Source organism: Taibaiella chishuiensis (assembly GCF_003014535.1).
GTDB classification, from domain to species: Bacteria; Bacteroidota; Bacteroidia; order Chitinophagales; family Chitinophagaceae; genus Taibaiella; species Taibaiella chishuiensis.
In genome coordinates, this window is record NZ_PYGD01000003.1 from 346,030 (window position 1) to 401,955 (window position 55,926).

At 49.9% G+C, this 55,926-nt stretch carries 56 protein-coding genes and 1 riboswitch (2 of these 57 cut by a window edge); of the genes, 25 read left to right on the forward strand and 31 right to left on the reverse strand.

All coding sequences use genetic code 11. The features are described from left to right. The 6 genes from B0I18_RS11825 to B0I18_RS11850 all read left to right on the forward strand — a co-directional run. Positions 1-328 carry the end of a fumarate reductase/succinate dehydrogenase flavoprotein subunit gene (locus B0I18_RS11825; RefSeq protein WP_106522913.1) on the forward strand. 1,646 nt of this gene lie to the left of the window's left edge, so the window shows 328 of its 1,974 coding nt (coding positions 1,647-1,974); the start codon falls outside the window, past its left edge; it ends in the stop codon at positions 326-328. A gap of 129 nt (positions 329-457) precedes the next feature. Then, positions 458-1,225 (forward strand): succinate dehydrogenase/fumarate reductase iron-sulfur subunit, encoded by a 768-nt coding sequence (locus B0I18_RS11830; protein ID WP_106522914.1) that lies wholly within the window; start codon positions 458-460, stop codon positions 1,223-1,225. 112 nt (positions 1,226-1,337) lie between these two features. Then, complete coding sequence (locus B0I18_RS11835; protein ID WP_106522915.1) at positions 1,338-2,027, forward strand: carboxypeptidase-like regulatory domain-containing protein; 690 nt, start codon at positions 1,338-1,340, stop codon at positions 2,025-2,027. A 79-nt stretch (positions 2,028-2,106) separates the two neighbouring features. Continuing rightward, positions 2,107-2,721, forward strand: coding sequence for a 2OG-Fe(II) oxygenase (locus B0I18_RS11840; RefSeq protein ID WP_106522916.1), 615 nt, complete (start codon positions 2,107-2,109; stop codon positions 2,719-2,721). A 318-nt stretch (positions 2,722-3,039) separates the two neighbouring features. After that, positions 3,040-4,128, forward strand: coding sequence for a T9SS type A sorting domain-containing protein (locus B0I18_RS11845; protein ID WP_181358438.1), 1,089 nt, complete (start codon positions 3,040-3,042; stop codon positions 4,126-4,128). 541 nt (positions 4,129-4,669) lie between these two features. Beyond that, entirely contained in the window at positions 4,670-5,758 is a 1,089-nt protein-coding gene (locus B0I18_RS11850) for a T9SS type A sorting domain-containing protein (RefSeq protein WP_181358439.1), read from the forward strand. Positions 5,759-6,039: 281 nt separating this feature from the next. Here the strand turns inward: B0I18_RS11850 and B0I18_RS11855 are convergent, their stop codons facing one another. Continuing rightward, positions 6,040-7,401, reverse strand: a complete 1,362-nt coding sequence (locus tag B0I18_RS11855; protein WP_106522919.1) for a peptidylprolyl isomerase — start codon at positions 7,399-7,401, stop codon at positions 6,040-6,042. A gap of 172 nt (positions 7,402-7,573) precedes the next feature. Here B0I18_RS11855 and B0I18_RS11860 point away from each other — a divergent pair, with 172 nt between their 5' ends. The 10 genes from B0I18_RS11860 (at position 7,574) to B0I18_RS11905 (ending at position 16,545) form a co-directional block, all read left to right on the forward strand. After that, positions 7,574-8,275 (forward strand): CoA transferase subunit A, encoded by a 702-nt coding sequence (locus B0I18_RS11860; RefSeq protein WP_106522920.1) that lies wholly within the window; start codon positions 7,574-7,576, stop codon positions 8,273-8,275. A 90-nt stretch (positions 8,276-8,365) separates the two neighbouring features. Next, on the forward strand, positions 8,366-9,199 hold the full coding sequence (locus B0I18_RS11865; RefSeq protein WP_106522921.1) for a 2,3,4,5-tetrahydropyridine-2,6-dicarboxylate N-succinyltransferase: 834 nt from the start codon (positions 8,366-8,368) through the stop codon (positions 9,197-9,199). 56 nt (positions 9,200-9,255) lie between these two features. Continuing rightward, on the forward strand, positions 9,256-9,903 hold the full coding sequence (locus B0I18_RS11870; protein WP_106522922.1) for a GldM family protein: 648 nt from the start codon (positions 9,256-9,258) through the stop codon (positions 9,901-9,903). Between the two features lie 52 nt (positions 9,904-9,955). Beyond that, positions 9,956-11,131, forward strand: a complete 1,176-nt coding sequence (locus tag B0I18_RS11875) for a mechanosensitive ion channel family protein (protein ID WP_106522923.1) — start codon at positions 9,956-9,958, stop codon at positions 11,129-11,131. 92 nt (positions 11,132-11,223) lie between these two features. Further along, positions 11,224-11,910: a response regulator transcription factor gene (locus B0I18_RS11880; RefSeq protein WP_106522924.1), complete on the forward strand. Its 687-nt coding sequence runs from the start codon at positions 11,224-11,226 to the stop codon at positions 11,908-11,910. Positions 11,911-12,052: 142 nt separating this feature from the next. Next, a complete protein-coding gene (locus B0I18_RS11885; protein ID WP_106522925.1) occupies positions 12,053-12,973 on the forward strand; it encodes a lytic transglycosylase domain-containing protein in 921 nt (306 codons plus the stop codon). Positions 12,974-13,066: 93 nt separating this feature from the next. After that, the gene (locus B0I18_RS11890; RefSeq protein WP_106522926.1) at positions 13,067-13,669 is read left to right on the forward strand and encodes a DUF5683 domain-containing protein; all 603 of its coding nucleotides are present in this window, start codon (positions 13,067-13,069) and stop codon (positions 13,667-13,669) included. Between the two features lie 42 nt (positions 13,670-13,711). After that, the gene (gene ruvX / locus B0I18_RS11895) at positions 13,712-14,125 is read left to right on the forward strand and encodes a Holliday junction resolvase RuvX (RefSeq protein ID WP_106522927.1); all 414 of its coding nucleotides are present in this window, start codon (positions 13,712-13,714) and stop codon (positions 14,123-14,125) included. 219 nt (positions 14,126-14,344) lie between these two features. Beyond that, a complete protein-coding gene (locus B0I18_RS11900) occupies positions 14,345-15,826 on the forward strand; it encodes a sensor histidine kinase (protein WP_245882088.1) in 1,482 nt (493 codons plus the stop codon). Then, on the forward strand, positions 15,826-16,545 hold the full coding sequence (locus B0I18_RS11905) for a LytR/AlgR family response regulator transcription factor (RefSeq protein WP_106522928.1): 720 nt from the start codon (positions 15,826-15,828) through the stop codon (positions 16,543-16,545). The genes B0I18_RS11900 and B0I18_RS11905 overlap by 1 nt, the downstream gene beginning before the upstream one ends. Positions 16,546-16,859: 314 nt before the next feature. Here B0I18_RS11905 and bamG read toward each other — a convergent pair whose 3' ends face one another. The 7 genes from bamG to purE form a co-directional block, all read right to left on the reverse strand. Further along, on the reverse strand, positions 16,860-18,140 hold the full coding sequence (bamG, locus tag B0I18_RS11910) for a BamG family beta-barrel-assembly machinery protein (protein ID WP_106522929.1): 1,281 nt from the start codon (positions 18,138-18,140) through the stop codon (positions 16,860-16,862). Further along, complete coding sequence (locus B0I18_RS11915; protein ID WP_106522930.1) at positions 18,124-19,443, reverse strand: DUF4270 family protein; 1,320 nt, start codon at positions 19,441-19,443, stop codon at positions 18,124-18,126. Before B0I18_RS11915 ends, bamG begins: the two co-directional genes overlap by 17 nt. A gap of 29 nt (positions 19,444-19,472) precedes the next feature. Beyond that, positions 19,473-19,811 carry a DUF4907 domain-containing protein gene (locus B0I18_RS11920; protein ID WP_106522931.1) on the reverse strand — a complete coding sequence of 113 codons (339 nt, stop codon included), beginning with the start codon at positions 19,809-19,811 and terminating at the stop codon, positions 19,473-19,475. Continuing rightward, the gene (locus B0I18_RS11925; RefSeq protein WP_106522932.1) at positions 19,804-20,835 is read right to left on the reverse strand and encodes a Kelch repeat-containing protein; all 1,032 of its coding nucleotides are present in this window, start codon (positions 20,833-20,835) and stop codon (positions 19,804-19,806) included. Before B0I18_RS11925 ends, B0I18_RS11920 begins: the two co-directional genes overlap by 8 nt. Positions 20,836-21,136: 301 nt before the next feature. Further along, positions 21,137-23,596 carry a hypothetical protein gene (locus tag B0I18_RS11930; RefSeq protein ID WP_106522933.1) on the reverse strand — a complete coding sequence of 820 codons (2,460 nt, stop codon included), beginning with the start codon at positions 23,594-23,596 and terminating at the stop codon, positions 21,137-21,139. Continuing rightward, positions 23,559-24,578, reverse strand: a complete 1,020-nt coding sequence (locus tag B0I18_RS11935; RefSeq protein ID WP_146146730.1) for a hypothetical protein — start codon at positions 24,576-24,578, stop codon at positions 23,559-23,561. The genes B0I18_RS11930 and B0I18_RS11935 overlap by 38 nt, the downstream gene beginning before the upstream one ends. A gap of 81 nt (positions 24,579-24,659) precedes the next feature. Next, positions 24,660-25,115 (reverse strand): 5-(carboxyamino)imidazole ribonucleotide mutase, encoded by a 456-nt coding sequence (gene purE, locus B0I18_RS11940; protein WP_106522935.1) that lies wholly within the window; start codon positions 25,113-25,115, stop codon positions 24,660-24,662. A 119-nt stretch (positions 25,116-25,234) separates the two neighbouring features. Here purE and B0I18_RS11945 point away from each other — a divergent pair, with 119 nt between their 5' ends. Continuing rightward, the gene (locus B0I18_RS11945) at positions 25,235-26,044 is read left to right on the forward strand and encodes an SDR family oxidoreductase (protein WP_106522936.1); all 810 of its coding nucleotides are present in this window, start codon (positions 25,235-25,237) and stop codon (positions 26,042-26,044) included. A 62-nt stretch (positions 26,045-26,106) separates the two neighbouring features. Beyond that, positions 26,107-26,607 carry a YkgJ family cysteine cluster protein gene (locus tag B0I18_RS11950; RefSeq protein WP_106522937.1) on the forward strand — a complete coding sequence of 167 codons (501 nt, stop codon included), beginning with the start codon at positions 26,107-26,109 and terminating at the stop codon, positions 26,605-26,607. 26 nt (positions 26,608-26,633) lie between these two features. Here B0I18_RS11950 and B0I18_RS11955 read toward each other — a convergent pair whose 3' ends face one another. The 9 genes from B0I18_RS11955 to B0I18_RS11995 form a co-directional block, all read right to left on the reverse strand. After that, entirely contained in the window at positions 26,634-26,867 is a 234-nt protein-coding gene (locus B0I18_RS11955) for a PspC domain-containing protein (RefSeq protein ID WP_106522938.1), read from the reverse strand. A gap of 125 nt (positions 26,868-26,992) precedes the next feature. After that, complete coding sequence (locus tag B0I18_RS11960) at positions 26,993-27,115, reverse strand: 30S ribosomal protein THX (protein WP_106522939.1); 123 nt, start codon at positions 27,113-27,115, stop codon at positions 26,993-26,995. Positions 27,116-27,208: 93 nt separating this feature from the next. Beyond that, positions 27,209-27,490 carry an HU family DNA-binding protein gene (locus tag B0I18_RS11965; protein ID WP_106522940.1) on the reverse strand — a complete coding sequence of 94 codons (282 nt, stop codon included), beginning with the start codon at positions 27,488-27,490 and terminating at the stop codon, positions 27,209-27,211. Between the two features lie 330 nt (positions 27,491-27,820). Continuing rightward, complete coding sequence (locus B0I18_RS11970) at positions 27,821-28,384, reverse strand: SRPBCC family protein (protein ID WP_106522941.1); 564 nt, start codon at positions 28,382-28,384, stop codon at positions 27,821-27,823. 221 nt (positions 28,385-28,605) lie between these two features. Then, positions 28,606-29,532: a MauE/DoxX family redox-associated membrane protein gene (locus tag B0I18_RS11975; protein WP_106522942.1), complete on the reverse strand. Its 927-nt coding sequence runs from the start codon at positions 29,530-29,532 to the stop codon at positions 28,606-28,608. A gap of 77 nt (positions 29,533-29,609) precedes the next feature. Continuing rightward, the gene (locus tag B0I18_RS11980; protein WP_106522943.1) at positions 29,610-30,140 is read right to left on the reverse strand and encodes a hypothetical protein; all 531 of its coding nucleotides are present in this window, start codon (positions 30,138-30,140) and stop codon (positions 29,610-29,612) included. Positions 30,141-30,253: 113 nt separating this feature from the next. Beyond that, positions 30,254-31,351: a YncE family protein gene (locus B0I18_RS11985; protein WP_106522944.1), complete on the reverse strand. Its 1,098-nt coding sequence runs from the start codon at positions 31,349-31,351 to the stop codon at positions 30,254-30,256. Beyond that, a complete protein-coding gene (locus B0I18_RS11990) occupies positions 31,348-32,352 on the reverse strand; it encodes a T9SS type A sorting domain-containing protein (protein WP_106522945.1) in 1,005 nt (334 codons plus the stop codon). The genes B0I18_RS11985 and B0I18_RS11990 overlap by 4 nt, the downstream gene beginning before the upstream one ends. Positions 32,353-32,421: 69 nt before the next feature. Then, on the reverse strand, positions 32,422-33,696 hold the full coding sequence (locus tag B0I18_RS11995) for a DUF4465 domain-containing protein (protein ID WP_106522946.1): 1,275 nt from the start codon (positions 33,694-33,696) through the stop codon (positions 32,422-32,424). Between the two features lie 127 nt (positions 33,697-33,823). After that, positions 33,824-34,049, reverse strand: a riboswitch (cobalamin riboswitch). Between the two features lie 96 nt (positions 34,050-34,145). Here B0I18_RS11995 and B0I18_RS12000 point away from each other — a divergent pair. Beyond that, positions 34,146-35,156, forward strand: coding sequence for a Smr/MutS family protein (locus B0I18_RS12000; RefSeq protein WP_106522947.1), 1,011 nt, complete (start codon positions 34,146-34,148; stop codon positions 35,154-35,156). A 173-nt stretch (positions 35,157-35,329) separates the two neighbouring features. Continuing rightward, on the forward strand, positions 35,330-35,521 hold the full coding sequence (locus B0I18_RS12005; RefSeq protein ID WP_106522948.1) for a cold-shock protein: 192 nt from the start codon (positions 35,330-35,332) through the stop codon (positions 35,519-35,521). A 90-nt stretch (positions 35,522-35,611) separates the two neighbouring features. Here the strand turns inward: B0I18_RS12005 and B0I18_RS12010 are convergent, their stop codons facing one another. Beyond that, positions 35,612-35,911 (reverse strand): hypothetical protein, encoded by a 300-nt coding sequence (locus tag B0I18_RS12010; protein ID WP_106522949.1) that lies wholly within the window; start codon positions 35,909-35,911, stop codon positions 35,612-35,614. 189 nt (positions 35,912-36,100) lie between these two features. After that, positions 36,101-36,592: an Lrp/AsnC family transcriptional regulator gene (locus tag B0I18_RS12015; RefSeq protein ID WP_106522950.1), complete on the reverse strand. Its 492-nt coding sequence runs from the start codon at positions 36,590-36,592 to the stop codon at positions 36,101-36,103. 123 nt (positions 36,593-36,715) lie between these two features. Between B0I18_RS12015 and ahcY the strand changes: the two genes are divergently transcribed. After that, positions 36,716-38,041 carry an adenosylhomocysteinase gene (gene ahcY / locus B0I18_RS12020; protein WP_106522951.1) on the forward strand — a complete coding sequence of 442 codons (1,326 nt, stop codon included), beginning with the start codon at positions 36,716-36,718 and terminating at the stop codon, positions 38,039-38,041. Between the two features lie 78 nt (positions 38,042-38,119). On the opposite strand, the gene B0I18_RS12025 is transcribed toward ahcY, so the two are convergent. Further along, the gene (locus B0I18_RS12025) at positions 38,120-39,568 is read right to left on the reverse strand and encodes a T9SS type A sorting domain-containing protein (protein WP_106522952.1); all 1,449 of its coding nucleotides are present in this window, start codon (positions 39,566-39,568) and stop codon (positions 38,120-38,122) included. A 180-nt stretch (positions 39,569-39,748) separates the two neighbouring features. Between B0I18_RS12025 and B0I18_RS12030 the strand changes: the two genes are divergently transcribed. Continuing rightward, complete coding sequence (locus B0I18_RS12030) at positions 39,749-40,291, forward strand: YfiT family bacillithiol transferase (protein ID WP_106522953.1); 543 nt, start codon at positions 39,749-39,751, stop codon at positions 40,289-40,291. 4 nt (positions 40,292-40,295) lie between these two features. On the opposite strand, the gene B0I18_RS12035 is transcribed toward B0I18_RS12030, so the two are convergent. Both B0I18_RS12035 and B0I18_RS12040 read right to left on the reverse strand, forming a co-directional pair. Continuing rightward, positions 40,296-41,060: a class I SAM-dependent methyltransferase gene (locus B0I18_RS12035; RefSeq protein ID WP_106522954.1), complete on the reverse strand. Its 765-nt coding sequence runs from the start codon at positions 41,058-41,060 to the stop codon at positions 40,296-40,298. A gap of 58 nt (positions 41,061-41,118) precedes the next feature. Further along, a complete protein-coding gene (locus B0I18_RS12040; protein WP_106522955.1) occupies positions 41,119-41,649 on the reverse strand; it encodes a hypothetical protein in 531 nt (176 codons plus the stop codon). Between the two features lie 168 nt (positions 41,650-41,817). Here B0I18_RS12040 and B0I18_RS12045 point away from each other — a divergent pair, with 168 nt between their 5' ends. Further along, positions 41,818-42,570, forward strand: coding sequence for a DUF5995 family protein (locus tag B0I18_RS12045; protein ID WP_106522956.1), 753 nt, complete (start codon positions 41,818-41,820; stop codon positions 42,568-42,570). Between the two features lie 4 nt (positions 42,571-42,574). Here B0I18_RS12045 and B0I18_RS12050 read toward each other — a convergent pair whose 3' ends face one another. From B0I18_RS12050 to B0I18_RS12065, 4 genes are all read right to left on the reverse strand, one after another. After that, complete coding sequence (locus tag B0I18_RS12050) at positions 42,575-43,360, reverse strand: hypothetical protein (RefSeq protein WP_106522957.1); 786 nt, start codon at positions 43,358-43,360, stop codon at positions 42,575-42,577. 153 nt (positions 43,361-43,513) lie between these two features. Then, positions 43,514-45,073 carry a T9SS type A sorting domain-containing protein gene (locus tag B0I18_RS12055; RefSeq protein WP_106522958.1) on the reverse strand — a complete coding sequence of 520 codons (1,560 nt, stop codon included), beginning with the start codon at positions 45,071-45,073 and terminating at the stop codon, positions 43,514-43,516. Positions 45,074-45,147: 74 nt separating this feature from the next. Continuing rightward, positions 45,148-46,707 (reverse strand): T9SS type A sorting domain-containing protein, encoded by a 1,560-nt coding sequence (locus tag B0I18_RS12060; RefSeq protein ID WP_106522959.1) that lies wholly within the window; start codon positions 46,705-46,707, stop codon positions 45,148-45,150. A 146-nt stretch (positions 46,708-46,853) separates the two neighbouring features. Then, positions 46,854-47,711, reverse strand: coding sequence for a sigma-70 family RNA polymerase sigma factor (locus B0I18_RS12065; RefSeq protein ID WP_106522960.1), 858 nt, complete (start codon positions 47,709-47,711; stop codon positions 46,854-46,856). Positions 47,712-48,166: 455 nt separating this feature from the next. On the opposite strand from B0I18_RS12065, the gene B0I18_RS12070 reads away from it, so the two are divergent. Next, a complete protein-coding gene (locus tag B0I18_RS12070) occupies positions 48,167-49,345 on the forward strand; it encodes an acyl-CoA dehydrogenase family protein (RefSeq protein WP_106522961.1) in 1,179 nt (392 codons plus the stop codon). Positions 49,346-49,411: 66 nt separating this feature from the next. On the opposite strand, the gene B0I18_RS12075 is transcribed toward B0I18_RS12070, so the two are convergent. From B0I18_RS12075 to B0I18_RS12105, 5 genes are all read right to left on the reverse strand, one after another. Continuing rightward, positions 49,412-49,972, reverse strand: coding sequence for a DUF1579 family protein (locus B0I18_RS12075; protein ID WP_106522962.1), 561 nt, complete (start codon positions 49,970-49,972; stop codon positions 49,412-49,414). A 472-nt stretch (positions 49,973-50,444) separates the two neighbouring features. Next, positions 50,445-51,008, reverse strand: coding sequence for a DUF1579 family protein (locus B0I18_RS12085; protein WP_106522964.1), 564 nt, complete (start codon positions 51,006-51,008; stop codon positions 50,445-50,447). Positions 51,009-51,404: 396 nt separating this feature from the next. After that, complete coding sequence (locus B0I18_RS12090) at positions 51,405-51,851, reverse strand: Hsp20/alpha crystallin family protein (RefSeq protein ID WP_181358440.1); 447 nt, start codon at positions 51,849-51,851, stop codon at positions 51,405-51,407. Between the two features lie 458 nt (positions 51,852-52,309). Beyond that, complete coding sequence (locus B0I18_RS12100) at positions 52,310-54,697, reverse strand: TonB-dependent receptor (protein WP_181358441.1); 2,388 nt, start codon at positions 54,695-54,697, stop codon at positions 52,310-52,312. Between the two features lie 150 nt (positions 54,698-54,847). Continuing rightward, positions 54,848-55,093: a hypothetical protein gene (locus B0I18_RS12105; RefSeq protein ID WP_106522968.1), complete on the reverse strand. Its 246-nt coding sequence runs from the start codon at positions 55,091-55,093 to the stop codon at positions 54,848-54,850. A 241-nt stretch (positions 55,094-55,334) separates the two neighbouring features. Here B0I18_RS12105 and B0I18_RS12110 point away from each other — a divergent pair, with 241 nt between their 5' ends. After that, positions 55,335-55,926 carry the 5' portion of a glycosyltransferase gene (locus B0I18_RS12110; protein ID WP_106522969.1) on the forward strand. It continues 506 nt past the right edge of the window, so the window shows 592 of its 1,098 coding nt (coding positions 1-592); the start codon lies at positions 55,335-55,337; its stop codon lies beyond the right edge, outside the window.

A 55,926-nucleotide genomic window follows, 5' to 3' on the forward strand; every position in this document is an offset into this window, starting at 1 on the left:
GATCCGCGCGCTGCGCGAAGAGTTCTGGAAAAATGTACGTATCCCCGGCGGTATCTTCGAAATGAATACCGAACTCGATAAAGCCAACCGTGTAGCCGACTTTATGGAACTGGGCGAACTGATGTGTATGGATGCCCTTAACCGCGCGGAAAGCTGCGGTGGTCACTTCAGGGAAGAAAGCCAGACCGAAGATGGAGAAGCACAGCGTAACGATGAGTTGTTTATGTATGTAGCCGCCTGGGAGTATAAAGAAAACAACAACTGGGAGCTGCATAAGGAAGCCCTGGATTACGAAGTGGTACACCCGACACAACGTTCTTATAAATAATAAACACGGCTGCAACTTCAGGCTGCCGCTGTAACCATCAGGGGCAACACCTCAGGGAAGCTCCGAAACCAAAAGCATTGAGGCTTCCCGCAGGGGCCTGAAACTATAAAGAATAATAAAATTTCAGCAATGGAACACTACAATATGAATCTGACGTTGAAAGTGTGGCGGCAGAAAAATGCACAGGATAAAGGTGGTTTTGAAACCTATCAGGTGAAAGATATCTCTTCTGAAATGTCCTTCCTGGAGATGTTTGATGTATTGAACGAGCAACTGATCAACGAAGGCAAGGAGCCCATCACTTTCGATCACGACTGCAGGGAAGGTATTTGTGGTGCATGCTCCATGCACATCAATGGCCGGCCGCACGGTCCCTGGGGACAAACGACCACCTGCCAGCTGCATATGCGGGAGTATAAAAACGGCGATACAATTGTAGTAGAACCCTGGAGGGCCAAAGCTTTCCCCGTGATCAAGGATCTGATGGTGGACCGTACCGCTTTCGACCGTATCATCCAGTCGGGTGGTTATATCTCGGTTGATACCGGTAATGCCCAGGATGCCAATAACCTGCCGATCAATAAGGACAAGGCCGATGAATCTTTTGCAGCGGCTGCCTGTATCGGTTGTGGCGCCTGCGTTGCAGCTTGTAAGAATGCTTCTGCCATGCTGTTCCTTTCCGCTAAAGTATCGCACCTGGCATTACTGCCGCAGGGTGAGGTAGAGCGTAAAACGCGTGTGGTGAACATGGTGGACCAGATGGATAAAGAAGGATTCGGTAGCTGTACCAATACCGAGGCTTGCGAAGCCGAGTGTCCAAAAGGTATCTCCGTACTCAATATCCGCCGCCTGAATGCAGAATACATCGGCGCGATCATGAGCGGCGACGACAAATAAGCGATAGATCAACCCATATACGAAACGCCTCCCCGGAGGCGTTTTTTTATGTGCCGGTTTTGCAAAAAAATAGCAACGCCCTTTTTATCTAAATTGTACCTTTATAACCATTATGGGTTTATCTTTTCGTATCCTGCTGTGTACACTCTTTTGTTCCCTGGCCTTTATACCGCAATCGCATGCGCTTACCATGAAGGGACGCGTATTCGATTACAAGACCAACCAACCTATGGCCAATGTCAATATCGTCAACACCTTTACCGAAACGGGGGTAACGACCGACAGTACCGGCCTCTTTACTATGGAAGTATCGCAGGGGCACCTGGTCGAGTTCAGGCGCATCGGTTATAAAATATCGAGGGTAAGGATCGAACAGACGCAACTGCCTTATTATAATATCGCGATGCGCGAGGGAGCCATAGACCTGATGGAAGTAGAGATCAGGGGTAATAACTATAAACTCGACAGTATCGAAAGAAGGGAAACCTATAAGTGGGCGATCGAACACTACAAGCTGAGCGGGCTGGATATTGTACAACATCCTTTCGATGCGCTGAGTAAAAGGAACAGGCAGATATGGGCCTTCCAGAAACACTATGAGTATTTCGAAAAAGAGAAATTTATTAACTACGTATTCAACGAAAGACTGATCCGCCAGCTGACGCAAATGGACAGTACCAGGACGGCAGAATACATGTACTATTACCGGCCTACCTACGAACAGCTACAGGCCTGGACCGAATACGAATTTTACGATTACATAAAAACCACCGCTACGGCCTATATGAGGCGGCGGGAGTAAATAACGCAGGGATACAAGGCAGCACACTCTGGCGGGGATGGCGGCTTACCGGGAATAATAATTTAAATATTATTTGATAATGGCTATTTTCAAACCTTTCAGACAGGTACAGCAAATCAAGCGTAAAGACCTGAACCACGACCTCGTAGACTATGTATGCCTGCCCGGCTGTTTTAATGCTGCCGAGGTGCAGGCGATCCGCACCTTGTGGAATGATGCGGAAGCGGAAGACTCCAGGGTAAACGTATCGGGCGTTGCGAAAGACTACAGCGAATTACGCAAGTCGCGGGTCATGTTTATCGATGCTATGAAAGAGAACGACTGGATCTATAACCGCCTCGCGGAAGCCTGCCTGCAGGTAAATATGAACCGGTTCAAATTCGATATTACCGGTTTCCAGACCAAACTGCAACTGGCTACCTATGGCCCGGATGATTTTTTTGAATGGCATATGGACTACGGGGTGGGCGATGTGTCTGACCGGAAACTGAGTATTACCGTGCAACTCTCTGATCCTTCGGAGTACGAGGATGGCGACCTGCAATTCATGATCAATCATAAGGCATTCAGCGCACCCAAGGAGTTGGGTACTGCCATCATTTTCCCCTCTTATGCGATGCACCGTGTATTACCGGTTGCCTCAGGCCAGCGGCAGTCCATTGTCGGCTGGATAGGCGGTGCGCCTTTCCGGTAACAAGTATTTTTTTCTTTATTTGTTTGCATTCTTTAACCTTTTTGACCTCTATTAGGGGGGGCTGAAACGCCCGCTCTGTTAAAAAAACAGGCGGGTTAAAAGATATGCCTGGTTTTGGTGTGTTTTAAATAGTTGTAATATTGGATTAAATATGTATTTCTGTTTATTTAATATAATTGAACAGGCTTAGGCCCTATGTTCTATTCGTTAAATTATATATGCAAAATTGCTAAATAATGTGAATAAAATATGCATATCGCATTTCGTGCTATTACCTTTATGGCGATATCTATTTATTCTTTTATTAAAAGAGCAGACATGAAAAAACAACTATTTTCCATAACCGCCTTACTGGCAGTTACCATTTTTTCGGCCAGTGCACAAGAGAAGCGGGTGCCTTTGTTCGAGATGTTTACCAGTTCTACCTGTCCGCCCTGCAACCCGGGTAATGCGGCACTGGACGGCACGCTGGGCAACAAGCCCGCCACAGAATTTGCCCTGGTTAAATTCCAGCAGTTTTTCCCTGGTACCGGCGACCCTTATACCACTGCAGAAGGCAGGGACCGTTTCCTTAATTATTACAACCCTGGCGCTACCCAGATCGGTGTGCCCGAAATGCACATTAATGGTGGTGCCGGGATCAACCCGAACGATCCGGGTGTTATCAGCGATGCGAAGTACAATGCAGCAAAAAATGAGGCAGCTACCTATAAACTATCGGGTACCTATAGCATTGCCAACAAGGTCGTAACTGCGAATGTGAAGTATACGGCCATCAGCGCCGGCACGGCGCCTGTATTGTACGTAGCGATCGTGGAAACCAAGACGATCAAAAACAAGAAATCCAACGGCGAAACGGAGTTTCACAACGTAATGAAGAAAATGATGCCATCGCAAACCGGCACAACCCTGACGGAAGCCGTAGGCGTGGAAGGCAGCAAATCGCTCACCTTTACTTTTGCCGGTAACTACCGTTTGCCCACCAACGGCCAGCCCAGCAGTTATATCAACGATGCTACCGAGAATTCTGTCGAAGACTTTAATAACCTGCGCGTAGTAGCCTGGGTACAAGGTTCCGATAAAAAAGTATACCAGGCCGCGAACCTGGCCAAAACCGGCGGTACCGGTGTAAACCAGGTATCCAATACCGTGGGTGCTGTCGAAGTATATCCTAACCCTACCTCCGGCCAGATCCATATCAATTTAAATATGAAGGAACAGGATGAAGTATCGGCCTCGATCGTGAGCCTTACCGGCGCAGTAGTAGCCCGTCAGTCGCAGAGACTGAACGCAGGTAAGAATACCATGAGCTTTGATACCAGGGGCCTGGCTGCAGGTCTGTATAACCTTATTATCTTCGACTCCAATAATAACTCTTTTGCCCAGCGGGTATCGGTGATCCGGTAAGTAATCTGCTGCCGGAAAGGCTTGCCTTTCTTTATGTGAATGGAGCTGTTTTGTTTTTTAAACAAAACAGCTCTTTTTATGCCCTCCGGTTTGATGCACGCGCAACGCTACCGTATGTGCCAGGCGACGCTGGCAGCACAGTGTTGGAGGACGGCGGTTCTGAGTCCTGTTACTATTACTGCAACAGGTGGATATAAGTAAATTTTTATTATTTTAAATTTGATGGCAGGTCTTCCACTTATTTTAGTGGACTAAAATTAGTGATATTTAACATTTACCTACATCTTTGTGTGGTAAATGTGCCGATCCGTGAATTTTATGCTGTGATTGTTAAATAAGGTTAAGTATGATTTCTATTTCTATTAATTTGTTTTTGTTAACTTAATAAGTATTTATTTTGTTAATATTTTCATTTTTTAGTGCCGGGCTGTTATAAATAAGGCGGAAATGACATTGTGCTATTGTATTAATTAACATTTAAGGGTGAATGATGATTTATCTTTATGGGACGAATCCATTTATTTTAACTCAAAGAAGCGAGATGAAAAAACAATTATTCTCTATTACAGCATTACTGGCTGCCACTATATTATCTGCCAGTGCACAGGAAAAGCGTGTGCCTTTGTTCGAGATGTTTACCAGCTCTACCTGTCCTCCCTGCAACCCGGGTAATGCTGCACTGGACGGTACATTGGCCAGCAAACCGGCTGCAGAGTATGCCCTGGTTAAATTCCAGCAGTATTTCCCGGGTAGTGGCGACCCTTATACCACTGCAGAAGGAAAGGGCCGTTTTCTGAACTACTATAACGCTACTGCAACTTCGGTAGCTGTACCCGAAATGCATATCAATGGTGGTAACGGTATCAACCCGAATGGCTCCGGGGCTATTAACGATACAAAATACAATGCGGCCAAAGACGAGGCGGCTACGTATAAACTGTCGGGCACTTATAGCGTAGTCAACAAGGTGGTAACCGCCAATGTGAAGTACACGGCGATCAGCGCGGGTACGGCGCCGGTATTGTACGTGGCGATCGTAGAAACCAAAACGATCAAGAACATAAAGTCCAACGGCGAAACGGAATTTCATAACGTGATGAAGAAAATGATGCCATCGCAAACCGGCACGACCCTGACGGAAGCCGTAGGTGTTGAAGGCAACAAATCGCTCACCTTTACCTTTGCCGGTAACTACCGTTTACCAGCCAACGGCCAGGTAAGCAGCTTTATCAACGACGCCACCGAAAACTCTGTAGAAGACTTCAACAACCTGCGCGTAGTAGCCTGGGTACAGGGTTCTGATAAAAAAGTATACCAGGCCGCGAACCTGGCCAAATCCGGCGGTACAGGCGTAAGCCAGGTATCCAACACGGTAGGTTCCGTTGAGGTATATCCCAACCCGACTTCAGGCATGGTCCATATCAATTTAAATATGAAGGAGCAGGACGAAGTATCGGCTTCTATCGTAAGCCTTACCGGCGCAGTAGTAGCCCGTCAGTCGGTGAAACTGAACGCAGGTAAGAATACCATGAGTTTCGATACCAAGGGCCTGGCTGCAGGTCTGTATAACCTCATTATCTTCGATTCCAACAATAACTCTTTTGCCCAAAGGGTATCTGTAGTACGTTAAGTCGTCGAAGCATATTCCTGTTTTGTTTACGAACCAGGCGGCCCTGCATTGCAGGGCCGCCGCTTTTTAAGCGATACCCGGGCACAATGGTAAAAACGGTGGCGGGGCATGTTGCCCGGTAAACGACGGAGGCCTGTGCGCAGCAAGTAATCCCGTATCCGGGTGTGTTTATCGTTAGCGGCTTAAGCGGATCCTTTTAAGCAAGGTTATAAATGCAAAAGGAGCATTCCCCCCGGGGGAATGCTCCTTTTTATCCGTACGGCATTGCTGCCGGTTATCACTTATTGTGCGCTGGTGTTTTTAGCTACGGGCATCCAGCCTTTCAGCTCTACGCAGTCTTTATATTCGGGATCTATTTTAATATAGTAGCTGGAAATACGTTCGGAGATCCATTTAGCCAGGAATTCATTTTGCTTGAACTCGAGCGCTTTCTGCTGGATCTTGCTGTAGTCGTCTTTCAGGTTAAGGATATGCGGGTCGGTCCTTCCTTTAAGGTAAAGAATACGGCAGGAGCGCGTTTTGGTGTAAGGGTTATCGGTATAGATCTGGGGCTGCGAGTATTCGCCTACCTTCATATCTCCCACCGAGCGGGCCATATCGGGATCCAGCTGGTCGATACCGAGGTTGGCATTGCCCATCTGGTCGTACACCATACCGCCGGTCATTTTTGCCTGTTCGTCAGTACTGTATTTACCTACGCCTTCGGCAAACGAGATCTTGCCGCTGACCAGGTCGGCCCTGATGCTGTCGAGTCTTTTCAGTGTTTTTTGCAGATCCACATTGGTGATCTCCGGAACGATTACGATATGGCGTACTTTGGCTTCCTCACCCATACGGCGTACCATCTGGATAATGTGGAAACCGAATTTGGTTTTAATTACCGGGGAGATCTCACCGGGTTGGAGCCGGTAAGCAGCGGCTACGAACTGCTGGTCAAATTCCTTGCGGTTAATGTCCATTTCGCCCCCCATATCCTTGGTGCCGTCCATGCCGTAGATACCGGCCATGGTGGCAAAGCTTTTGCCGTTTTCGACGATCTCCTTACGGATGCCTTCGAGTTTTTCCTTGGCCAGTTGCTCGATCTCGGGGTCATATTTCGGCTTGATCACGATCTGGCCTACAGATACCGATGCGGGGAACGGCGGCAGGCTGTCCTTGGGTATTTTATTGAAAAATGCTTCTACCTCCTGCGGAGTAATTTTTACATCTTTCATCAACTGGCCCTGCATACGTTCTGCGGTAAGCTTATCTTTAAAAAACTCGCGGTAGTCGTCTTTTAACTGGTAGATGGTACGGCCGCTGGCCTCTTCGAGCCGTTCTTTACCGCCCGCATCCTGCATCCAGGCCCTGATCCTGTTGTCCAGGTTACTGGTTACTTCCTCGTCAGACACGATTACGCTGTCCCTGCCGGCCTGTTCTACGAGGATCTGCTGGGCCAGCATGGTATATAATATGGTGCATTTAGCGGAATCGGGCAGGTTCGGGTTCGATTGCTTTTCTCCCTGGAACTGCTGGTTCACATCGGACTGGAGAATGATTTTGTTGCCGACCACACCGACGATCTTATCGGCTACCTGGGTTTGTGCAAAACATGGCGCAAAAGCCGCCATCATCATTAAAAATAAAACCGGGATTCGAAACATAGGGTGCAAAGATAAGCGATTGCCGGATTGGTTCGCCTGATAAATATATTTTTACCCCCATAAAACTACATTTTACCGGGTTTTAGTATGGCAGGCCAAAAGGTTTTATTTTCTTCTTTTTTGAAATTACCATACATGTTTTACCTTTAAGCCCTAAATGTTAATCTATTCTATGGGATTCAATAAAGTAGTCGCTAATGCCGATGAGGCAATCAAAGATATTCAGGATGGCGCAGTGATCATGCTGGGAGGATTCGGTCTGTGTGGTATCCCGGAAAACTGTATTACATCGCTGATCAAAAAAGGCGTAAAGAACCTGACCTGCATCTCCAACAATGCCGGTGTGGACGACTTCGGCATCGGGCTGATGCTGCAGACCAAACAGGTAAAGAAAATGATCGCTTCCTATGTGGGTGAAAATGCGGAATTCGAACGCCAGCTGCTCAGCGGCGAACTCGAAGTGGACCTGGTACCACAAGGTACACTGGCCACCCGCTGTATGGCTGCTGCTTACGGCTTCCCGGCCATCTTTACACCCGCCGGTGTGGGTACCGAGGTAGCCGAGGGCAAAGAAGTACGTAATTTTAAAGGTAAAGACTACCTGGTGGAAGAGGCTTTCGAAGCCGATTTCGCCATCGTAAAAGCCTGGAAAGGCGATACGGCGGGTAACCTGATCTTCAACAAGACCGCCCGCAACTTTAACAGCGTAATGGCTATGGCCGGTAAAACAACGATCGTGGAAGTAGAAGAGCTGGTGCCCGCCGGCGAACTGGACCCTAATTTTATCCATGTGCCGGGTATCTATGTACACCGCATCTTCCAGGGTAAAGACTACGAAAAACGCATTGAACAACGTACCGTAAGCAAGAACTAACCGTAAAGCGTTCCATACATATATCAAGATTAAAGGAAGGACGGCGATAACCGTCCTTCCTGGTTTAATTCCGCACATAAATCAAAAGACATGCAACATACAGAAGCACAGAGCCGCTACCAGGAACAGATCGAGGCGGCCTTTGCCAACAGGGATTTATTGAACGAACCGGCCTACCAGGACGCCGTACGCGCGGTGGTGGAGCAGGTAGATAAAGGTACGCTGCGCGTGGCAACCCCGGTAGACGGCGGCTGGCAGGTACAGCAGTGGGTAAAACAGGCGATCCTGATGTACTTCGCCATCCAGAAAATGCAGACCTGGGATCTGCCGCCATTCGAGTTCTATGATAAAATGGAACTTAAAAAAAACTATGCCGAACTGGGCGTAAGGGCCGTGCCGCATGCCGTAGCCCGCTATGGGGCCTTTATCGGCCGCAATGTGGTGCTGATGCCTTCTTATGTCAATATCGGCGCTTATGTAGGCGAGGGTACCATGGTGGATACCTGGGCTACGGTGGGTAGCTGTGCGCAGATCGGTAAAAATGTACACCTGAGCGGTGGCGTAGGTATCGGCGGTGTGCTGGAACCCCTGCAGGCCGCGCCGGTTATTATCGAAGACGGCTGTTTTATCGGTTCCCGCTGTATCGTGGTAGAGGGCGTAAGGGTAGAGGCCGAAGCGGTACTGGGCGCCAATGTGGTATTGACACAGAGCACCAAGATTATTGATGTAAGCGGCGACGAGCCGGTAGAGTACCGCGGTATCGTACCGGCGCGCAGCGTGGTGATACCCGGCAACTATACCAAGAAATTCCCTGCCGGTGAATTTGGCGTAGGCTGTGCGCTTATTATCGGCAAACGTAAAGAAAGCACCGACCTGAAAACCAGTCTGAATGATGCTTTGAGGGATTTTAATGTGTCTATCTAATACTTTTTGTTCCGGCAGGGATATCCCTGCCGGAACATTTTTTTTATCTTCAGGTGATGAAAACGCTCGTATTCCTGGCAGGCTGGACGGTATGCTGGTGTATAACACCGGCCGTGCTGCGCGCGCAGCAGTTTGCCGTTACGACCGAATGGCTGAACGGCACGGTATATATCGGTTTTGATAACCGGATCGAGATATCACCAGAGCGGGATGGCTGTGATGCGATTACAGTAACTGCGGATGCCGGTGAATTGAAAAAAGATCGTGATTGTCGCTACTTTCTTCGGGTATCGCGCGAAGGCACGGTAACACTGAAGGTACAGCAGAAAGTAAACGGGAAATTGGTAAGCCTGGGCAACAGGAGTTTACCGGTTAAACATTTATCGCCGCCCGTAGCCAGTGTAGGCGGCCGTAAAAGCGGTCCTTTCCCTTTAGCGGGTTTTAAGTTGCAGACGGGTGTAGTGATAACGCAGGAAGGCATAACGAGACGTTATTTTGAGGCCATATCGTTTGGCATTAAAGTCTACCGCAACAGGAACCTGGTTTTCGAAACGACCTGTGCCGGGCCTTACTTTAACAACGCGTGTAAGAACTTCTTTCAATCGCTCCGGCCCGGCGATACGGTAATTATCGACAGTATACGCGCTTCCTGTACCAGTTGCAGGGTACAGGCGCTTGGCGACCTTACTTACATCATGACCTGAGTATACCTGCAACAATCCGACGCTTATTTTTGTCTTGTAAAAAAACAACACCTTGAATTTAGATTTCTTACAACAGGAACTATGGGGCAATTCACTGATGGTATACCTCCGGTTTGCCGTGATCCTCGTGCTGGCGCTGCTGCTGAAAAAATACATCACCGCTATTTTTACCCGGTTGTTTTTTACCGTATTCAAAAAGTTTTCGGCGGACTATTACGGGCAGCAGTTTAAGGAATTATTACTGCGGCCTATCGAGGGACTGATTGTAACCATTTTCTTTTATGTGGCTTTCAACCAGCTCAGCACTTCGTTCGATAAGCTGATCCTGTTTAAGCGCATGAAACCCGTTAAAGAAGCGGGGCAGGAAGTGGCCTCAAGGCTGGTCACCCTTATGGACCTGGTCGATCACCTGTTTTTCCTCTTCCTGATCTTTTACTTTATCCTGCTGCTTTCGCGTATCATAGACTTCGTGATCATGGTCTTGCTGCATAAGGCTACCGAAGAGCATGACCGGGGCCGCCAGCAGATCTATCCTCTACTGAAGGATGTGCTGAAGGTAGTGGTATGGGGCTTTGGGTTCTTTACCGTATTGGGCGTTATCTTCCATGTAAATGTAGCCGCCCTGATCGCCGGTCTGGGTGTGGGTGGTATCGCTATTGCCTTTGCCGCCAAGGAGAGCCTTGAAAACCTGCTGGCCTCCTTTATGGTTATGATCGACAAACCTTTTACCATAGGCGACTGGATCAAGGTAAACGGGGTGGAGGGTATTATCGAAAAGGTGGGCTTCCGGAGCACGCGCATCCGTTCGTTCGACAAGTCGATGGTATCGCTGCCCAACCGCAAACTGATCGATAGCAACCTCGAAAATTTTTCGGAACGGGGTATGCGCAGGGTTAAGTTTTCGGTGGGCGCTATCTATGGCCTGTCGCAGGAGACATTGGAAAATACCATCAGCGCCATCAAGAACGTGATCCTTAAAACCGAAGGCACCATGGGGCAGCCCATTGTGCATCTCGATGAATTCGGGGCCTCTTCGGTCAATATACTGGTTATTTATTTTGTGTCGGCTGCGCCCGAAACCGATTTCGGAAGTGTAAAAGAAAAGGTTAATTTCGGTATCTACGAGGCCATGTATCAACATGCCAGGGGCTTTGCTTTCCCTACCCAGTTAAGTATAGACGGGAGCGATGTCAACGAGGTGGTACCGCCCGCTGCAACGCAGGAGTAGACCGGAATTGCGCGATTTTGAGTTAACAATTTCGTAATGTTATTTTTCTTTTAAGTTCCTCTAATATTGCACTCGAATTTCAAACCGATATTATGGAATCCAATTTTGGAAAGATCCTGGTAGTTGATGATGAGCAGGACATTGTCGAATTTATCAATTACAATCTGAGACAAGCCGGTTACGAAACCGCAACGGCCAACAATGGAGACGAAGCTATCCGGAAAGCGGCTATTTTTAATCCCGATCTGATACTCCTGGATGTGATGATGCCGGAGAAAGACGGCCTGCAGACGATACAGCAGCTGCGCCGTAATCCCGACCTCGACAGTACGATCATTATCTTCCTGACCGCCCTGAGCGACGAAAAATCGGAGATAGAAGGTCTGAAGCTCGGCGCCGACGATTATATCGCGAAGCCTATCAAGCCAGAATTACTGCTTACCCGTTTGCGTACCGCGTTGAGGAGGGTGAAAAAAGATGAAGAGCAGGGTAATAAGATCGTGTTCGGCGAACTGGAGATCAATAAGTATAAATTTACCGTGAGCTATAAAGGTGAAGAGATCATCCTGGCTAAAAAAGAATTCGAGCTGCTCAACCTGCTCGCTTCCAAGCCCGGCCGTGTATTCCTGCGCCACGAGATCCTGCAGAAAGTATGGGGTACCGAAGTGATCGTAGGCGACCGTACGATCGACGTACACATCCGTAAGATACGCCAGAAGCTGGGTATCGACGTAATCACCACCGTTAAGGGTGTAGGGTATAAGTTCGAAATGGAATAACGATACCTGTTTAAATAACAACGCCGGTCCCAGCCAGGACCGGCGTTATTTTTTTAGGTCTATTTTCCGGGAAACATACGGCACAACGCGGGCTGTTTTCATCGAATTACTTATATTGCATACAGGTCAAATATTACAGCATATGAACAGGCAGCAAATAAAGATGTTAGGTATCGGCGCCTTATTGGGCGCAACTGTGATTGCCGGCGTGGCATTCGACAAAGACGGCAAGGACGGTCCCGTTGAAGTAACGGAAGAAGGCCGCCTGCAATACAAATGGTACCCGGTATCCCTGCCCAGGAACATGAGTTTTGCTGGCGAAAAAGTGCCGCTGGACCGCTGGGAGATACGCGAACGCCTGGATCGCGAACTGCTGATGAATTACTACATGCATGGTTCTACCTTATACATCCTGAAGCTGAGCTCACGGGTATTCCCGGCCATCGAAAAACAGCTGAAGGAGAATGGTCTGCCCGACGATTTTAAATACCTCTGCGTAGCGGAGAGCTCGCTGCAAAACCCGACCTCGCCTGCCGGCGCCGTAGGCTACTGGCAGTTTATGCGGGAAACCGGCACCCGTTACGGCCTGGAGATCACCGACGAAATAGATGAGCGGTACCACCTCGAAAAATCGACCAATGCCGCCTGCCGTTACCTGAAGGATGCCTATGGCAAATTCGGCAACTGGACCGCCGCCGCAGCCTCCTACAACTGCGGTATGGGCGGATTCAGCAACCAGAGCACGTTCCAGATGGCGGGCAACTACTACGACTTGTTGCTGCCCGAAGAAACGAACCGGTATGTATTCCGCATACTGGCCCTCAAACAACTGATCAGCAATGCACCCAAATATGGCTTCGTAGTGCCGGAAAGCGACGGCTACCAGCCCGTACCGACCCGCAGCATGACGATTACCCAGAGTGTAGCCAACCTGGCCCAGTTTGCCATCGACCAGGGTACTACCTATAAAATGCTGAAGATCCTGAATCCCTGGCTGCGCGACCGTAAACTTACCGTAAAAGAGGGTAAGTCCTACACCATCCAATTGCCTGCGGGCAAGTAGGCGTAGCCGGGCCGGCACTTAACTTTATGCGCGGCCGGTTAGCTGATTCGGGATAAAAGCAATAATTTCGCCGCCGAAACGTTTTCTGGACCTATGATGTACCTCCGGCTTATTCTATTGTTTGCCTGCCTGTGCTCCGGGCTGTGCGCCACAGCGCAGCAGGTGCAGGATACGGCTGCAACAGCCGGGCCGGTAGCCGATACGCCCGCGGCGGGCAAAACGGTCACACCGCTTAAAACGGATTCCCTGTTTAAAACGCCCTTCCTTACGCCCAAGAAGATCGGCCTCTTTTCCGCTATAGTGCCCGGTTTGGGGCAGTACTACAACAAGCAGTACTGGAAGGTGGGCGTGATCTATGCCGGTGTAGGCGTGGCCATATATTTCGTAAGCGACAACCTGAAAAATTATAATGATTTCAGGCGTTTGTATGCGGCTTACCAGAGCAATAATAAATCCCTGACGGACAACGCGAGGTATACCGCTGCTGAAGCCAAAGGTCTGCAGGACTATTACCGGCGCAACCTGGATCTTACCGTGCTGCTTTCGGCCCTGGGTTATACTTTGCAGGTGGTCGATGCCGTCGTTTTTGCCCACCTGAAAAATTTCGATATTTCAGAAGATATCACCCTGAGGGCCCGCCCCGTGCTTATGCCCAATGGCGGTGTGGGTTTCGGCCTTGTTATGAACTTTAAATAAACCGCTTGCAGGTATACCGCAACGCAGACAGCACCAATACTTATGTCCAGGATATTAGCCATCGATTACGGGAAAAAAAGAACGGGACTTGCAGTGTCCGATCCTTTGGGCATTATCGCTACGGGACTTACCACCGTTGATACCGAACAGGTGGTTTACTATATGAAACAGTATTTCGCCCGCGAAGCCGTGTCGGAAATACTGCTGGGTTACCCGCGTAATCTCGATGGCTCCGAAACGGATATCACCAAAAAGGTAGAGAAGTTTCACGGGCAGTTGCAAAAACTGTTTCCCGATAAGAAAGTACAGCTCGTAGACGAACGCTTTACCTCTAAAATGGCCTTCCAAAGCATGATCGACAGCGGTCTTAAGAAAAAGGACCGCCAGAACAAAGCCCTGATCGACGAGATCAGCGCAACCATATTGCTGCAGGGCTACCTGGATGGCGTACGCTAGCCGGTACCTTCTTTCAGTTGCATAAATTATTTCCCGCTCCGGATACTACAACCCCTCTTTATACGGTTTTTATTGACCGGGATACAACCCTGGTACCAAGCCTTCCCGTTTCACCGCAACATTTCGGCTGTTTGCAGCATTTTACCCGCTGCAACGGTCCGCTGCATTTATATTTGGCCGTAAAAATATACCGGGTGGCCCAGGTCCGCCCTGCCTGCTATGTCGCTATCTTATTTCCACTTTCAAAACAAACGCTGGGTAACGGTGCTGCAGCATGTGATACTGTGGTTGTTCATATTTGCATTGCCTTACCTGATGCAGTACAACTACGGTTTCCGGTTTCGTTTTTATGGTCCGCCCCATCATTTCATCATCCGCGATATTGCGGCAAAGCTGATCTGGGTCGTTGTGTTCTATCTCAATGCCTTTGTATTTACACCCCGTTATATTTACCGCAAAAAGTACGTACGGTATGGCCTCCTGGTGATCGGTATGTTGCTGGTTATTGTTTGTTGCAATAATATGATCATGAACCGGAGCTTTGCAACGGGGTTTCAACGGACCAGCCTGAATACGGCACCGGCCCGGCCCTATCGCGAAGTGCACACCGTAAAGACCGGCGAAGGACCGGTAATGGTAACCGCCCGGATACCGGAAGACTCGCCGGTATTGGGCGAAGCCATCAGGGACTATTCCATTACACCTGCCTTGCCATTGGCCGGCCCAGGCGAAAGCCCGGACCCGGGAGCGGTACAGGTAATGGGCCTGGCATCCCAGGATTACTCCATGGAGCCTGCGCTGCCGATGGCCGCGTTGCAGGTAAGCCAGGTAGCCGACGATAGTACTATGTCCCGGTTAAAAGTCGCTAATGTGGCTACTGCCCCGGCACTTACGGAGGCCGCCCCGGTCCAGTTTGCCCGCGCCATTCCTGCAATGCCGGCAACCCTGCTCGACGCACCCTCGGGCCTGGTCATCAGTTTCCTGGGCGCCGCCGTATTTAATCTCGCACCTTATTTCCTTACACTCGCAGCCAGCCTGGCCTTCCGTATGATGCGCGACAAAACGCGGGCTGAAGCCCTGGTACAGGAACGGCAACAGGAAAATCTAAAAACAGAACTTTCTTTCCTGCGCTCGCAGATCAGTCCGCACTTTATGTTTAATGTGCTGAATAATATCAATGCGCTGGCGCGGTTAAAAAGCGACGAGCTCGAACCTACGATCATCAAACTCTCTTCGCTGATGCGTTATATGTTGTACGATACCAATGTGGAGAAAGTGTCGCTCAGTTCGGAAGTCGCTTACCTGCGCAGTTACATCGACCTGCAACTGCAGCGTTTCGGTACCAAGGTAAAGGTGCAGGTCATCCTCGAGGAGGAAGGGCTGAACGCCTATGAAATAGAACCCATGCTGCTCGTGCCTTTCGTAGAGAATGCCTTTAAACATGGGATCGGCAGGATCCATAACCCCGAGATCAATATTCACCTGTACAAGCGCGATAAGGTGTTGTTCTTTGCCGTGGCCAATAAGTACAGCGATGATGAAACCGAGCAGAAAGACCGGAGCTCGGGCATTGGCTTGTCTAATGTACAACGCAGGTTAAAACTATTGTATGAAAACGATCATGTGCTGACGATCGAACGGGAGCAGGATGTACAGGGCGAGCACTGGTTTGCTGTTTATCTCAAAATAAATTTACATTGATGTTACGTTGTATCGCGATAGACGATGAGCCATTGGCCCTGGCCCTGCTGGCCGACAATATCGGCAAGGTGCCTTACCTGCAGCTTGTAGCCACCTGCGGCGATGCCTTCGAGGCTGTTAAGGCTATGCAGGAACATACGGTAGACCTTGTGTTTGCTGATATACAGATGCCGGGACTTACCGGGCTCCAGTTTATCGACAGCCTCCCGGTAAAGCCCCTGGTCATCCTGATTACGGCTTACCAGGAGTATGCGCTCGAAGGTTATTCGCTGAGCGTGGTCGATTACCTGCTCAAACCGGTGGACCTGCTGCGGTTTATGACGGCCTGTAATAAAGCGTTGGAGCTGTTCCAGCTGCGTAATGCGGCAACCCGCCAGCAGCCGGGATATGCCGCACCGGCCCCCGATTATTTTTTTCTCAATGTAGATTACAGCCTGCTTAAGATCCTGTTCAGCGATATTATCTGGATAGAAGGTCTGCGCGATTATGTGAAGATCTATCTCAAAAGCGCGCCCAATAAGCCTGTGGTAGCACGGTCGAGCATTAAGGCCATGGAAGAGCAATTGCCCGGTGCCCGTTTTATCCGCATTCACAAGTCCTATATCGTATCTATCGATAGCATTACCGCCATCAGGAAAAACAGCGTATTTATCAAAGAGTACGAACTGACCATAGGAGAGACCTACCGGACTGTGATCCGGAATCTTACCGGTATGTAAGCCTGTTGCAATTTTGATTGCCGTTGTACTAACGGCTGTGCATGAGCCGGCTTTAAGCCGGCTGTTTTGTATTTTATAGCATGATTTGTTTTTTACTAATAACAAATGCAGGCTAAGGTTGTTTCCTGTGTAATAGCTTGCCAGTAGCAGTTTGCAGCCGTGTTGGCTTTGCTCCGGGCATTGATACGGCCGGTCTTTTTATGGCCTGCATCATTGCCTGCCTGTTGTTGGACGGGCATAAAAAAAACGGGCGATAGACATCGCCCGTCTGTATGTGACCCTATCACCATACATGAAAAAGAGGGATGTCGCGGTTAATCATACAACCGGAGCTTTTTTGTGTTGTACCAGAATTCTTTTACTGTTACTCCCACCGATACCTGGGTATAGTTTTCGCGGATCTGTCCTTTACTGATATCGCCTTTACGGCCTACTTCAATACCGAGGTAACAATTGATAAGCCGGGTGAGGTTGCTGCCGATGCCCGCCGTTGCCGACATATCGTCGATCGATTGCCCGAGCAGGTGGATATAGCCCTGGTTGTAGGATACGCCCAACTGGAAGAACATCTTTTCGCGCATCTGGCCCTGTATCCTTTTATGGGTGGTATACTGGAAGCCCAGCGCATATTGCTGCGCCTTGTCGGTATAGGCATTGGGATAGTTCAGCTTTTGCCGTTGCCAGTCGTAATAGGTATAGGCCGCGGCGAAGGTCATATTTTCATTTAACTCCAGGGCATAACCCAGGCCCAGCTGCAGGGGGATGCTGAAACTTTTACCGGTTTTGCTGGTGGATTTTGTAAGCGAATCGCCCACCAGGTAATCGGTACTGAAGTCGCCTTTGAGCGTAGCCGGGTTGGAAAGGGTAATGCCGAAATGCTGCGTGGCATAAGCGCCTATTTTACCGGAGTACTGCAGGCCCAGCTGGAACTGGAAAGCCCTGAGCTCCTGGTATTCTTTCCGCGTGATATCCATATTCAGATCGCGGTATAGATAGTTGGTCGTGTTGGTCAGCGAGCCGAACAGGTAAGAAGCGGTAAGTCCCACCGACAGGTGTTTGCCGATCCGGAAGCCATTGGCGATATAGACCTGGTTGACGCCGCCGCTACCGGTAACGGTTTTCGTGATATTAGAGGTTGCGCCGTCCTGCAGGCCCAGGTTCTGGCTCAGCAGGTAGTTTACGGAACTGTAAGGCTTAATGCCAAACGAGAGGCCCCATACCTGGCTGGGTCTGAACGTAAGCGATAACCTGCGTATCGCGGCATCGTTATTGGAGGAGGTAAGCGTGTCGGATGCATTGTACTGAAAGCGGCCCGAATGCCACCTGCCGTTAATGTCGATATTGATCATATTCGGATCCAGTGCCGTAAGCGACGCGGGGTTGGCGGTATTGATGTAACTCGCGCTGCGTAAGGCTACAGAGGCGCTGCCCATGCCAAAGAACTTGCCGTAGTCCTTGGTTTCAATATCGCCTATGCCGAGAATGGAGTAGGGCGAGGTCGTGCTCTGGCCCAGGGCCACCGCCTGTTGCAGGGTAAGCAGGGTAAGCAGCGGGAGCAGCTTGCTGCCCCGTATTGATTTATAATCCCAGGACATAAAGTTTGAGTTTGACCGATAATTGCTGTCCTGCTGCATCGAGGATAAGCCTGTTTTCGTAAGCGCTGCTCAGCGGCAACAGCAGGAAGTCCTGTTGTGCGCCTCTGCCCTGGCTCAGCAAGGTGTTGATATAGGTGGTAAGGTCGTAGGTATAGCGGGTATTTTTATGGTAGAGGTAGTCGATGATCAGGCTGCCGTTTTGCAGCGATCCGTTGGCCGTGCCCAGTCCGCTGCCCACTTCATTATTACTGTTGATCGGGTAGAGGCCCAGCCCCGGCGGCAGCGCGTAAAAACTACTCTGTCCGTAACTGGCTGCGGGCGGTGTAATTTCCAGGCTTGCCTTTACTACTTTGATGTAAGGGTACAGCTCCTTAAGGGCAAATACATCGGGCAGGCTGATCCTCGGGAATAAACCGCTGCTGGCATGCAGGAATACTTTATTGCCCGTGAGGCCGGAAGGCAGGCTCTGCTTCTTTTTGGGCAGGAATGCGGCCAGCGTGGTACCGCTCTTGTCGTAGCCGAAAGAATAGAATTGCGAGCTGGCAGGCTGCAGGGTAAAGTCGAGGTACTGTTGTTCGGGAATGCTGGCATTAAGCCGGTAATACAGCCGCACCGTTCTTTTGGTCGAATCGTTGGGGCCGAAATAATAAACCGCTTTATTGCCGGCATCGTCGCCGCTTAGTACGAGACCATAAAAGTACCGGGCAAACTTATCCTGGTTGCTCATCGTGTCTGCGTTTCTTTTAAGCATATTGAAGAACTCGAGGCCCAGGTTGTCTGGCATACGGATCGATACCGGCAGGTTGGCAGATGGCCGCAGGTCGGTCAGGGTGGTGCTGGCCAGGGGCGCGGGATCGTAGGCAAATGTGCTTACATTGTATCCTTTCCAGCCGGTGGTGGTGCTTATGGGCTGCGTAAGGCGGTGCAGGTCCAGCCGGAAGGGCGCCGTCGTATCGCCATAGGCGCTGCCGGTAAAGTGCATCCTGAATACCAGCGAATCGAAGCTGCAATTCGCACAACCGCTTAACGGGTTCGTGGCCGGCCGACCAAGCGGGAACCAGGATTGTGCACGGAACACCCCCAGCAGGCTATCGGACTGCCTGCCTACTTTAAACAGGCTGTCGCTCGCTGTAGCAAAGGAATCCAGCTGGTAGGTGGCGAGTTTGATTACGAAGGAATCGAGGTAAATAATATTGGGGTCGTCGGTCAGGTTTTCCTTGCCGAAGTTGACCACCGTCTTGTTGCAGGCCATAAAATACAGGCCGGCAACAAGCAGCAATAGATAGGAAATGGATTTTTTCATCCTGGTAGCAGGCTTTATACGATGATCGTTTATTGCGGTCCGGTCCTGGCGCTATCCGCTACGATGCCCAGTTTTTGCAGGTCGCTTACCCGCAGGGCCGGCAGCTTTCGTTGACGGATCAGCCCGCATACATACTGCCCGGTTTTCAGGGCGTCGTTTTGGCTCCGGAAGGCATGCTTGCCGCTGATGGCCGGGATATAAGGCTGCCGGATATAGTTCTTGCCATTGATGGCTATAAAGTACCCCCAGCCTTGTTCCCATTGGAAAGTGGTTACCCGGAAAGGCGATGAAGGCGGCAGGTCGTGGTCGTCCTTGCTGCAGGCGGCAAACAGGCAAAGCGTTGCGAGCAGGCTCAGGGTTTTAATCATTGTCTACTTTTTTTGCGTAGGGCGCAAATTCCCACATGTCATCAAAATTGGCGCTGCTGTTGTTGCCCGTGGTGATATAGCCCCGGTTATTGAGCGAGAAGCCTATTGCGCCTATCCTTGTTGTTGCTTCAAAGGTTGTTTTCTGGGTCCATATGTCCGAGTTGGGTTCATACATCCAGGTGGTGCCGGTAACGCCGTTATGTTCGCCCGTAGTCACATAGGCCAGGCCGTCGATCACGAAGCTGCTGGCATTGCTCCTGATGATATTATAGTTGTCGTCGTAGTCTTCGTCGCTTACATTGATCAGCCGGCGCTTCTGGGTCCATACATTGGTATTGCCGTCGTAGGCCCACATATCATCGGGGTATGCGCCGTTGTTCAGCCCGGTACATACATAGGCTGTATTGCCGATCACGAAGGCCAGGGCATCTTTACGTTTGGTACCGGCCAGGCTTGCTTTCTGTACCCACTGGTTCGTTGCCGGATCATATTCCCAGAGGTCTTTCAGGAAGTTGTCATCATAGCCGGTCGTGATGTAGCCTTTACCGTTGATGGCAAAAGCGGCGGCGCCGTAGCGGCCCGATCCGCCGAAATCTGCCTTCCGGGTCCAGCTATTGCTGTCTGCATCGTACTCCCAGAAGTCTTTAAGATAGCTGATGCCGTCGTAGCCGGTGCCTACATAGCCTTTGTTGCCGATACTGAAGGCTACGGCGCTGTTGCGGCCTTTGGCGGGCATGTCGGCCTTCTGGTACCACGTCGCCGTGGTCTGGTCGAATGCCCAGAAATCGTTCAGGCGTTCATCGTCTTTTTTATAACCGGTGCCTACATAAGCATTATTGCCGATCACAAAACTTACCGCTTCGGTCCGCGCTACGCCTTCAAAGTCATAACTGCGAAACCAGTTGCCGACGTAGTCTTCATCCTTATTGGAAGATTTTTTACAGGAGCTCAATCCTGTTGCTACTACGCCCAGGCTTAAGGTAAGGGTGCATGTCTGCCGGAAGACGGCCTTGAGTCTGCTCATTCTTGGGTCTGTTTAAATGTTTTTTTCAGTAGAGTATGGATCTTGTGCTGTTGGGTCCGCCTCTGCCCGGTATCCTGTGCTCCTGTCCGGATATGCAGGCGGGTATTGGCTTTGGTTGTCTTGCAAAAGTTGAAAATAATGACACACCGCCGGCTAAAATGCGACCAATAGGCGAAAAGTTGCGACCAAACCCGGTGTCTTTTCTTTGATTTATAGTTGGTAAATAAGCATATGTACACTACGAAAGAGGCGCAGCAAAAGCTGCGCCTCTTTTCTTATCAATGAGCTGTATAAAGTTGAATCAGTAACCGGTCCGCGCTATGTCCGGGCAGGTCGTGCTGGCGGCTTCGTAAGCCATCGTGCCGGCATACCGGCGCTCGAGCTGTTGCAGGTAGGCCGAGCGGTAAGGCTGTGGGGTATACAGCCCGTTGCGGCTATCCCGCATATATTTGGCGGCGTTATCGCATAGCGTAAGACTCAGCAGGCATTTGGCTTTCAGCTCCTTGTTCCTGCTCAGGGTAAGCGCTTTGTTATAAGCAGCCATGGCGTTGGCGCAACCATAATAGTTGTTGCCGTAACGCAGCGAGTTGGGGTAAAAAGAATAATAGGCAAAGTCGCCCTTCGCTTGCCATTGTTCGCGCGATGTGCGGCCATAACTCATCATCATCCACGCCTTGCCATAATAGCTGAGGCTGTATAAAGCATGGCCCAGCCTGTAGTTCAGCTTAGCCTTGGTTTCGGCAGGGAGCCGCAGGTTAAGGGAGTCCTGCAGGCGCGTTACTTCTGCTACGATCTGCTTCTTGCTGGATAGAGTATAATACCTGGCCTGTTGTGGTTCGTCCCAGGGGCTAAGCGTGCCCAGGTTGGTAATGGTCGTGATCGGCAGGTAACTTTTGTATTCATAATGCGTTTCCCAGAAGTTCGGATCCATCGCGGCAAATACGGCGAGGGCTTCGTGGTATTGTTCCCGGCGTACTAATATCGTGCCTTTCAGGTCGCGGTAAAAATCTTCGTTGGCCCAGCGTACCGGCGCGATCAGGCCTTCGAATACGGTTCTGCGCTTCGCGTGCTTAAAGGCCAGCAGGCTGTCGATAGTAGCCGGCGAGGCTTCCCGGTCGAAGTAGGCGATAAACTGGTAGTTGGCGTCGCTGGTATCGGCCCAGCCGTCGTAAGTATTACGCATCACGGCTGCTTTGGTATACAGAAAGCCGGCGGTAAGCAGGTCGCCCTGGGCTTTGTAGCGGTTGCTGAGCAGCAGGAAGAGCTCGGCCATGTCGTCGTCGTACTCTTCTTCACCGTCAGCGGAATAAAACCGGTTGGGATCGCTTCCCTTCTGCAGGCTTTTTAAAAAAGCGGGGTTAAGTTCGTTCATGCGCAACAGGTTGGTGGCGATCCGGTCCTTGGCTGCAGGCGTAGTTACCTCTTCGGTATAAGCAAAGGCGATAGTCGCCTCGATCAGGCGCTGTATCTCGTAATGTTTGTCCTGCATGGGTTCCAGGGTATTGGTCCATTGTCTGGCCTGCTCGTAATTGCCCGAAATATTGTGCAGGTGGGCAATACACAGGGTTACGAAATCCTTGTTCCGGCCGGGGGCTTCGGTTGTCTTTTCGAGGAAGCCGAGCAGTTCCGATAGCCGCTTCTTATCCTGGTCCAGGTTTAGCTTGGCATAATAAGCGTATCCCGAATCCTGTTGGGCATAGGGCTTATTGTAGGGGGCTCTTTTAATGGTCCCATCCTCGAAGCTAATCCCGTTAAAGCCCAGCAATTCCGGCGACCAGATCCAGTCTTCCAGTTTATTTACTTCACGGGTTAGCAGCAGGGGCAGGTACTTGCTGTGCGGGTTCAGGGTATATACGGCTTTGATCTGTTCAAAGGCGCTGCCATAAGTTTTCATTCCCTTCACCACATGGAGCAGTTCGAGGGTATACGGATCCTTGATAAAAGGCATGATGCTGTCCAGTGTTTTACGGCCGATCTGCTGGTAACAGAATACTTTCTTCTCTTCGGAATGATCGAAGGAACGCAACAGGTAAATGGTCTGTTGCAAGGGATCGCTTTGTTGCATACCATAGAACAATTGCGCCCAGCCCAGTACTACAGAGCTGCTTTTGTCGAGCAGGGCAGGGTAGAGGTCCAGCACCGGTTGCCTGTTTTGCAGGGTGGGCCCTGCGTAGTAAGCCATTTTCAAGGCCTGGAAGGCATACCGTTCTTTCAGGAACTGTTGTTTTACCTGGCGACACCGGTTGAGCGCTTCCCCGGCTAATTCACCAGGCATTTCCTGGCTGCCTTTCGCACTATCCACCCAGGGATCTGCATCTCTGAACTGGGTAGACTCGGCGCGTTTGGCTAGGATCATATAGTCCAGCGCAGCTTTGTTCTCCTTGCGCAGCAGCCATAACATCAGGGTATTGTTGCCGAAGAATTTGCGGTCGCCTTTGGCACAGGCATCCAGGAAGGCCTTGGGGTCGGTATCGTACTGGATCGCGTAAATATCGTCGATGCTGGCCTTGTTGCCGGTAAACTGCCGCCATTCGGCACAGTTGCGCTTATAGTCTTCGCCGCCGGGATCGGCGCTGTAACTGTTCAGGAAGCGCTCTGAGTAATAAAAGGGTTCGAGCCCCTTCAGCCCGTCCAGCCCGTTGCGGAACAACTGCATCCTGCCCTCGTCTGCATAGATCGAGGGGCCGCAGGCCGGCAGGGGTATGGCGCAACAGCAGAGCAGGCTAAAACAGATCGTAAATATGCTGTATCGTAGGTTCATAGCGGTTGATTGCGGGTTCGTCCCAATGATAAAAAGCGACTCTTTGTATGCCTGGAATATGGGTCTTCAGTGTTTTTGCGGCTTGTTCCAGGTCATCGGCTGCCGGGTATTCGCTGCGGAGTATATCGCCGGCGCGCAGGTATTTGCCGGCCAGTTCGCGATCGCCAGGTACCCGCAGTTGCCCCTGGCCTGTTGTGGCCACCAGCGAATCGCCGGAGCTGAGCTCGGATGCGTAGATGATACCTTTGAACGATCCGGCCCTGAACCAGGCATACCAGCCAAATACCGGCAGGGCAATGTCCAGGGGCAGCGCATATTTCCTGTTCGTCAGGTAACGGTTCAGTTCCCGGGCATCGAACACCGAATTGCGGGTGCCCGGTTCTGCGATCCGGCCCAGGTTATAACACATCAGCATGCCTTTGTCTACGGGTGGCACGCCCATTTTATCGGGATATTTGTAGGGGTAAAGTCTTATAGTTGCCGTTATCTTCCGGTCTTTATTTAAAGCCTTAAAACGGGCCAGGAAGCGGAAATAGCGGTCGCGTGTAGCAGGTGTCCAGTCGCAATCGACCTGGATCTCGTCATACATGCGTCCGGCACTGTCGGGACGTAACCGGGCGATCCTGCTCCCGAGGTAAGTGCTGAGCCTTACGGCAAGGCTGTCGGCCCAATAGTCGTCTGCCCGGGCAAAGGTACGGTTGGTAATAAATACGACAGGGGTAAAATGCAGTTTTTGTATAGCCTCCGGTAGTTGGCTCAGGGGCGATACCGGTACCGGCATCTGCAGCCGTTCATCCCAGTCCACATCCATGATGCGGATGTAAAAATGGCTGATGCCCAACTGTTTTATCTTCGCGGCGCTAACCGAAGCCGGGCTTGTTTTCCAGTAATAAAAAGCGTGTTCTGTTTTATCCCGCTTGCAGGATACCAGGCAACATAAGATCCCCCAAAACAGCAACCGTTTCATAGATGATGATTCCATAGGAAAGTTAGGGAATTTACAGGACAAAAAAGCGTACCCGCAGCAGGCGGGTACGCTTTTAAAACGAACGCAGGGGCGTCCTTACATTTTGTATTCCTGTGCTTTAAAGGCTTCTACTTTTTCAGCTACAGCAGCGTCGCTTAACGCGAAGATGCGGGCGCAGAGTACAGCAGCGTTGCGTGCACCGGCTTTACCTACAGCCAGGGTACCTACAGGCAGGCCGGCAGGCATCTGAACGATAGAGTACAGGGCATCGATACCACCGGGCAGACCACCATCCAGGGGTACGCCAAGTACAGGCAGTGAAGTGTAGGCTGAGCAAACACCGGGCAGGGCGGCAGCCATACCGGCGGCAGCGATTACAGCACCGAAGCCATTAGCTTTAGCGTTTACCATCAGGTCGCGTACTTTGTCCGGGTTACGGTGCGCAGACGCTACTATCATTTCGTTTTCAATGCCGAACCAGTTCAGCCAGTTGCTGCTTTCCTGCATAACACCTTCGTCCGACTTGGACCCCATAATGATCATTACCTTCATAATGCTTGATTTGAGATTTTAATTTACTGTTTAATTGTAGATGATTGCCGGCGGCGCCGGTAAAAATTTGTGCAAAAATAATGTGCAAATCCTGAATACCGAACTGTATTTTTGCGAACATGGATTCCTTTCTGAAAAATAAGGTCGTAGTGGTCACCGGCGCGTCCTCCGGAATTGGCAAGGCGCTGGCCGACCAGGCGCTTGCAGCCGGCGCCAGGGTGGCGGTTTGCGCACGCAACCGCGATAAGCTGGTAGCGGCTTTCGGGCAGCACGACAACCTGCTGGCAGTGGCGGCCGATGTGTCGGTCGAGGCCAGTTGCGCCGCCTTCGTGGCGCAGGTGGAGCAAAAGTGGGGTGGTGTCGATATCCTGGTCAACAATGCCGGGCTTAGTATGCGCGCCATGTTTGCCGAGCTGGACCTTAAAGTGTTGAAGGAGCTGATGGACATTAATTTCTGGGGCACCGTATACATGACCAAATATGCCCTGCCCTCGATTATCCGTAATAAAGGAACGGTGGCCGGTATCTCTTCTATCGCGGGCTACCGCGGGCTGCCGGCCCGCACCGGTTATTCTGCATCCAAATTTGCCATGCAGGGTTTCCTGGAGTCGCTGCGTACCGAACTGCTGCACAGCGGGGTAAATGTGATGTGGGCCTCGCCCGGCTTTACGGCCTCCAATATCCGCAATGTAGCCCTGGGCGCCGATGGCGGTACGCAAAAGGAGACCCCGCTCGACGAAGCAAAGCTGATGAGCGCCGAAGCCTGCGCCCGTATTATCTTTAAGGGCATCGAAAGCCGTAAACGCTCCGTGATCATGACCACGCAGGGTAAGGCCACGGTCTGGCTCAATAAACTCTTCCCCGGCTGGATGGATAAAAAAGTATTCAGCCATTTTGCCGCAGAACCCGGCAGCCCCTTAAAAAAATAGCGTATCTTTTGGTGTTTTTAGCGTCTTGAACCGCCGGTTTGCCGGCTTACCCGCATTGTACTATGGATCTGCAAAAATTTACACGTAAGGCAGCAAGGAAACGCAGCGAACTGGAAGGCTTTCTCAAAAAGCTGGATGAGACGGTGCCCACGGGCTTCGGAAAGGTAGTGGCCCAGGAAGATGAAAAGGTATGGCAACATGTAGACTGTACCACCTGTGCCAACTGTTGCAAAACCATGACGCCGACCTTTACCAAGACCGATGTAAAACGGATAGCCACCCACCTGAGAATGACGCCCAAGGCCTTTTTCGATAAATGGTTGCTGAAGGAGGAAGATACCGGCAGTATTATCAATGCCGTACAGCCCTGCCAGTTCCTCGTCGATGATAAGTGCAGTATCTATGAAGTAAGGCCGAAGGACTGTGCCGAATTTCCTCATCATAACAAACGGCCTTTCGACCTGTACAACGATACCTTTATCCAGAACCTGCATCGCTGCCCGGCCACGTTCGACCTGGTAGAAAGGCTCAAGAAAAGGGTAGAAGACGAGTATGAATGGTAAGGGTATAAAGCTGGCTTGCAGGCCGCTTAGCGCCAGCGCAGCGGGTTACGCCGGTTCAGCCAGATGTATTGTTTGATGTTCATCCAGAAAGCCAGGATCATATACAGGATCAGCGGCGAACCCAGGGTAAGAAAGGAGATATAGATAAACCATAACCGGATGCGCGAAGTGGCAATGCCCAGTTTCTCGCCTATGGCCGTGCATACGCCAAAGGCTTTCCATTCTATAAAATCTTTTAAGCGGTAAAGAGGATTGCTCATGGCTTCAGGGGTATAAACCAGCGGTCGGGTTACCGGTAAAAATATCCTATTTCCACCGGATCCCCGCGCTTATCCTCAAATTTAAGATAAAATTCAAAAACCTTCCGCATTTGGAAGGTTTTCAATTAAGCTTTTGCTTTTGTAGCTGCTGCTTTTGCTGCGTTTTTCTTAGCTTTATCCGGACGGGATACGCCAAAAGTGCCCAAAGTGATTTTTCCTTTTTTGGTGCGTTTGTCACCTCTACCCATGGTAATCTGTATTTAAAGAATAATGAATAAAACGCGAAAATACAAAAACCCGTGATATAATCACGGGTTTTTGTGTATTTAGCTCATTCGAAATTACTTTTTACCGCCGATTTTTGTGGCAAATTCTTTACCTGCCTTAAAGCGTGGAACTTTGCGTGCCTTGATTTTGATCACTTCACCGGTCTGGGGATTCCGTCCGTTACGTGCAGAGCGCTCAGATACGGAAAAGGTACCGAAACCCACTAAAGTAACACGGTCGCCTTTTTTCAGGGCGCCGGTAACGGCAGTAGTAAAAGAATCTAAAGCTGCATTAGCCTGGGCTTTAGTAAGACCTGCATCTTTGGCGAGTTTGTCAACTAATTCTGCTTTGTTCATAACTGGTGGTGTTTTTTAAATGAATGAATTATTAGGTTAGTAATAAATGTTATAGGCAAATATACTCTTCTTTTAATCATAACCAAATTTTTCAAAAAAATATTCCGGCCTGTAACCCTTTGCTGGTTTGCTTTTCCACAAATTATTAACAGGTTTTTGTCTGGTTTTTGTCCCGAAAAAGGCCGGCAGTAAGGCCTTTCAGGCGGTGCATTTCATATGGTTTTTTTTACTTTTTCTTGGAAAGTCGCTTCTGTACTGAATTTCATGGCTTTTTTTATACCCTGTTTCCGGTAGTTAATAACACCGGTATCGCCTCATTCCGGTTGCCGGCTACCAGATCGATGCCGTCATTTTTCCGCTGCTTTCGCAGAGTTTTTTCAGGTTGGCCAGCCCGCTCGAAAAGTCTTTGTCCATCGTGGCGTCCATATCCATAAACAGCAGCATGGTGTTCATCGGGTAGGAGAAGCGGGTATTGAAACCCCATACCACGTTTACGGCATTGCCGGCAGTCTTGAGCTGGTAATATACCGCAGCTTTGCTTTCAAACGGTTTCAGGAAGTGCAGGTCTATATCGATACGTTCCATGGGTACCAGAGCTTTGTATGTCTGGCTGCCGCTGCCCACGTCGCCATTGCCTTCCCAGCGGTAAACGGCGCCCGGAGCGCCGTCCGTACCGCTGATACTGCGTTTCATATTCGGGTCGTATACCGACCAGGGATCCCATTTCTGGAAATTGGCGAAGCTGCTTATGTTTTTCCAGACGATCTCCCGGGGCGCATTGATGGTGATGCTGCGTTCGAAGTGATAGTCTTTAGGTAAAAACAGGCCGGCGACCAATATAAATACGACGACAAGGCCGATGATCGTACCCAGGATCTTCAGGAATTTTTTCATGTGTTGATGTTTTGGTGTGGATGGTTGCACCGGCTTAACAGCAGGTGTGGTTATCTGTTTAAAGATGATGAGTGTATGCGGCTACGGGAGCCTGCAGGAGCGGGATGCCTGAAGGTCCCGGCAATAGCGGCTTCTGTATTGATGGGATAAAAATAAAATTTTTTTGATAAAAAGTAAATCCCCGGTACCGGGGATTTAAAAAGGGGACGCTGGCGTTGGGCTTACTGTTTCAGCCATTCTTCCGTTTCGGCCAGGTTTAGCTCGGGTATGGATATTTTACGGATGATGGTGGTATCCTTCATCCAGAAGATACAGGGTACGCCGTCATTACCGGAAAGCTGCACCATGTCTACGAAGTCCTTCTGGCTTACGAAATGAAAAGGTATATTGTCGGCTTTGGTGTCGGCCATAAAATCGGCAAGCCTGGCAGCTCTTGTACTGTCGGTGCCGCTGGGGAATATAATATAGAAGGGCAGGAAAGGGCTCTTCCGTTTCATTTCCGTAATAATCTTTGCAGCATCGCGGCAATGGCTGCAGCCCAGGCTCATAAAGCAGAGGATATGCCGGCCTTGCCGTAACTCGGTCTTGGGCTGCTCTTTCTGATCGGGTTGGTACAGGCGGCTCAGGGGCAGGTTTAACTGCTGTTTCAGCGGGTATATTACAAAAGGAATCGCGATCAGTACGAGGCTTACCGGCAGGGTAATGATGTTGAGCAAATTGCTGTCACGGGTGCGGTAAAAGCGGATCAGCAGACCGATACCGGCCATCAGGCCTATGTTTTTCAGGAGCGAGGCTGCGGGCGACATCGGGGCGATACTACCCATGCACCCGCAGTTCACATCGTTGCCCTGGGTAATCCAGAGCAACACCAGGTGCAGGCTGAAAAGGATCAGCATACCCAGGCTCAGTTTTAATACCCACCGCCTGGCGCCAAACACATTAACCACCATAAGCAGGCCCAGGGCCAGCTCCAGCCCGATAAAGAAACGTGCCAGCAATGCCGACATATGCCAGGGCAGGTGTAGCTGGCTGTTGATCGTATACTCAAAATATTGTACCGGCTCTGTTTTCGTATAGGCGGAAAAAACAAAGAATGCGCCGATGCCGACCGAAAGCAGGATCAATAATATTTTGCCGATTAATTTCATGATTCAAAAATAAAGCCGGCACCCCATCTGGAATGCCGGCATAATGTTAATATACCTGTTAATTAAGGAAATGTATATTATTTCGGAATGCTGAATTTGCCATCGGCAATATTCTGCTGGTTGGGATTTTCCAGGCCATCGGGAGTAACCGTGAAATTAAAGCTGCCTTCGATCTTATCGCCATCGCCGGTAACGGTGATCATGTTGGCGGAGTCTACCCTGGCCAGGAAAGCGGTAGGGGTACCGTTGTTCAGGATGGTATATACACCGGCAACGCCCTGCTGGATGTAATATACGCCGGGGCCATTGTAGTTGTTGATGTTCAGGTTTATGCTCGTATTGGATTTCGGATCTTTATTGGCGCTGTTCATGATACCATAAACGGTCAGTACCCTGATACCGCCTACCGTTGCATCCTGGTAGCCTTTGGTTTCCGCTATGAAATTTACACCATTCACCACAGCCGTAAAGTCGCCCTGGAAAGGGTTCCTCATGGTATCCTTACCGGGTACATCAGGCGTTGCATCATAATTGCTGGAGCAGGAAGTTGATGCAGACAATACGCCAATGCTTAAACAAACAAAAGCCAGTTGGATAAATTTTTTCATACGGTTAAATTAATAAATCGTTTTATATTAAGTGTGTAATACCCGTAAAGATATAATTTACGGATATAATTCCAAATACTTGCCCGCATTTTTTTCAGGGTTCATAACCCGTCTCAGGGCTTAAACAGGAAATATCCCGGGCCCAGGTCGGTATCGAAACGGTTTACCTGGCTGCCGTCCTGCCGGTAAATCGTTACCGAACCCTTTTGCAGGAAGCCTTTCGGGTCGCCCAGGTAAATAAAGCCGGTTACCGGGTCGATGCCCAGGCCCCAGTAGTACTGTAGCGGTTGCGCAGCAATAAACTGCTGTGCCGGCAGGGTGGTTGCACTTATGGGCATACGGTACAAGCCGTTGTAGGCCGTTCCACCCGAATAGTTGACACCCAGGTAGTACAGCGTGTCCTTAGTTGGGTTAAATACAGGTTTCATTACATCGGCCTGGTCGGGAAACACGAAGCTTTTGAGGATACTGCGTGTTGCCGGGTCGATCTGGGTGAGCGATGCGGTCTTTTTCTTGTACACATTACCGGCAAGCACCCATAATTTCTGATCGCGGTCTACAGTCACCTGCTGGGGCGCACGGCCCGCCAGTGGTATACGGTGGGTAATGGTATCGCCAATAGGATCGATCTCGTAGAGGTAGCTACAGGCGGTGTCCCAGTTGCAGGCATATACCTTACCGTTCAGCAGGGTCATGCCTTCGGTGTTTTTATAGTCGGTGGCGATCTTGCCTGTTACCTGCATCGTTTTCGGGTTCACGATATTGATCTGTGCATAAAACAGGCTGCTTACATACATTTTGTCTTCGCTTACCGGCAGCATATACCGGGGCTTGGGCACCGCTATACTACCGGTTTGCCTGAAGTCCTTCTGACTTACGATCGTTATCTTGTCGGAGTTATTAACCGCGAGGTAAAGGTTGCCGTCGAGCAGGGTCATGCTTTGCAGCACATCGCCCAGCGCCTGGCCGCCATTGGCCTGCGCATAAACATTGTTGGATACCGTACCCTGGTCAATATTGTAAACCGTGAGGGAGGCATTTCCGTTACCCATGGCGCCCTCGTCGGCAATGTAGACCTGGCGGCCTTCGCCGGCCGGTGGCGGACTGGTGGTATCGGGCTTGTCCTTAACGCAGGCAGCCAGCAGGCACAGCAATGCCACTGCAACCAGCCTGCTGTTTTGGGTTATCTGTTGTCGTGTAATACGGCTCATCGTTTGCTCACTTTTAATACGGATTTATCCCTGCCATTGTCGATCTGCAGGAAGTAAAGCCCGGCGGTAAGCCCGGCCATATTTACAGTGGTATGGCGCCTGAAGTCGCCGTTGGTAATGGTTCTGCCGCCAAGGTCGCTCAGCTGGTAATGCAGCGGCTCGCCGGAGGCTACTTCCAGATGCAGCAGGTCGGTTATAGGGTTAGGGTAGTACCGCAGCTGCAGGTCTATAGCCAGTTGGTTGATGCCGGTTGGTTTATTGCTGTTGAGCACACCCACCGCGTTCAGGTCAAAACCGCCCGATGGGAATACCGAAGGGTAAGGATCGTTGATCTTCCGGTTGTTCTTATCCCTGGAGGCATGGGCGTCGTCGATCGAGCCAACCACATCGACCAAGCGGATATGGGTAATGTTGTTGACATCCAGTCCCGACTCGTTTTTGAGCTCTTCCAGGTCGAAGGGCGTGCCGTAGCCGGCAATATATTTACCGGCAAGGTTATTGACGAAGCGGGCATCCATATAGCTGAAGTTGTCGATCTGCGCAGTATCCTGCGTATTGCTGGTTGCCGGGAAACGATAGAAATGGCTGCCATCGGAACTTACTTCCACGAAGGCCAGTTCCAGGTAAGCCATCGTAGAATCTTCGGGGTTGGCAAAGCCGTTTTCGAAAATGGCGAAGTCGGGACCGGGCCCGTTGTGGATCGGGTAGGCGAAGGTAAGTACAGCCACGCCGCTATCGCCCAGGCTCAGTACATCGGCATCGGGGTAGCCCAGTGCAGATGCAGCGGTGCCCAATACCGGCTTGCCCAGCGGTTTGTCGGCAATGTCCAGCCAGCCGCGTTCGAAGGTGCAGCCCGAAGCCCAGTCCCTGAAGCGGTTGTCGCTGGCATGTATAGCGTCGTTGCCCGGTACTTTAACCTGTGGTGGAAATTGGGCAAAGGCAGCGGTACAACCCGCGGTTAAAGAAAGCAGGACAAAACTGAGGGTCCGTAATTTTTTCATAACACGAAATTAAATAAAAAAAGAAACCCGTAACCGGTGCCGGTCGCGGGTTTCCATGGTCAATGATTTTTAGTTGGTCTTCGCGAAACGTAAGGTACCCGAACGGGTGCCCTGGCTTTCGGTCAGTTTAATAAAGTACAGGCCATTGGTCAGCTCGGCGATATCGATCTGCTGTGCATGTTTAACGGTCATTACCTGGCGGCCTTCGATGCTGTAGATCACGGCGTCAACCGCAGTTGCCGATTGGATATGCAGTACATCTTTAGCCGGGTTGGGGCTTATGCTGGCAGTAAGGCTGTTGTCGGGCGTCTGGAAGATGCCGGTGCCGGGCAGGGTTTTAAACATGGCGGTATCCCAGTCGGAGAAGCTGCCGTCGCCGCATGCTGCCCGTACGTGGGCATAATACGTGGTATTGCTGTTGAGGCTGCCGGCGGTATAATTGGTAACGGTTACATTGGTGGTTGCAGCAGTAGGCGCCAGCGTTGCAGACTGGTCTATGGCTACCTGGTAACCCGGGGTAACCTCGGCCAAACCATTGCTCCAGTTGAGTTGTGCACCGTTAATCGTCATGCCGGATGCAACCAGGTTCAGTGCCGACGGACATTTGCCGTCGCTGGTAATCAGGTTGTCCATGGCAAAGTAAGCCGGTGTGTTAATGCCGTACATCGGGTGGGTATCGCTGGATACCAGGTCGAAAGTCAGGCTGTCCACATTACCGAGGCTGGTCAGGTCGGTCCATTTCCAGTTATTGACCAGTACCGGGCTGGCGGTATTGGTATAGTCGGCCAGGGTAACCGATACGCTGTCGGTGCTTTTAACGCCGGCCAGGTAACCCCTTACGATCAGTTTCAGCCAATGGTGGTTGTTGGCATAGAAGCCGTTGGCAAGTATATAACGGTAAGCATATACCGAGTTGGTAAAGTAAGCGCCGTATACTTTGTGGCTGGCTGCTGCGCCTGTCAGTTTTGCGCCTACAGGCACTGACGGATAAGGAGTCGGTCCCGAAAAGTCGATTGGAACAAAGGCGATGGCATAGTTGGTGGAATTGTTATAACCCTTGCCCGGTATGGCTACCGCGGCTTTGGCATAGGAGGTGCGCATTGTGTCTGTAGCATTGGACACGTTAAAGTCGCCCCAGGAAGAGTTGGAAACGCTGCCGTAAAATTTGGCGTTACCGCTCTGTATAGCATAGGTGCCGGGACCGGGGTATTTGGTTTCGAGATAACCGGTATCGGGGCCGGCCAGTACTACATCTTCGAAGGTGGAAGTAGTTTGTGCGCCTGCGGTAAGACTGCCGAAGCAAAGCAGCGAAGCTGCCAGTAAGTGGTGTAATTTGTATTGCATAATCTTTGATTAAGGTACAGCATCATGATGCAGCTCCTGGAGGGCAATACACACGGGGTGCGGAAGAGAAATAGATTTCCCCTGGAGAAAACGATCCCGCATCCTCGCCTTTATTCCCGAAAGCTACAGATATTTTATGCCAAAGGCAGGTCTTCTGACTTGTCTGTTCATGCCGGCGGCCTTCCCGTAGTAATGCTACAGTGGCTTGCTTGCCGGTATGCGGAGGATGCGGTTGTTTTATCGTTCCGTTATCGCTCCCCAGGCTTACAGCAGCGGGTACTGTTCCGGATTCACACCGGATTCCCTTTTTCATTCCGCCACGAGGACGGAAAACCTTTTGCAGCGCAAAGGTAATTAAAAATTAAAATGGCGTAGAATTTAAAATAATGTTCGAAATTTGTATACCGGATCAACGATCCCGGTTCCCAGGGCCATTTATATAGCTTTTTATGAAATACTCCATCGGTGATATTATTTTGTTGAAACGTACGGGAGAAGAAGGACGCGTGGTAAGTTATGTCAACAACGAAATGATAGAGGTCGAAGTAGGGGGCACCCATTTCCCGGTATTTATGGACGAAGTCGATCATCCCTACCTGAAATGGTTCACGGAAAAGAAAAAGAAAGCAGCGCCCGTAGTAAGGCTCGCAGAGCAGATCCCGGTAGAGTCCCGGCAGTCTATCGGCGCGCATCTTGCTTCCGGTTTCCATCTTTCCTTCCTGCCGGTATTCCGCTTCGATGAGTTCGAAGATGTTGTCGATAAACTTAAAGCGTACTTCATTAACCAGACGCCCCACCGGCTGCTGCTGCAGTACGAGTGCTTCAACCATACCGGCTCCCTTTTCCGCCATAAAACGGAGCTGCAGCCCTTCTCGCATTTTTACCTGCACGATATTCCCTTCGATGAGATGCACGAGCAGCCGCGCTTTTCGTGGGTGGTACAGCAAACGGGCGCCGGCAGCCGTATGGCCTGTATAAGCGATACGCTCCGGATCAAACCCAAAAAACTGTTTGAATACATCAGCAGCATCCAGCGCGAAAACCAGCCCATGTTCCATATCCGCCTGGCTACCGAATTCCCGCCGGTTGCGGCGCCCGAAGAAAAGCCGGTAGACGAAAAAACGCTGAAGGAATCTATTGCCGCATTGGTGCAGGAACAAAAGGTGAAAAAGGAAAAACCGGTAGACGAGATCGACCTGCACATTGAAAAACTGGTACACTCGGTTGCCGGCCTCAGCAACTACGATATGCTGTCGATCCAGCTCGATGCCTTCGAAGATGCCTTGTATAAGGCCATACAGGCCCATCAGCAGTCGCTGGTGGTGATCCACGGCGTAGGTAAAGGCAAATTGAAAGAGGAGATACACTCGCTGTTGAAGTCGGTTGCGGAAGTCGATTTTTTCCAGCATGAATGGAGTCCGCGCTACGGTTATGGGGCCACGCAGATCTTCTTTCGCTAGGCGTTCAATGTCCCTTGGAAACAGGCTTTAAGCGATTGTTGCTTAGTAACTACAGATAAAAAACTGTATTATGCAACAGAAACTGTTAATTTTGAAAAATAAGCAGGAAATAAGCCTGTATTGCACAATTTTTCGTTACGTTTGCGCATTGTTAATATTTTATTTAAAACACAATGCAAGAAGGAACAGTAAAATTTTTCAATGAAACCAAGGGATTTGGCTTCATTACTCCTACAAACGGTGGTTCAGATGTATTCGTTCATATCTCCGACCTGAAAGGAGAGATTCGCGAAGGCGATAAAGTTACATTTGACGTACAGGATGGCAGGAAAGGACCAAACGCAGTTAATGTAACCGTGCTTTAACGAGCTTTATAATAGTTTAGTCTGTTGGAAAGCATGCCGTAAGGCATGCTTTTTTATTGGACTTTGCGTAGTGTAAATATACCCGATAGGCTATTGGCTGAGTTTTTCCAGCTTGAAGGCATCGAACTGGTGTTTGAAATCCTCCAGGTTGGCAGAGGTAATAATGCGGAACGGCGAGGTATTGAACATACGTCTCCGTTTCTGTTCCGCGTCGATGATGACGCCAAAACGCTCGCCCAGGAAGAAGGCTTCGATATTGATAACGGGCTCTTTCTTGGAGAAATAATAATACAGCCGGGCAGGAAGTCCCAGTTCCTTCTTCCATTTAATGCGTCCGCCGATGGCAGTGATCACTTTGCAGATCTCGTTCTGTAGTTTTTGCTTGTCCATAATAACATCAATTTACCAGGGTAGCCGGATGGCACCCCAAATATACAGGTAAGCGACGTTTCTTGTTTCGATGGGGGACGGAACAGGGTGATTTATAACAAACCATTTTATTTTGTACTATAAGGAAATCCTATAATACAGGCATGCCGGTAAGGCTCCAAATCGTTGATGGTGCTACTTTTCCCGCAGTTAATTAACCAGTTGGTGGGTTTGTTTGATAATGCCCATAACAAAAATGCTTTGCAGGTGTCCCATGTTTTCGATCTGGCTCAGCTTGTTGACATGAAAGTCGTAATAAGCATCCATATTTTCGGCCACTACCTTCAGCATAAAGTCAAATTCGCCCGAGATGTTGTAACACTCGATTACCTCGTGCAGCTCATGAATGGTTTTGATAAACCGGGCCCCCGATCGCTTGTTATGTTCCTTCAGCGATACGTAACAGATCACCATCAATCCTTTTTTTACCTTGGTATGATCGACCAGCGCCACATACTGCCGGATGATGCCGCTGTCTTCCATACGTTTAATGCGTTCGTGCACGGGGGTAGGGCTCAGGTGCACCGCCGCCGCGATATCGCGCACGGTCATCTTGGCGTTTTGCTGCAGCAGGCGCAGTATGGCGTAGTCCTTTTCATCCAGCAATACAGGCTGATCTTTTAACCCGGTTTTTTCTGCCATAAAATAGTCATTTGTTCTGTGAAATTACAGATTATTGATCATTTGTACTGAAATTACAGAGCTATGCTAATAGTTTATTCTGATAAGCTATTTTTGCACATACTTTTTTAATTCATCTTATTTATGTCAACAAGTTTGCAGAATATCGATTTAAGCCTCCCGTACAAAGTTGCGGATATCAGCCTGGCTGAGTGGGGTCGTAAGGAAATCAGGTTGGCCGAGGCCGAAATGCCCGGACTGATGAGCCTTCGCGCGGAATATGGCGCTCAGAAACCTTTAAAAGGTGCGCGTATCGCAGGTTGCCTGCACATGACCATCCAGACTGCAGTACTGATCGAAACCCTTACCGAACTGGGCGCCGAAGTACGCTGGAGCTCTTGCAATATCTTCTCTACCCAGGATCATGCCGCTGCTGCTATTGCTGCTACCGGTGTGCCTGTATTTGCCTGGAAAGGTGAGACCAATGAAGAAGCGGAGTGGTGCATCGAGCAGACTTTATTCTTCGGTGCGGAAGATAAACCGCTGAACATGATCCTCGACGATGGCGGCGACCTGACCAATATCGTTTTCGATAAATATCCCGAACTGATTGCCGGTATCAAAGGCCTGTCCGAAGAAACCACTACCGGTGTACACCGCCTGTACGAGCGCATGGCTAAAGGTACCCTGCCTATGCCTGCGATCAATATCAACGACAGCGTTACCAAATCCAAATTCGACAACAAATACGGTTGCCGCGAATCGCTGGTAGATGCGATCCGTCGTGCTACTGATGTGATGATGGCTGGTAAAGTTGCGGTGGTAGCTGGTTTTGGCGATGTGGGTAAAGGTTCTGCCGATTCCCTGCGTGGCGCCGGTGCCCGTGTTATCGTTACCGAAATCGACCCGATCTGCGCGCTGCAGGCCGCTATGGAAGGTTTTGAAGTAAAGAAAATGAACGACGCCATCAAAGAAGCCGATATCGTAGTAACCACTACCGGTTGCCGCGACATCATCAACGGCGAGCACTTCAAACTCATGAAGGATAAAGCGATCGTTTGTAACATCGGTCACTTCGATATCGAGATCGATATGGAATGGCTGAACACTAACTACGGTCATACCAAAGATACCATCAAACCACAGGTTGACCTGTACAACATCGATGGTAAAGAAGTGATCGTACTGGCCGAAGGCCGCCTGGTAAACCTGGGTTGCGCTACCGGTCACCCTTCTTTCGTAATGTCCAACTCCTTTACCAACCAGGTACTGGCGCAGCTGGAACTGTGGCAGCACAGCGATAAATACGAAAACAAAGTGTATGTATTGCCTAAACACCTCGATGAGAAAGTAGCCCGCCTGCACCTGGCCAAGATCGGTGTGGAACTGGATATACTTACCGATGCACAGTCATCGTACCTCGGTCTGTCTAAGGAAGGTCCTTTCAAACCGGAAATGTACCGTTACTAATAGCTTATCCGTGCTTACACGGCAATGCCGGCGCTATCCAGCGCCGGCATTGTTTATTCCCGGTATTTTTTCAAAGGCTTATTGCAGTACCATTTTACGGGTAGCCACCGGCTCCTGGTCTACTACAAGCGTATAGAAATAGGCGCCCTGCGGCAACTTCGATCCGTCAAAGGTAATTTTGCCATAACCATTGCTGTTTATTTTGTACTCCTGCAGCACCTGGCCCGATGCGGCACTGATCACGATATAGGCATCCCGCTTCATCGTATTAATATTGTACGCAATCACGGTTTGTCCATTAGCAGGGTTAGGCGCATTCTGGTACAATTCATTACTGCCCGAAAGCTTTGCCTGGCTGAGCTTGTTTTCAAGCAACAGGTTCAGTTTGGCTTTTACCTCGGCCAGTTCTCGTTCCAGCCGGTCATTCCTTTCTTTTTCCACTTCATAGCTTTGTTTCAGCGCTTCAATTTCCAGCGCGGCATTGGCCCGCGTTATCGGGATCTTGCTGTCCAGCACATAACCTTCTTCGTTGATCACCAGAATATTGCCCATCCCTCTTTCAAGTCTTTCGAAACGTACATCCGACAGTTTGCCATCTTCCTTATTGTGACCATCGCAGTATACATGCAGGTAGGCGGTAGGCTTCATGGTATTCCAGCCCAGCAGGCCGTCCAGGGTAAAGATGCCGCGGTCCTGGGCGGATGTTTTTATCCGGACGTCATCCTTGGTCAGTGTGCCGAAAATATTGTTGTTACCGATAATGTTGTTGCCGCTTACTTTCCAGTAGCAGGTATCCGAACAGGAAGGACTGTTCATACAGGTACAGTCGTCCGGCGATCCGGGCCCGATCAGGGTGCTCTGTCCCGATGCCGATTGGATATTGGCCAGCAGGTTAAGGCCATGCGGATTGGATCCTGTTATCGGGTAATTATGAACCCGTACATTTATGGTGTGGGTGCCGGCGGTGAGCGTGATCGTAAATGGAGCGATAGGCGTAAAGGCAGTGAAATTTCCGGTTGCCGTACTGGCTACCTGGCTAAAGGCTATAGGGTTACCATCGATGTCGATTTGCGTGCAGAAGTTATCATTCGCGATCTGGAGTGCAAAGGTAAAATCATCGTCCTGGCATACCCTGAAGTTGCGGCTCAGGGTCATACCATAACTCATAACCGGCTGACTGCCGGAGATGGTATAGGTTCCGGAGTTGAGAAACGAGATCCACCCCGAAACGGAACTAAGGGGAGCCCACGCAGTATTGGCTACTCGGGCATTGGCCCCTATGGCAACTGCGCCGGGTACGGCGCTGCAATTCGGTGTAAGGTTCGAAACGAACCATTCAGGGTCGGGCTGGCCGTTGGGTACGAGGCTGTTGGCGACATAGTCATAGCCAGTATTGATGTCCAGCGAGCTTACATTGTTACAGGGTTGTGCCGAAGCAGTAAAACCGGTAGCGGCAAACAGCAGGGCGGCTACGGTGGTGGCATGGCGCCGGAGCCGCTGTAAACGTTGGGATGTACGGTGTTTCATAGTCTGTTTTTAATTGTGAATAAATGGTTTTTGTGTATGGTTAAAATTGTTATGTGAATATAGAATATTTTTCCTGTTTTATTTAGCGTTAATATTTTTGTATTTATAGTGTATTTAATTTACTAAGACAATAAGAAACGCCTGAGCTGCGTTTGGGGGATCAATCAAAAAAAATTACTCATGAACCCGGAATCCCTGGAAATACTGGCCTACCCGGTAGGTCGCTTTGTTAGCCCCGCATCATATGATGCTGTTGCCCTGGGCAAATGGATCAGTGTATTGGAGGCTTGCCCTAAATGGTACGATTACAGTATCGAAAACCTTGACGAGGCGCAACTGGACACGCCTTACCGGCCCGGGGGCTGGACAGTAGCGCAGGTGGTGCATCATGTGGCCGATAGCCATATCAACGCCTATACGCGGCTTAAGCTGGCACTTACAGAAACGGCGCCGCTCATCAAACCTTATGATGAAAAGCGCTGGGCGGAGCTCCCGGATGTGCAGTCGGTACCGGTTAATGTTTCCGTTACCCTGATCCATGCATTGCATCGCAGGTGGGTAGCGGCTTTGCGCGGACTTGAAGAAAAAGATTGGGAGCGAACTTATGTGCATCCGGAAGGCAACCGGGTGTTTCCCTTATGGGAAATGACGGCGATGTATGCCTGGCATAGCCGGCATCATTTCGAACATATCATGAAGCTGCGGGAGCGTATGGGCTGGTAATCAACTAAGGCATTGCGGTAATGAGCCGCAGTGCACAGGTAAAATCAGGCTGTTGCCGGAAATGCCCGTACTGTCGGTCCCAGTCGCCGGAAGCCAGCGCCCCGGCCAGTCTTTGTACCAGTACTGCTTCGAGGCCTTCGGGCAGGAAGCCCCAGGCCGACTGGGCCTTCCTTACTGCTGGATCGAGAAAGGCCTCTGGCCTGCCGTAGAAGGCCTCCTGGAAGCCATCGGTACAGTCCAGGGGAACGGGAATGGCCTGCACGGTAGTATTGCCGCCCAGCGATGCACAAATGGAGGCAATGGAGGGATAACGGGCCTGTTCCACGGCAACCAGTTCGGGGAAGTACCGGGCATTCCAGAAGCGGTCGAGCGCATCGGGATCAAACGTAAGCACCAGTACCGGTCCGCGGCTTACGCGACGTAATTCGCGCAGGCCCTGGTGCCGGTCGGGCCAGTGGTGCAGGGTTACCATGGCCATGGCGGCGTCGAAACTCTGGTCGTCAAACGGAATGTTACCGGCCGTGCCGATCAGTGCGGGCCGTTTTCCCCTGGCCCTCCTTTGCTCCCGCATTACAGCCGATGGTTCGATAGCGACCACGTAACGGTCGTCGGGCTCGTACGAACCCGCGCCGGCGCCCATATTGAGCAGGGTAACGGCATCGCCCAAGGCCCGGTGTATATAGGCTGCAATACGCGGGTCTGTTTGCCGGAACTGTGCATAGTCCTGCCCGGAGGCGTTATAGTCGAATGCCGGATTGTTGGTGTGCATAGGATCGTTGTGGATAGGGTAGCGTAAAGAGGGGTAGCATGTGGTGGTGTCCCTGCCGTCAGGGTATGGTCGAATAACCGCAGAATTTATAACCTTCCGGTGTTTCCATAAAGGAAAAGGCCTGTTGTAAACCTTCTGTTTCCTGCGAGGGATCAACAACCAGGAGTTGTACTTCCTTCTGGCGCGAAAGGCGCTCGGTACGGCGCATACAGGGCGCCTGGTACAAGTCCCGGTTCTGGGTATCGTCGGTAAACGTAAGCTTCGATGGGTCTTTCAGGCGGCTCTGCGATGCATCATTGAAGATCACCGGCAGGTTATGTTGCAGGAATTGTGCTACAGGTATAAATTTATCGTCGCCGGCGGGTGGCGCCTGCGCCTTGCAATCGCTGCACCAGATACAACCTGCAGATAAAGCCCGGATGGTGGCCGTGTCTCTTTGCAGTACTGCGTCGGCAAAACGGGACCAGGTTGCTTTAAACTGTTCCATGGCTTCCGTTTCCTGCACGGTGTTGTTCTGCGTTACCTGCATACTGCTTTGTGCATACAGGGCTGCGGGCAACAGCAGGAGGCATAAAAAAAGGTATTTCATAGCGGGGTTTTAAACGGACCTTAAAGATACGACGCAGCAGGCATACCGGGTAAAGCCGTTTATGTATATACATTCTTTTTTGATCATCAGCCGTATTGCCGGCAGCGCCGGGTAGCAATACTGGTTGTTTGTTGTATATTCAGGCCGTAAACCAAAACAAGCGCTACCATGCAGGCCCATACCTTAGCCGAAGTGCTCCGGCATTTAGACACGATCATCGACCGTTGCCGGCAGCAAAACTCCCGTATCGGCTATTTCGCTTCTTTGTATAAAGCCATGACGCTTGGCGTGCAAACGGCTATAGAGCAGGGGGTATTCGACGACGGCCCCCGTATGGAACGCCTGGATGTGGCCTTTGCCAACCGCTACCTGGAGGCCTATACTCAATTCAGTACCGGGCAGATCGCTACACATGCCTGGATGCATGCCTTCAATGCGGCATCGCAGGATAAACTCTGTATCGTACAGCACCTCTTGCTGGGTATCAATGCACATATCAATCTTGACCTGGGTATCGCGGCAGCAACGGTTACTACGCCTGCTACTATCCACGAACTACAGCATGATTTCCTGCTGATCAACAATGTCATTGCAAATATCTATGCCCTGATGCAACGCAGGCTGAAACAGGTGTCCTGGCCGGTGCTTTTCCTGAGTACGCTCGATCCTGAACGGTCTGATGCACTGATCAATTTCAGTATACAGAAAGCCCGGGATATGGCCTGGAGCAATGCCCTGCTGTTGTCTGCATCGCCCGATGCCGGTGATGCGGCCGTTATACAGGCTACCGATGGCGTTATTGCGGATGTGGCTACGGGTATCCAGAACCCCGGCGGGTTTACTAACTTACTGGTAAAGGGTATCCTGTTGTTCGAATCCAGAGATGTGGCGAAGAACCTGGCGATCCTGAACGAAGCGTAACAGCCTAGGGGAACCGGTCGGTATGGTTTTGGATAAAGTCAAAAAGATGTTCGGTTATCAGCTGCTGGTTAGCGCTGATATAATCTTCTGCCTGCCGGTAAACGGGGTTTTGCTGGTAGGCATTGCTGTAAGCCAGATAGCTTTTAAAATCATCGTCCCAGCCCGGGTATTGTTCCCGGGTTTCCTCACTGATCTGCCAGGCTGTTTGCAGCGCTGCTGCAAGTTCATGTAGTTGCAGGGTGCGCAGTTCCGCGGCCATCAGATCGGGGGAGTACCGGATCGCATAAGTCAGCCCTTCCCAATATTCATAATCCAGCCAGTCGGTCAATGCGATCACGCAACGATGTACGGGGTTGAGCCCGCGCAATTCGGCTTCCACATACCAGGAAAAGTGGTGCAGGTCGTGCCGGGTATTGTCCTGCCGGTTGATAGGGATATCCTGTAGCAGCCTGCCAGCAATAGCATGTACGGCATATTCCCGGTCTGCCTGCCAGCGGTGTAATGTGTACACAGTTTCTTGTTGCGCCACGCCGTCTATCAGGCGGTATTCCTGTTCCAGTTGGCTGATCGTTTGTGCAACGTCGTATTGTTTCCGGATCAGCAAAGGCAGGATGATAGCGTCTTCCAGCTTTGTAGCGGCGGAGACCCGGGCAAGGTACCGTTGCTGCAACAGCGCTGCAGCCTGTTCGATATCGCCGGCGCAGGACTCGAGCAGTTCCATACCTTCGGTATACCCAACGGGTATCTGTTGCCGTAAGATCTTTACCTGTGCCAGTGCTTCCGGGTTCATAGGGTGTCGGGTTATGGGTGTGCGCTCCTGTAAAAGTAAGCTATACCGGTAATTATAAATTGCCAGGGTACCTGCCGGGTAAGGTTTTGGGGGAAATAAATAAACAGGCGCCGGCAATATAAAAATTGCCGGCGCCTGTTCTGCTGTTTTACTTTACTGTTTTATAAAACTTTGCCTGTGGGCAAGGTGCTGTTCCCGGTCTTTTATTTCCAGGAAATAGATGCCGGCATGAAGCCTGCTTACATCGATCGCATCTTCTTTTTTACTGGAAGCTGCAACCAGGACCAAACGGCCGGAAGCATCGTAGATACGGCATTGCAGGCTGTTCGTTGGCTGGCCGGTTTGTACGCGGTAATGGAGTGTGTTGCCCGCGGGGGTGGGGTATACAAGGATGTCCAGGTTGTTTTTAGCGCGGTCGCTTATCCCGGTTTTACCATCTTCATAGTCTTCGTAATAGTAGTTGTAGACGTCTGATTTTAATACATTGTTGATATTGCCGTTGCCTATGTTATATTCCCCATATTGTGTTTTGTTTTTATTGCTGTCGTAGGTCCAGGTTTGCAGGTTTACGATCCGGCCGCTGATATGATTTTTCATTGAATCCGGAAGCCCTGCGGCATTTAAGGTAATCTCAGAGTGTAGTTGTTCTCTAAATGTATTTGCTGCCGGATCCCAGATGCCGTAAACATACATGGTACAGTAATCCCCTGTATAGAGGTATCCTACCAGGGTGTTGTTAACCCAGGCGCCGGTGGTGTTGTTATAGGTTTGTTGGGTTTGGCTGTAAATTTTCCCGGCGGGAGTATAAACATACAATGTTCTCGAAGAAGGAATATGATTGGGTTCTGTATACCGGGTGTAATCCACTATTCTATTGGCGGTATCATAGGTATAAGCGCCTGTAGCCGTCGATATAACGGAGCTGCTGCTTATGTTGCTTATGCTGCTGTCCCGGGCGGTCAAAAGGTCGGAAGGGGTGTTATAAAGAAAATAAGTGCGCACAATATCCTTCATCCCCGGCGTGCTCAGGTCGTTTTCAGAGTAAGTCATTTCCCTACGGCCGGTTGCACCGTATTGTGTTGTGGATACACTGTATTGTAAAACACCGGCGGTCATTCGTGCGCTGGTGTCCCGCATGGTTTGACCGGCTTCGTTCAGTTGCATATCCTGGTAGTTCCAGTCCGAACCCGCAGGATTACCGATCAGGCTGGTTCCGTTTTTAATATTGTTATTTGTATGATAGCTGAGCCAATACTGTTGCGTAATACCACCGGCAGGGTTATAACGTTTACTGTTGCTAAGCCCGTTATTGCTATTGAATTGCTGGCCGTACAGGGGGTAAGCAATTGCAAAATTATCGGATTTAAGAAAGGAGAAAGCGGTATCGAACTCCGCAACGGTTTGCACATTGTAGGCGGCTCTTACTGGCGAAGCGCCGCGTGTTCCGCTATATACATAACGGGTACTATCCTGCAGTTCCGGTGCGGCATTGCCGTTGCTGGTTCTGTAGGCACTGGCGATCATTCTCTGCGTAATCAGGGTTGGTTTTTTGCCTTCGGCAGGATCAGGTTTTTTGCTGTACAGTTCAAAGTATTTACCCGCAAACACTTTTTCCTGGGTCAGGGGGCGGAAGGGCTGGCCGTATTGTTGTGGTTGGGCCATTGCCGCGAGGGGCAGCATGCAGGCCGAAAGGAACAGGATTTTCTTGTTCATGTAAAGGTGTTATTTATCTATAGGGTGCAAAAAAATATAAAGTGGATTCAAACGATAACAAAAAATCGGTGCGCCTACTGTTTTATAAAACTTTGCCTGTGGGCAAGGTGCTGTTCCCGGTCTTTTATTTCCAGGAAATAGATGCCGGTATGAAGCCTGCTTACATCGATAGCATCTTCTTTTTTACTGGAAGCGGCAACCTGGACTAAACGGCCGGAAGCATCGTAGATACGGCATTGCAGGCTGTTGGTTGGTTGGCCGGTTTGTACGCGGTAATGGAGTGTATTGCCCGCGGGGTTGGGGTAAACAAGGATGTCCAGGTTGTTTTTAGCGAGGTCGCTTATCCCGGTTTTACCATCTTCATAGTCTTCGTAATAGTAGTTGTAGACGTCAGCTGTTGCGATATTACCGCTCGTACTGATCAGGTATTCGGCGTAGCGCGTCCTGTTTTTATGGGCATCGTAGGCATAGGTGTACAGGCTGTTGAGCGCGCCCATATAGTAATTCTTCATCGAGTCGGGGAGGCCATTGGGGTTCAGTACAATGATCGACCGGGCTATTTCTTTCCAGTTATTAGCCGCCTCGTCCCATATACTGCTGAGGTAATAGGTATTGGCCGTTTGGGTATACCCATAGTCTACCCGGCTGGCATTTTTCCAGGCTCCCGACACCTGGTCATACATCTGGGATAAGCTGGAAATCATTTGCCCCGATGTGTTATAGGTATAGCTGCTTTTTGATGCAGGCTGATGTCCCGGCTCATTAAACGTGGCGTATTCAGCGATTTTCCCCGCGGTATTATAGGTATAGGCGCCGGTAACGATAGTGGTCGAGGTGGCGCTGCCGGATATCGTTAAAGAAGTGGTACTGTCGTTAACGGCATTGGTCGCCGTCGCATTGTCGTAGAAAAAATAGGTCCGGGTTTCCCGGCGTATGCCTGTAGACATGTCTTTTGTGGTCGCGTTATTTGTTTCTACCCGGTCGCCGGCGCCCCATTGGGTTACTGTTGTTGCATAGGAAAAAGAACCGGTATTCATTTCGGCAGCGCTGTCGCGGGTAATCTTGCCCGTTTCGCTCAGCGTTACCTCGCGGTAGCGCCAGTTTGGGGTATTGATGTCGCCCGCCAGGCTCCGGCCGGTTTTTATGGTATTGGCCGGATAGTAATCGAGTCCTTGTTCCATCTGTACCTGTGCGGTGGTTGTGTACAGTTTGCTATTGACAAGCCCGTTATTACTATTGAAGTGCTGGCCATACCGCGGGTAAGCGGTGGCAAAGTTGTCGGACCTGATATAAATGAAAGCGGTATCGAATTCGGCAACGGTCTGCACATTATACGTGGCGCGTACCGGCGAAGCGCCGCGCGTACCGCTGTAAACATACAGTGTACTGTCCTGCAGTTGGGGCGTAGCGCTTCCCGAGCCTTTCCGGTTGGCGCTGGCAATCATCCGCTGTTGGATCACGGTCGGTTTCCTGCCCTCGGTCGGGTTGGGCGGACTGCTGTACAGGTCGAGATACTTGCCGGCAAAAATTTCTTCGATGGTTAAGGTACGGAGCGGAAGGTCGTATTGAGGGCGTTGTGCCTGTGTCATAAGCGGCAGGATGCAGGCAGCGAGGAGTAAGGTTTTCTTATTCATTAGGTATAAGGGTTAGGGATTGCAAAACAAAAGCAAATAATTGAAGATGAAAAATATCCTGCTAACCCGTGTGGTAGAATCGTAGGTAAAATAAAAAAACTCCCGGCTTTATGGCCGGGAGTTTTTATTGGGATCTTTCGTTCAGATTAACCTAAGTAAGATTTCAGGGAGCCGCTGTAACGTGCTTTCTGCAAGCGTTTGATGGCGCGCTCTTTGATCTGGCGGATACGTTCCTTGGTCAGGTCGTATTTCTGGCCGATCTCTTCTACCGACGGACCGCTATCGCCTTCGAGGCCGAAGTAAGCAGAGATAATTTCTGCTTCGCGTACGCTCAGCGATTTCAGGATACGTTGGATCTCCGCTTTCAGCGAGTCTTTCATTACCGTATCATCGGTATCGTTACTGCCTTCCAGCAGGTCGCCCATCGCTACGTCTTCTGCTTCGTGCACAGGTGCATCCAGCGAAGTGTGGCGGGTATTGCTGCTGAAAATGTTGGCGATTTCGGTTTCGCTCATCTCCAGGATGCTGGCCAGTTCTTCGGTCGATGGTTCCCTTTCATGCTCCTGTTCAAATGCGATATAAGCTTTGTTGGCTTTATTGTAAGTGCCGATCTTATTTTGCGGCAGGCGTACGAGACGGCCCTGCTCTGCCAGTGCCTGCAGGATGGACTGACGGATCCACCATACGGCATAGGAGATAAATTTAAAGCCCTTGGTTTCATCAAAACGCTGTGCGGCCTTGATCAGCCCCAGGTTACCCTCATTGATCAGATCACTCAGCGACAATCCCTGGTGCTGGTATTGCTTAGCCACAGATACTACGAAACGAAGATTGGCTTTCACCAGTTTCTCCAGAGCCCGCTGATCTCCCACATGAATCTTCTGAGCAAGCGTAGTTTCCTCCTCCGGGGTGATCATCGAAATACGGCTGATCTCCTGGAGATATTTCTCTACGGCCTGCGAATCGCGGTTCGTAATCTGAGTTGCAATCTTGAGTTGCCTCATAACATTAATATATTTAAATGATAATTAATACTTAACTGGTTCGTTTGCGCAGAATGTACCACAAAATAGAAAGAATATTTGTGATATCATAGCGTTTAATAAAAACGGGTATTCATTGTGTTTAGTTTAACGACCTTTGTTAAATTATTCCTTTTCCCTGTCCTTACCTTACCGCGCTGGTTTCGCCTGTATTCATCAAAAATTATTCCATTTTTCATTTGTCATGCCGCTGTCAGTCGGCCTTTTACTTAATATTTGTCAATACAGGAAGACTCTTGTAGCAACCACAGTGGTTTGTTGGTGAAATTATTTTTTAAAATTAACACATATATAATTTTGCATTTGATCGGTGCCCGCTTGTCAGGGAAAATGTTTTTATCTGCACGAATGTATGTTGCCTTTGCGCCAAATTGTTACCTTTGCTGCGGTTTTAAAATTTTACAATAAAAAACTTTATGCAACAGGACCTGTATCAACATCCCGATTATTACCTGCTGGACGAACTGCTCACGGACGAACACAAACTGATCCGCGATTCCGTACGCGCTTACGTGAAAAAAGAAATTTCCCCGATCATTGAAGACTATGCCCAAAAGGCAGCTTTCCCCAGCCAGATCATCAAAGGCCTGGGCGAACTGGGTTGTTTTGGTCCTTTCGTACCTCAGGAATATGGTGGCGCCGGTCTCGATTATATCTCTTACGGTATCATGATGCAGGAACTGGAGCGCGGCGATTCCGGTATCCGTTCCACGGCATCCGTACAGGGCTCCCTGGTTATGTACCCGATCTATACCTATGGCAGCGAAGAGCAAAAAAAGAAATACCTGCCTAAACTGGCTACCGGCGAGTGGATGGGTTGCTTTGGTCTTACAGAACCCGATCATGGTTCCAATCCTGCGGGCATGTTATCCAACTATACCGATGCAGGCGATCATGTCATCCTCAACGGTTCTAAAATGTGGATTTCCAATGCACCTTTCGCCGATATCGCAGTGGTATGGGCCCGCAACCCGGAAGGCAAGATCAAAGGCCTGATCGTAGAGCGCGGTATGGAAGGTTTTACCACGCCCGAAACACATGGTAAATGGAGCTTAAGGGCTTCTGCCACCGGCGAACTGGTATTCGATAATGTAAAAGTACCTAAAGAAAATATCCTGCCGAATGTAGAAGGTCTGAAAGGTCCCCTGGGTTGCCTGAGCAGCGCCCGGTTCGGTATTGCCTGGGGTGCACTCGGTTGCGCTATGGATTGTTATGATACTGCTCTGCGTTATTCCCAGCAGCGTATCCAGTTTGGTAAGCCCATCGGCGGTTTCCAGCTGACCCAGAAAAAACTGGCCGAAATGATCACCGAAATTACCAAAGGCCAGTTGCTCGTTTGGCGCTTAGGCGTGCTGCGCAGCGAAGGCCGCGCTACACCCGAACAGATCTCTATGGCCAAGCGTAACAGTTGTAACATATCGATCCAGATTGCCCGCGAAGCACGCCAGATCCTGGGTGGTATGGGTATCACCGGCGAGTACAGCATCATGCGCCATATGATGAACCTGGAGTCCGTAATCACTTATGAAGGTACGCACGACATCCACCTGCTGATTACCGGCCAGGATGTTACCGGCTTCAATGCATTCAAATAAGTATAACCGCATCATAAATTGAAAACAGCATGGATCATTTTCCATGCTGTTTTTTTTGTCCGTGTTTTACTTCCTGCGGGTGTACTTCATTTCGAGCGACCGGTATTCTTGTTCTTCATGTACGGTGTACATTTCCTGTATCATATGGTCCGCATCGGGGCGCTGCACCGTCATCCTTATGGGGACCAAGCTGCCGCTGCCGGGATCGCTGTTTTTGAGATGAATCTCTACCTGTTTATTCGGCGCGTCGTACCGGCCCTCGCCGTACATGATATCGGTGCCCATATTGTCGAACCATACGAGTATATACACCTGGCGGCTCTTATCATAGCCGGAAATGCCGATTCCTTCAAAGGGCATACCCGCCATATTGCCGGTTATGGTACTATACAGGAAGCGTTGGCCGAGAATCATTTTTTGTACACAAACGGCGCGGGTTGTTTTCGGAGGGGCCCCTGGCTGAATGTAGAAGCGATTCTCCATATCCCAGGTGCCGCAGGTGCTATGCAACAGTGTATGTTCGGGACCAGGTGTCATAAACTCCGTCCAGGATCTCCTGGCATCTTCAGCAGCAGTTCCGCTTCCGCAGTTGGAAGTCAATATAGACGGCAGTAACATTTTTTTCATGTCGGGTGTAAATTTCAGTAAAAATATAAGGTATTATTTTTTTATAAAAATATATTTTATTGTTATTATTAAATAAAATATATTTATGCATACATCCTCTTTCATCCCGCATAAGCCTTGTGCTGCTTGAGGGGATCCGGCAGATCGTTGCATGTTTGCCCTTGGGACAGGGGGCTGTGAACCTGCTAAAAGTGAAGGTCAGCAGGGTACGGGTGTATAGAATTCTCCGATTACGCATAGCTGATAATCCGGGTGAGGGAGCCGAGGCTTTACAGCCCGGTGTTTCAGGGCTATTACCCTTTAGTGGGCTGTACGAAGACAGCATGGAAAAAAATTCCATGCTGTTTCAGGATAAGTCGATTTGTATTTGTCGCCTGCCGGGCTATCTTCGCCGGGACGCAGGAGGGGGAGGGTGGCTGGCAGTCTGGGTATGTAATCCCTTTCTTAACGGGGCAGCTGCTCCTAGCCGTATTTATGGATGAATTCGCATAAACCTGACTTCAAGGGAGAGGAATTCCTGCGCTCCTGATTGGTCAAACCGTTGCAGGGTCATATTGTCTTCGTCGGTATAGATCATAAACTGTTTGCAGGGTACAGGCTCGCCGGTAGTAGGGTCCGTGCGTTTACCGGTCAGTTCGATGCGTTTCTCCCGGGCGTTATACTGGCCTTCACTATAAAGGATATCGGTGCCCATATTGTCGATCCAGGTACTGAAATAGATCTTCCTGTGGTTATCGTACCCGATAAGGGCCTGGCCTTCGAATGGCATACCCATGATACTGCCCTGGTGTACACTCTGGTAATAACGTCCGCCCAGTATGGCGCTATGGGTACTGAGGCCCTGGCCCTTTTGAGGAGCGGCGCCGGGTGCCGAAAAAAAGAAAAATTCGAGGCGCCAGTTACCTGTTTCTGCGGCCATTATTTCATGTTCCTCTCCGGGCATTATAAAGGCCGGCCAGGCATTTTCCGGGTCTGTCTGACCGGTTGCGCCACCACTGGTCATGGTTAGTGTTGAGGGCAAAACCATCTTTTCCATTTTCACGAATATTTTAAAAGTATGTAGTAGCAGGTTCGTCTTCGGGGTAGCTGCCTTCGATAACGATTGCCGTAACGGACCTGTCTTTTATGCCCGGTAGGCTCCAGCTTTTAATTTTGTATGATCAAGCATTGGGCCATAAATGCATTTTTTTTAGAAAAGGCGTAAAAAAATATTGACCTTAAATATTTTATGTTTAAATAATATAATTATTTGAAAATAAATTTATGCTTATAGATACTGATTTATTATTTTAATAGTGTTAAAAATAATGAACGTATTTCCCAATGATTTTATTTTTATTAGTGCAACAATAAGTCACTGTTATAAAGCAAAGAGGCCTTACATATAGTAAGGCCTCTTTGCTTTATTTTAACTTTATGCACCCTTAAGCGCCTAGATAATGTCGATCACTTTATTGGTCGCAATTACGGCTTCTTTTTTGGGCAGGTCAAGGTTCAGGATGCCGTTTTCAAATTTCGCAGAAATTTTTTCGGTGTCTACCTGGTCGCCGAGTGTAAAGCTGCGTTTAAAACCGCGCACTTTAAATTCATGGCGTAACCACTTGCCTTCTTCTTTTTTCTGGTCTTCCGATTGCTCGAATGCGATCGTCAATACTTTATCGTTGATCTGCAGTTTCAGGTCTTCTTTGGCAATGCCCGGAGCCACTACGGAAATGCTGTATCCTGTTTCGTTTTCCTTCACGTTAACCGGTACCTGGTAGTTATTCCTCATCCAGTTATCATTAAGCGCTTCATCGCGGAAATAGCGGCCGGCATGGCCATTAAATAAGTCTTCTAATAAGCCACTGAAAGAACGGTTAATCTGATTTTGCTTTACCATTTTGATTGAATTTTTAAGTTTAGAATTTGAATTGTTGATTAATACTCCTGTTTGGTATAGAACAAAGGGTATTCCAAAGCTTAAAATAAGACAAAATGTCATTATTTTTTAATTTTTAGTGACATTTTGTCTTTATTTAATATTTTTTTGATGAATAAAAGGCAGAAGCCGGGTTTTATAACAGGAAGGTCTATGTATTAGAAAAAAAACATTTCATTTTACCGTTTCTTTTATTGAAATTTGCCTTACTTACGATGGGTTAGTAAGTAAAGCTCGCCGCTCCGGTCATTCTTCACCGGGGCGGTTTTTTTATGGGCGCCTGTAATGGGCAATGTCGTATTATCGTATTCCCGGATTGAATTGTTGTTGTTATTAAGACTATTAAAAAAGAGCAGGTCCTGATTTAACCAGGACCTGCTCTTTTTTAATAAAGCACAGCCGTGCATTATATATCGTTATTAAAACTTCGCGGCGATTTTTACGTTCAGCAGTCTTGATGTAAGCCGGTTGGGTACCGCAAAAGTTTTGTCGCTGCTGTAGTCCTGTATCCATTGATAGGACAAGGTATTTTCGATACCCAGCAGGTTAAATACTTCAAGGCTCATCCATACGGATTGGAACCTGCTGAAGAAGCTATACGCCGGCCTGTTCTTTTTTGTGCCATCCAATAACAGGGCCGAGAAACCTATGTCCGCTCTTTTGTAATCCGGTATACGACGGGTGTACGCCGGGTTGAGGCTGCGGCCCGGAGGGCTGAAAGGCAGGCCTGTGGCGTACATCAGATTCAGGTACATTTTAAAGTTCTTGTTGCGCGGCAGGTAATCGGAGAAGAACATGCCGAAGTTGAGCCGCTGATCGGTAGGGCGGGGCAGGTAACCGGTATACTCGCCGGTAGTAGGGTCTATGATCTTGTTTTCTGTTTTCAGGAAGCCAACGCTTACCCAGGATTCCGCATCTTTAACCAGGTCGCCGAACAGGCGTACTTCGCCGCCATAAGCATAACCTTTAGCATTGTTATTGGCAAAGTAGCGGATGCGTACATTGTCGTATTCATAAGGTACCAGGTCCCAGAGTTGTTTGTAATAAGCTTCAACGGTAAGCTTGAACGGGCGGTCGCCCCACATCTTAAAGTTATAATCAAGCCCTGCAGCGGCATGGTAAGACTTCTGCGCCTTCAATGCCGTATTCAGGTTGCCTTCCATATCGCGCATCTCGCGGTAGAATGCCGGTTGGGCATACAGGCCGGTGGCCACACGGAATACCACATCTTTTTTCCATTCGGGTTTAAAGGAGAACTGCGCCCTGGGGCTGATCACCATCTCTTCGTTTTGCGAAGTATATACACCTCTTACACCCAGGTTGAGTGTAGCATTGTCGGAGAGCAGGATATTGTCCTGGATAAAAGCGGAAAGGCGGGTATAGTCGATCTCGTTGGTAGAGCGATAGCTCTTGGCCATCTTGATCGCATTGGGATCGTAAGGCTGGGAAAAACCGGCAGAGTCCCTGCGTTGCCATTCGAGCAACTGGTCGTCCACGTGTACACGCGTAGCGTCGGCGCCCCACTGGAAGAAGTGTTTGTTGGCGCTATGCGAACCGCGTAAAGCTACCGTACCCACATTGGCGGTAAGATAGTTGCGGGCAAAATCGTGGATGATACCGGTTCCCAATGCATATTTTTTCTGGCCGAACGATGCCTTGCCCAGGTCGGTCTCCAGGGCATAAAAAGCATATTCACCCATGATATCGTAAGTCTCGTACTCATTGGTCTGGTAGGCCGAAGCCAGCAGTTTTAACTTCGTTTTTTCGTTGGGCTTGAAGGCAAGCGAGAGTCCTGCAAAACGCGAGTCGAACTGGTCGCGTTCCTGTCCTGTAAAAAAGGTTTCCAGTTTATAGGCTTCGTTGGCCAGGCCAAAGGCCGCTTCACTTTTTTCGGGTTCAAAGTTAAAGCGGTTACGGGCGTAGTTGGCAATGGCTTCCAGTTCCCACTTATCGCTGAAGCGGTAGTTTACCAGCGCCTGGATATCGGTAAAGGATGGATTGTATTGTCCTTTGGTAGGCTGTGATTGTAAAAGGTACTGGTTGCTTTTTTGTCTTGCACCGATAAGGTAAGTCAGTTTCTTATTGCGCGAGGCGCCTTCGATATGGGCTTGTGCGCCCAGCAGGCTGAGCATTACCGAGCCGCCGAACTGTTTGGGACGTTTGTAGGTTACATCCAGCACCGACGACATCTTATCGCCATAACGCGCCTGGAAGCCGCCTACCGAAAAGTTGACGCCGCTTACGAGGTCGGAGTTGACAAAGCTAAGACCTTCCTGTTGGCCACTGCGCACCAGGAAAGGGCGGTAGATCTCGAAGTCGTTTACATAAACCAGGTTCTCGTCAAAGTTACCACCGCGTACGGTGTATTGCGAGGTCAGCTCGTTATTCGAACCTACCAGGATCTTAAGCAGGCCTTCGATGCCGCCTATGGTACTGGGCAGTTCGTTTACCTTATTGGTATTGATCTGCAGTGTACCGGCCTCGTTGCGGAAGCGCTGGTCTTTTACTTCTACTTCTGTAATAACATTGGCGAGGGTGTGTAAGGTGATATTGCGGGTAACGGTATTACCATTGCTTTGCGCGGGTACAGAAAAGGGTTCGTTTTCGTAACCCAGCGAAGAAGCGCGCATGGGGGTCTTTTTACCCGAAGGGATCGTGAGCGTATAAACGCCGGCGGTGTCGGTAAGCACGCCGTTGTCGGTGCCGGACTGGATTACAGATACCTGGTATAGCGCGCGGCCGTACTCATCTGTAACCGTACCGGTAACTGTGGCCGTTTGTGCCGTGACAAAAAAAACGCTGCTCATGCAGCCCAGAAACAAGAGTAAACGAATATTCCAGTACATATCAATGCCAAAGAAAACGAAAAAAACGGAATAAAATTGTGAAAATGCAGGAGGGAAAACGAATCCGTATAAAAAAGCGATAACCGGTTTGGGGTTATCGCTATAGGGAGATCAGTTTTTATGCAGCAGGAACATAAATGTTTTTTCCTGCGGCGCGAGTAAGAGAAAGTTCTTGATCTGCGCCGGTTTGCGCAATAGTTTATAACGCTGCAGATCGGCCACTTCCATAATCTTCAGGTAGCACCGGCTCATGCGTACAAACGATAAATAGTAAAGCATATAGGCTGCCTCCTTGCTGTTCACCGCCAGGATATCCTGTTCATACTGTTGCCATAAATGTGCTTTGCCTCTAAACATGACTGCTGTAATTGTTCGGATTAATTTTTAATAAACATTCCGCTTATGGCTCTTCGGCGGCTTGTAATTCCTGCTCAGATCGTTGCAGCAGCTACGGGATGAAGCACAACCCTGTAACACGATACCCAATAACATAACACTTAGCAAAAAGAACGCAGTTTTTCGAAGATGCTTCATATTTACGGCTGGTTTATAATCTTTATTTTTGTAAAGTTAATCAAAAAAATAATCGGCGCCTTCATTGAAAATTTTAATAGCACCATTAGACTGGGGACTGGGACATACCACACGTTGCCTGCCGCTCATCGCTTATCTCCGTTCGCTGGGGCACGAGGTTGTAGCCGCAGTTTCGGGGGCTCCGGCGCGCCTGCTCACCGATAATTTTCCGGGTATTGCCGTGTTGCCGCTCGAGGGTTACGGTATCCGGTACAGCAAATATAAAAACGCATTCGCCACCAGAATAATTGTGCAGATCCCCAAAATACTGCGGGCCATCAAAAGCGAGCATGCGTGGCTTGTCCGGCAACAGGACGAACATCGCTTCGACCTCGTTATTTCCGATAACCGGTACGGCCTTTGTCATCCGGGTATACCTTCGGTTATTATGACCCACCAGTTGCAGATCCTTTCCGGTAAAGGAAGGCTGGCCGATCTTATCCTGCGGAAATTACATTACCCGATGCTCGAACGGTTCGATGCCTGTTGGGTGGTGGACGAAGCCGGCGCCGATAACCTTTCCGGCAAACTGGCACACCCGGCCGTGCTGCCTGCGAATGCACAATACATCGGGTTGTTGTCGCAGTTTATGGATCGTACTGTGCCGGCTAATGCGC

What these genes read in the sequence shown, in the direction of transcription:
- B0I18_RS11830 (WP_106522914.1), top strand. Translation starts at nt 458, where the DNA reads ATGGAACACTACAATATGAATCTGACGTTGAAAGTGTGGCGGCAGAAA.
- B0I18_RS11835 (WP_106522915.1), top strand. Translation starts at nt 1,338, where the DNA reads ATGGGTTTATCTTTTCGTATCCTGCTGTGTACACTCTTTTGTTCCCTG.
- B0I18_RS11840 (WP_106522916.1), top strand. Translation starts at nt 2,107, where the DNA reads ATGGCTATTTTCAAACCTTTCAGACAGGTACAGCAAATCAAGCGTAAA.
- B0I18_RS11845 (WP_181358438.1), top strand. Translation starts at nt 3,040, where the DNA reads ATGAAAAAACAACTATTTTCCATAACCGCCTTACTGGCAGTTACCATT.
- B0I18_RS11850 (WP_181358439.1), top strand. Translation starts at nt 4,670, where the DNA reads ATGAAAAAACAATTATTCTCTATTACAGCATTACTGGCTGCCACTATA.
- B0I18_RS11855 (WP_106522919.1), bottom strand. Translation starts at nt 7,401, where the DNA reads ATGTTTCGAATCCCGGTTTTATTTTTAATGATGATGGCGGCTTTTGCG.
- B0I18_RS11860 (WP_106522920.1), top strand. Translation starts at nt 7,574, where the DNA reads ATGGGATTCAATAAAGTAGTCGCTAATGCCGATGAGGCAATCAAAGAT.
- B0I18_RS11865 (WP_106522921.1), top strand. Translation starts at nt 8,366, where the DNA reads ATGCAACATACAGAAGCACAGAGCCGCTACCAGGAACAGATCGAGGCG.
- B0I18_RS11870 (WP_106522922.1), top strand. Translation starts at nt 9,256, where the DNA reads ATGAAAACGCTCGTATTCCTGGCAGGCTGGACGGTATGCTGGTGTATA.
- B0I18_RS11880 (WP_106522924.1), top strand. Translation starts at nt 11,224, where the DNA reads ATGGAATCCAATTTTGGAAAGATCCTGGTAGTTGATGATGAGCAGGAC.
- B0I18_RS11885 (WP_106522925.1), top strand. Translation starts at nt 12,053, where the DNA reads ATGAACAGGCAGCAAATAAAGATGTTAGGTATCGGCGCCTTATTGGGC.
- B0I18_RS11890 (WP_106522926.1), top strand. Translation starts at nt 13,067, where the DNA reads ATGATGTACCTCCGGCTTATTCTATTGTTTGCCTGCCTGTGCTCCGGG.
- ruvX (WP_106522927.1), top strand. Translation starts at nt 13,712, where the DNA reads ATGTCCAGGATATTAGCCATCGATTACGGGAAAAAAAGAACGGGACTT.
- B0I18_RS11900 (WP_245882088.1), top strand. Translation starts at nt 14,345, where the DNA reads ATGTCGCTATCTTATTTCCACTTTCAAAACAAACGCTGGGTAACGGTG.
- B0I18_RS11905 (WP_106522928.1), top strand. Translation starts at nt 15,826, where the DNA reads ATGTTACGTTGTATCGCGATAGACGATGAGCCATTGGCCCTGGCCCTG.
- bamG (WP_106522929.1), bottom strand. Translation starts at nt 18,140, where the DNA reads ATGTCCTGGGATTATAAATCAATACGGGGCAGCAAGCTGCTCCCGCTG.
- B0I18_RS11915 (WP_106522930.1), bottom strand. Translation starts at nt 19,443, where the DNA reads ATGAAAAAATCCATTTCCTATCTATTGCTGCTTGTTGCCGGCCTGTAT.
- B0I18_RS11920 (WP_106522931.1), bottom strand. Translation starts at nt 19,811, where the DNA reads ATGATTAAAACCCTGAGCCTGCTCGCAACGCTTTGCCTGTTTGCCGCC.
- B0I18_RS11925 (WP_106522932.1), bottom strand. Translation starts at nt 20,835, where the DNA reads ATGAGCAGACTCAAGGCCGTCTTCCGGCAGACATGCACCCTTACCTTA.
- B0I18_RS11930 (WP_106522933.1), bottom strand. Translation starts at nt 23,596, where the DNA reads ATGAACCTACGATACAGCATATTTACGATCTGTTTTAGCCTGCTCTGC.
- B0I18_RS11935 (WP_146146730.1), bottom strand. Translation starts at nt 24,578, where the DNA reads ATGGAATCATCATCTATGAAACGGTTGCTGTTTTGGGGGATCTTATGT.
- purE (WP_106522935.1), bottom strand. Translation starts at nt 25,115, where the DNA reads ATGAAGGTAATGATCATTATGGGGTCCAAGTCGGACGAAGGTGTTATG.
- B0I18_RS11945 (WP_106522936.1), top strand. Translation starts at nt 25,235, where the DNA reads ATGGATTCCTTTCTGAAAAATAAGGTCGTAGTGGTCACCGGCGCGTCC.
- B0I18_RS11950 (WP_106522937.1), top strand. Translation starts at nt 26,107, where the DNA reads ATGGATCTGCAAAAATTTACACGTAAGGCAGCAAGGAAACGCAGCGAA.
- B0I18_RS11955 (WP_106522938.1), bottom strand. Translation starts at nt 26,867, where the DNA reads ATGAGCAATCCTCTTTACCGCTTAAAAGATTTTATAGAATGGAAAGCC.
- B0I18_RS11960 (WP_106522939.1), bottom strand. Translation starts at nt 27,115, where the DNA reads ATGGGTAGAGGTGACAAACGCACCAAAAAAGGAAAAATCACTTTGGGC.
- B0I18_RS11965 (WP_106522940.1), bottom strand. Translation starts at nt 27,490, where the DNA reads ATGAACAAAGCAGAATTAGTTGACAAACTCGCCAAAGATGCAGGTCTT.
- B0I18_RS11970 (WP_106522941.1), bottom strand. Translation starts at nt 28,384, where the DNA reads ATGAAAAAATTCCTGAAGATCCTGGGTACGATCATCGGCCTTGTCGTC.
- B0I18_RS11975 (WP_106522942.1), bottom strand. Translation starts at nt 29,532, where the DNA reads ATGAAATTAATCGGCAAAATATTATTGATCCTGCTTTCGGTCGGCATC.
- B0I18_RS11980 (WP_106522943.1), bottom strand. Translation starts at nt 30,140, where the DNA reads ATGAAAAAATTTATCCAACTGGCTTTTGTTTGTTTAAGCATTGGCGTA.
- B0I18_RS11985 (WP_106522944.1), bottom strand. Translation starts at nt 31,351, where the DNA reads ATGAGCCGTATTACACGACAACAGATAACCCAAAACAGCAGGCTGGTT.
- B0I18_RS11990 (WP_106522945.1), bottom strand. Translation starts at nt 32,352, where the DNA reads ATGAAAAAATTACGGACCCTCAGTTTTGTCCTGCTTTCTTTAACCGCG.
- B0I18_RS11995 (WP_106522946.1), bottom strand. Translation starts at nt 33,696, where the DNA reads ATGCAATACAAATTACACCACTTACTGGCAGCTTCGCTGCTTTGCTTC.
- B0I18_RS12000 (WP_106522947.1), top strand. Translation starts at nt 34,146, where the DNA reads ATGAAATACTCCATCGGTGATATTATTTTGTTGAAACGTACGGGAGAA.
- B0I18_RS12005 (WP_106522948.1), top strand. Translation starts at nt 35,330, where the DNA reads ATGCAAGAAGGAACAGTAAAATTTTTCAATGAAACCAAGGGATTTGGC.
- B0I18_RS12010 (WP_106522949.1), bottom strand. Translation starts at nt 35,911, where the DNA reads ATGGACAAGCAAAAACTACAGAACGAGATCTGCAAAGTGATCACTGCC.
- B0I18_RS12015 (WP_106522950.1), bottom strand. Translation starts at nt 36,592, where the DNA reads ATGGCAGAAAAAACCGGGTTAAAAGATCAGCCTGTATTGCTGGATGAA.
- ahcY (WP_106522951.1), top strand. Translation starts at nt 36,716, where the DNA reads ATGTCAACAAGTTTGCAGAATATCGATTTAAGCCTCCCGTACAAAGTT.
- B0I18_RS12025 (WP_106522952.1), bottom strand. Translation starts at nt 39,568, where the DNA reads ATGAAACACCGTACATCCCAACGTTTACAGCGGCTCCGGCGCCATGCC.
- B0I18_RS12030 (WP_106522953.1), top strand. Translation starts at nt 39,749, where the DNA reads ATGAACCCGGAATCCCTGGAAATACTGGCCTACCCGGTAGGTCGCTTT.
- B0I18_RS12035 (WP_106522954.1), bottom strand. Translation starts at nt 41,060, where the DNA reads ATGCACACCAACAATCCGGCATTCGACTATAACGCCTCCGGGCAGGAC.
- B0I18_RS12040 (WP_106522955.1), bottom strand. Translation starts at nt 41,649, where the DNA reads ATGAAATACCTTTTTTTATGCCTCCTGCTGTTGCCCGCAGCCCTGTAT.
- B0I18_RS12045 (WP_106522956.1), top strand. Translation starts at nt 41,818, where the DNA reads ATGCAGGCCCATACCTTAGCCGAAGTGCTCCGGCATTTAGACACGATC.
- B0I18_RS12050 (WP_106522957.1), bottom strand. Translation starts at nt 43,360, where the DNA reads ATGAACCCGGAAGCACTGGCACAGGTAAAGATCTTACGGCAACAGATA.
- B0I18_RS12055 (WP_106522958.1), bottom strand. Translation starts at nt 45,073, where the DNA reads ATGAACAAGAAAATCCTGTTCCTTTCGGCCTGCATGCTGCCCCTCGCG.
- B0I18_RS12060 (WP_106522959.1), bottom strand. Translation starts at nt 46,707, where the DNA reads ATGAATAAGAAAACCTTACTCCTCGCTGCCTGCATCCTGCCGCTTATG.
- B0I18_RS12065 (WP_106522960.1), bottom strand. Translation starts at nt 47,711, where the DNA reads ATGAGGCAACTCAAGATTGCAACTCAGATTACGAACCGCGATTCGCAG.
- B0I18_RS12070 (WP_106522961.1), top strand. Translation starts at nt 48,167, where the DNA reads ATGCAACAGGACCTGTATCAACATCCCGATTATTACCTGCTGGACGAA.
- B0I18_RS12075 (WP_106522962.1), bottom strand. Translation starts at nt 49,972, where the DNA reads ATGAAAAAAATGTTACTGCCGTCTATATTGACTTCCAACTGCGGAAGC.
- B0I18_RS12085 (WP_106522964.1), bottom strand. Translation starts at nt 51,008, where the DNA reads ATGGAAAAGATGGTTTTGCCCTCAACACTAACCATGACCAGTGGTGGC.
- B0I18_RS12090 (WP_181358440.1), bottom strand. Translation starts at nt 51,851, where the DNA reads ATGGTAAAGCAAAATCAGATTAACCGTTCTTTCAGTGGCTTATTAGAA.
- B0I18_RS12100 (WP_181358441.1), bottom strand. Translation starts at nt 54,697, where the DNA reads ATGAGCAGCGTTTTTTTTGTCACGGCACAAACGGCCACAGTTACCGGT.
- B0I18_RS12105 (WP_106522968.1), bottom strand. Translation starts at nt 55,093, where the DNA reads ATGTTTAGAGGCAAAGCACATTTATGGCAACAGTATGAACAGGATATC.